This is a genomic window from Streptomyces sp. NPDC007157, from assembly GCF_040634235.1.
Lineage (GTDB): Bacteria > Actinomycetota > Actinomycetes > Streptomycetales > Streptomycetaceae > Streptomyces.
Genome location: NZ_JBEYFE010000025.1, coordinates 112233 through 154194, shown reverse-complemented (window position 1 = coordinate 154194; position 41962 = coordinate 112233). Strand labels below are relative to the sequence as shown.

The window sequence follows — 41962 nt, the reverse complement described above, 5'->3', positions numbered from 1 at the left end:
GCAGACGAACCCGAAGCTCTCGCCGACGCCGTACTCACCGACCTGCTCCCACCCGGCGACGCCACCGACGACACCGCCCTGCTCATCGTGCGCCTGTGAACGGCTCCTTCGCATCACCGGCGTCTACTGGACCAGTAGAGAGGCCGTCGCTGGTCTTGACGAGGTTCCAGCTGCCGGTGGAGCTGGTGAGGTGGCCGCCCGGGTGGGCGAGTTGCCAAGGACCGCCGCGCGGAGACACGCGGGCGCCGAGCAGGATGCGCAGCATGGGCTGTGCCTGGCCGTCAGCCGAGTTTGCGCCGCAGTTGCAGGATGTAGAGCAGCAGGAGCGATGGCGCGACCAGGACCGCCGCCACGCAGGAGACCACGAACAACTGCCACAAGGTGGCCGACGGGGAAGCCGCCTGCTGGATGGTCAGGTGCGTGCCCAGGAGGTAGGGGTACTGCGCCACCCCCCAGCCCGCCACGACCGCGGCGATCGCGACGGCCGCGAGAGTGCGGACGACGGGCGGGCTGCCCTTGCGCAGCAGAACCAGTGCGGCCAGACCGCACACGGCGGAGACGGCCAGCAGCGGCGCGCCGACCCGGCTCAGCTGGTGGAACAGCCGGGGAGCGTCCGCACGCAGGATGAACACGCCTGCCAGCGCCACCAGTCCCGCGACGATGCCGGTACCGAAGGCGCGGTGGCGGAACGCCGTTTCCAGAGAGGACTGTGCCCGGCGCTGGGCCTGTCCGGTGAGGAAGACGGCGGCAAGGTAGGCGCAGACGGTGACGGCGAGTACGCCGCCGAGCACGGACGTCGGATTGAGCCAGCTGGACAGCGGGTCGCCGTGCCCCGCCGCGGGGACACGGCCGGAGGCGATCCCGCCGGCGACGGCGCCGAAGAAGAAAGGCGTGAGCACCGACGAGGAGGCGAAGGCGACACCGGCGACCGCCTCGCCCCGGCCGCCCGCCAGCGCGTGGCGGAAGGCGAAGCCGGCGCCCCGCGCCACGATCCCCAGCGCCGCCAGTCCCAGGGGAATGTAGAGCGTGGTGGTGATGGCCGTGTACGCCTGCGGAAATCCCGTCCAGATCATCACCAGGATGAAGACCAGCCACGTGTGGTTGGCCTCCCACACCGGGCTGATGGAAAGGTTGATCAACTCCCGCACGGAGCGGCCGTGACGACGGCCACCGGCTGCCAGATCCCAGAATCCGGCCCCGTAGTCGGCACCCCCGAAAAGGGCGTAGGCGATCACGCCGACGAACAGGACCACGGCGGTCAGCGTGCTCATACGTCATCAGCTCCGAACCCGCGCTCGCTCGTCACCGGCACCGGCTCGGGACCGTAGGGCACCGCGACGGCCTCGGTACCCTCACGCAACCAGCGCCGATGCATCGCCCGCAGGACCAGCACCGCGCCCGCCCCGACACAGAGGTAGATCGCGAGGACCGTGGCGAACAGCGGCCACAGGTTGCCCACCGTGGTGACCGCGTCCCGCGTCAGCAGGAGCCCCACCACCGTCCACGGCTGCCGGCCGACCTCCGTCACCACCCAGCCGCTCCACAACGACAGGAGCGCGACCAGTCCGCACACCGACGCTCCGCGCAGGAACCAGCGGTTCACCGGGACCTCGCGGCGCCGCCACCACAGCCAGCCGAACCACAGCGCCATCAGCAACAGCAGCGAGGCGGTGCCGACCATGACGTCGAACGCGAGGTGTACGACGCTCACCACCTCGTCGTCGGGGCGCACGGCCGGGGGGATCGCGTCGAAGCCCTTGATCGTGGTGGACGGCCTGAAGTCCGCGAGGATCGATGCCACGTCCGGAAGGGGAAGGCCGTAGCGGACCTTGCCGTCGGCGAAGATGCCGCCGAGCGTCTCAGGGATGTGGTCACCGGTCTCGGGGACCATTTCGATGGCGGCGAACTTGGCGGGCTCCCTGTTGAAGACCTGCCGGGCGATCGTGTCACCGACCAGGAACTGCAAGGGCATGGCGATCGAGGCGACCGTGAACGGCACGAGGAACCCGAGCTGGTGGTAGCGGTCCCGACGGCCTTGGAGCAGGCCCCACGCGTACACCCCCGCGACCATGAACCCCGCGACGATGTACGCCGCCAGGAACATGTGCACCATCTCCCACCAGAACGCGCCGTTGAAGAACACCTTCGACGGGAACACCTGCACGACACGCCCGTGGCTGACGACGATGCCCCCCGGCTGGTTCATCCAGCTGTTCGCCGCGATCACGGAAGCCGTTCCGCCGACACTCGCCAGGGTCACCGCCACGCCCGTGAAAAAGTGCGGCCATGGTGGAAGCCGCTTCCAGCCGTAGATGTAAATGGCCACGAACACGGCTTCCAGAAAGAAGAAAAGCCCCTCGTAAGCGAACGGAAACCCGAACGCCGCCCCGTACCTGCCCATGAGTCCGGGCCACAGCAGCCCCAACTCGAAGGAAAGCACCGTACCCGACACCGCCCCCACCGCGAACAGCACGGCAGCCACCTTCGACCAGCGTTGCGCGAGAAGCAGCGCCTCGTGATCGTCACGGCGCAGGGCCCGGTAGTGGCAGACCAGCATCATGAAGGTGAACGCGACGCCGAACGGCACCAGAACGACGTGGAAGCCCAGCGTGAACGCCATCTGCTCACGCGCGGGGAGAAGCTGTGGCGGGTCGGCGGCTGCCAGCAGCGCGGACAACGGCATGGATTCTCTTTCCGGCTCGGACAGCGGCGGACGACGCGCGTATCGGTCACGTGCTCACCGCCATGGGTATTCGGGCGGAACGGGCGCCGAAGGGTTTCATGGAAGCCGGCCGTCACAGGCGCGGCATCCATGGCCGATACCCCGCGGAATGGACGCGCCCATGCCCTTCGAAACCTTCACACCCCTCACTCCTAAGCAATTCCACATCACGCTAGGACGGATCTCGCGCATGCTAGTCAGCGCCCCGGACCCCACCTGCCGCGACGGTCGGCGGCGCCGCCGTTTCCCCCTTTGGTGCCATCTCACGAGTGCCAAGTAGACGAAACAGCTCAGGGCCAGGCAGCCGTCCGCCGACCCGCACACGGGCACATGGCGATGTTCAGCCGGGTCTTGCCCCTGACCCACGGGTCAAGGCTTGGCGTCCGGACATGAACGCGACTCATCGCCTCGTGCGCCTGGTCCGCCGCCCCGCCGGACGGCCGACCGCGGACGACTTCACCCTGGCACGGGTGCCCCTCCCCCGTCCCGAGGCCGGCCAGGTACTCGTCCGCAACACCCATTTCCTGGTCTTCCCGGGCCTGCGCACGCTCATCGGAGGCGAGACCCGCGATGTCCCGCTGCCGCCGCTGCACCCCGGTGACACCTTGTTCGGTCCCGCGATCGGCGAGGTGGTCGACGGGCCACTGGAGCAGGGTCGGCTGGTGCTGCACCTACAGGGCTGGCGGGACTACGCGACACCCGCCGTCGCCGAGTGCAGGCCGCTGGAGGGCACGCTGCCCGACCCGGTGGCCCACCTCGCCCAGGGCTCCGCGGCGTACGGCGCGCTGACCCGGCTGGCCGAGGTCCACGAGGGCGACACCGTGTTCGTGACCGGCGCCGCCGGTGCTGTGGGCACCCTGGCGGGCCAGATCGCCCAACTGCTGGGTGCCGCCCGGGTGGTCGGCAGCACCGGCTCACCGGACAAGGCCCGGAGGCTGAAGCGGGAACTCGGTTACGACGCCACCGTACTGCGCGGAGCGGGACCGATCGGCAGACAGCTCGCCGAGGCGGCGCCGGACGGCATCGACGTCGTCCTGGACACCGTGGGCGGCGAACAGCTGACAGCCGCCGTCCACGCAGCGAACCGCGGATCGGCGAGGCAGCGGCGGCAGCCGGCACCACACCGCGCGCTCTGCGCCTGTACGAGGCCCGTGGCCTGCTCCCGCCCCCGCCACGTACTCCGTCCGGCCAACGTGAGTACAGCTCTGCCGAGGTGGCCCGCGTCCGCGTGATCCGTGACCTGCTGGCCCTGGGCCTCACCCTGGAAGACCTCCGCCGCCGAGCCCACCGCCTGGACCTCCTCGTCCAGACCCCGCCCGCTTCCTGTGGCAGCGCCCCAGGCGAGTTCAGCGACGTCGTGGCCGATCGCCTGGCCACCCTGGAGGGCGGAGATCGCACGCCTCACGCACTTACGGCAGAACCTCGCCGCGGCCGCAGGTGCACCATGGGACGCCCCGGCGTTGCCGGCTCCTCCCAACGGCCGCGGGGTCGTGGTCCTTGGCGACAGGGAAGGTTGAACGGCCGGATCTTCCGGGGAGAGAGCCGCTCCACCTGCGTCAGTACTGTGGCTTCGCATGACCGACTCCGAGATCGAGATCACTGCGGACCTGGTCCACGAGCTGCTGCGGGAACAGCATCCGGACCTTGCGGGGCTGGCCATCCACGAGGTGGCGGGCGGGTGGGACAACCAACAGTGGCGCCTTGGGGACGAGTTGGCCGTGCGCATGCCGCGGACAGAGCGTGCCCCGGAGCTTCAGCGCAAGGAATGCCGGTGGCTGCCCGTCCTGGCTCCGCGCCTGCCGCTTCCGGTCCCGAACCCTGTACGGATCGGTGAACCGTCGGCGCGCTTCCCGAAACCCTGGACCGTCATGACGTGGGTTCCGGGCGAGCCACTGGACTACACCTCGATCACCCGCGGCGACCACGCGGCCGACACCCTGGCGGACTTCCTCAGGGCACTCCACATGGAAGCGCCCGCCGAGGCGCCGACCGGTTCGGACCGTGGCGCTCACCCAAGCAAGTACACGGACGGCTTCGACCACTTCCTTCAAGCCGTCGCACCCGGCGGCGTTGCCGACGACGTCCGGGCCGTCTGGGACGATGCCGTCGCGGCCCCCGAGTGGGAGGGGCCTCCGGTATGGGTGCACGGTGACCTCCATCCCGCGAACGTCGTCGTCTCGGACGGAACGCTCTCGGGTGTGATCGACTTCGGTGACCTCTTCGCCGGTGATCCGGCGTGGGACCTCGCGGCCGCATGGGTGATCCTGCCCGCGGGCACCGCCGCACGGTTCTTCGACGTGTACGCGCTCGCGGACGTGGCGACGATCCGGCGCGCCCGCGGGCTGGCCGCTCTGAAAAGCCTGTTCCTGATGCTGATGGGCCAGAACGGAGACCGGGGCCTTCCTAGCGGCAAGCCGACATGGGGACCCGCGGGCCGGGCGGCGCTCGATCGTGTTCTTCGGAGCTGAAACCGAGTGCGGCGTGGCCCCGTCTGAGTTCACCGACCCCCGCTGGCCTCGACATGGACCCTGGTCAGCGCAAACAGGATCAGGACGTCGAGTGTCATCATGGGGATGGACCACAGCGGGTAGTACGGAACGAACATGAACTGGGTGATCAGGCTGATCACCGCCACCGCTACGCCGAGCCCGCGACCCCAGCTCCGGTCCGTCAGCACTCCCAGGCCGGCGATGACGAGCAGCACTCCGATCACAAGGTGAATCCAGCCCCAAGCCGTCAGGTCGAACCGGTAGGCGTACCGGGACGCGGCGAACAGGGTGTCCTCTGCGATGCCGGCTGCGCCCATCAGAATGCTGAGGGGTCCGCTGAGCATCATCAGGATTCCGGCGAACGAAGAGGCGCCGGTGATCATCGCGCTGCCGTCGGGCCCGCCGTTCCCTCGCCCTGTCCTGTTCGGCACCGTCGTCATGGCAGCAGCCTCCCTTTCTGTAGGGTGCGGTCACCGACGCACACGTCCGTGCGAAGCCGGCTACGCCCCCCTGACAGGATCACCGCAATCCGTCGGCACCGCGACTTCAACCCGCGTGGCCCTCGCCGCACAGCCGCAGGTGTCGCGAAGGGCGCGCCCCTGCCCTTGACGAACGGTGCAGGCGCCGATCGGGCCGCTGGCGGCTTGGGCTTGCGGCTTGCGGCTTGCGGCTTGCGGCTTGCGGCTTGCGGCCCACGATGCGTGCGATGGTCCGCCGCCCTGGCCGCCGATATGTGGTGGCACCCCGAGACGCACTTCTCGGCGGCCTCGCCCGGTTGTGCCATGGGTGCCACCAGTCGGCGGCCTGGAGGGTCGGCGGGGCCCCGCGGGCGACGAGAAGACCCGGCAGGCAGGTCGCCTTCGCACAATCGTCGTCGGCACGGGCGCTCAGGCCCGGGGCACCGGCAACTTTCCGTGTCAGTTCAGGGATTTGACGAGGCGTTCGATCTGCCCGGCGACCTTCTCTGCGGTCCCCTCGACGTAGAAGCCGTCGCGTGCCTCGTAGGTGAAATTGTCGTAGTTCCAGCGGTCGGGCATGTTCTTGGCGCCGCCCTCGAACATCGACATGACGAAGGTGCTGGCGAACGGGGACGCCTTGCGAATGGCGTCCGCCGTGCTGGTGGACAGTTCCGGCTCCACGCCGGCGAACACGCCCTTGCCCACCTGGAAGACCCAGATCGGCACCTCGGTGGTGTCGGTGGGGGTGTAGGTGGTGGTCTTCACCGGGCCCGTGGGGTGGTCGGTCTCCATCTCGGTGGTGGTGACGTCGTCGGTGAGCAGCCGCACCGTGACGTTCTTGCCGCTCTCGTACCTGGTGATGGCCTGGGACACCCGCACGATCTCGTCGCCCAGGCGCTCGCCCTGCGCGGTCAGCAGGGCGAAGCCGGCGTCGTGCAGGTCGACGCCGTAGGACCACGCCTTGTTCCTGTCGATCGTGTACCGCTTCGATCGGTAGGCCGGGAACTGGTCGCCGCAGGCGCCGACGAGCCAGAAACCGATGGCGCCGGGGAACTCGCTCTCCACGTGGGCGGTGGCGGCGCCGGCCAGGTCGGCGGTGATCGGCAGGTTGCCGTCGCTCATGACGGAGTCCTGCATCACGCAGGACTGCACGTTGTAGTTGGTCAGGACGGCGATCGGGTTGCCGTCGAGATCGTTGAAGCGGGCGACGTACACGCCGTGGTCCGAGGTGCCCTGCTCGTTGACGCCCAGCCAGTAGCCGTCCGCGGTGCGTACGTTGCGGTTGACGTTGATGCCGGCCTCACCGCGGCCGTAGCCGACCTGGGCGTCCTGGAGGTTCCTGACCGCGTCGGCGACCGCGCCCTTGGTGGCGGTGACGATGTTCCGCACGTACGTCGCGGCGCCCGCAGACGAGTTGCTGTCCGCGACGTGCGGTGCGGAGAAGCAGTGCGTGACGGTGACCATGATGTGCGCCGCCGCGATGCCGGTGGCCGCGGTGATGGCCTCGCGCATCAGTCCGATCGCTTCGGCACTGATCGAGGTGAGGTCCAGCACGGCCAGGGCTACACGGCGGGAGCCGGACTCGACCAACAGCACACGCGCATACAACTCGTCGTGCACCGAGGTGAAGTTGTCCAGGGGCAGGATCGAGGCACCGGGCGTGAACGCGGCTTTTCCGGCACCCACCCTCAGCCCGGTCGCCGGCTTCGTGGCGGCCCCGGCGGTCGTCGCGCTGCCGACGACGGCCGTGGCGGCCACCCCGAGAGTCGTCGCCGCGACGAACGAGCGCCGGCTCATGTCCTCGAAAGGGGCCGCTTGGTCCCTCTCGTTCTCGTTTCGCTCAGACATCGCAGTCCTCCACTGGAAGGGGTCGGGTCCATAAACGACTGCCGACGCTTTCGGTCGGTTGACTCGGCCTGCGTCGGGGGCAGCGCCATGACACCGAGGAAGCATCACAGCGCCTCCGGGAATCGGCAATTCGCAGGACGCAAGCTCAGCTTTCACGACGAGAACCGACGGCTCGATTTCGTGGGGAGCCTTCTGACCGTGCCCGGCAAAACGCCGGCAGGACGCATGCCGTTGGGCCGCCGCGTCCACATCACACGGAATGCAGTGCGAACTCACAGATTGAATTCACAGTTTCCTGAGTGTGCGGTGTCGCATTCACCATCGTCGGCATGGTGGGTGCGTCGGCACGTCAACCGCGCCCAGCGGCCCAACGGGCAGCGCCGCGCAGCAGCCTCGCCCTGCTCCTTCACGACACGACGCGGCCTCCAACGGAACGTCGGCCCGGTAGCCCACCCACCCAACTGGTGAGCCTTCCCGGGCACAGGCATATATTGGCCTGCGAAACGTCGTGCGTACCGGGGGGATTGAGCGCTTTGCGACGATCAGGCAGAACGCGTCGAGTGGCCGTCTTTCTCTGCGCCGTAGCCGTGCTGTTCCTCGGCGCGTGCGGGACACAGGTGGCCGGTCAGGGGGACGGGGGGTCGGCCCCGCCGACGGCGACCGAGCCGATCCCGTGGACCACGATGCAGCCTTCCGCGGTCACCGGAGTCCGTCTCAGCGGGGACCGGCGCACACTGCTCCTCGACACACAGGTGCCCAGTGGTGCTCACGCGTGCGTGGCCAAGCTCAAGGCAGTGCTCACCGACCCGATGACGGACCTCGTGCGGGTGCAGGTCACCTTCACCTCGCCGTCCGGGGACAGGGCCTCCGGGTGCACCAAGGAGAGCATGGCCACAGCAAAGGTCACGCTGCCGGAGCCGCTGGGCGACCGGGACGTGATCGTCGACAACTACACCCACTTCACCGCCGATGGTGCCAAGCCGCCCTCGCTGCGGTTGTGCGGAGAGCTGGGCTGCACACCGCCGGCCACCGGCTGCACCGCCGCCTCCTACGATCAGGCGTTGATGGCGGTCGGCGCGCCCGAGCACACCTACCGGGACTCGGAGAGGTGCGACGGGAAGTGGCTGGAGCTGGACTTCTCCTGGCGCACGGGACCGGCCTGCGGCGACTCGACGGACCCTGCCTGCTCTTCCCGGCTGGGCGACCGCTGGTTCTTCCGGGCGAAGAAGTCGGGTTGGGAGCCGATCACCCGGACGTCGGCCGGAGGCTGCCGGGACGTGCGGCGCGAGGAGCCCGCCTTCCCGTCCTCGCTGTGCGAGTCGCTGGCTCCGCTGTCCCCCTCGCTGCACCCGAGTTATCCCCCGCCGTCCGCCTCTCCAGCGCCCGGCGTGCGTTCCACTGCGACGGCCACCCCATGACCACAGACCGCTGCGGCCTCGTCCGACCACCTCATGGGGGCCACCGCCTCCGCCGTGTGTCTGGAACAGCACGCCGTTTCCAACCCGGCGGCCGGTCCGGGTGGTTGACCTGACGGACGGATGACGGACCGGCAACAGGGTTCCGTCGAGGTCCGGTTGGGCCGTCGTCGGCCTGGTGCGGGCTCATCCGGCCGGTGCCAGATCGGTGGCTCTGCGGCGTCCGGGGGAAACGTGATCACGGGGGTTCATCAGGTGCGGCGGACGACCAGTACGGCGAGGTCGTCGCGGTGGTTGAGTTCGGTCGCGGCGTCGAGGATCCGGTCGGCGGTCTCCTCGGCGCTCAGTCCGTCGTGGAGGGCCCCCGCGGCCAGTGTTCCGGTTCGCTCGAGTCCGACGTCCAGCACCAGCTCCGGACCTTCGACCACGCCGTCGGTGACCATGACCAAGGCGGTGTCCTTGTCCAGCATGAAGGTGTCCTGCGGGTAGTCGGCGTCCGGCAGGACTCCCAGGAGCGGACCGCCCGGCAGGTGGTACACGTCGTGGCTGCCGTCCGCGTGGGCACACAACAGGGGCACGTGGCCGGCGCTGGTGCCGGTGACCTGTCCGGTACGTGGATCGATGTGCAGCATCGTGCAGCTGGCGAACCGTGGTACGTCCATCGCGACGAGCAGTTGGTTGGTGTGGGTCAGCACGGTTCCGGGGTCCGGCTCCCGGGCGGCGATCGCGCGCATGGCGCCGCGCACCTGCCCCATGCAGGCGGCCGCGTCCACGTCGTGCCCCTGGACGTCGCCGATCTCCAGGGACACCGCACCGTCGGGCATGAGGAAGGCGTCGTACCAGTCTCCGCCGATGTCGAGACCGGAGCGGCAGGGCTGGTAGCGGGCAGCGATCTCCAGGCCCGGCAGGCTCTCGGGCAGCGTCGGGAGCATGCTCCGCTGGACCGCCGCGGCCAGTTCGAGGCGTGCCTGCTGCAGTCTGATGCGTCCCAGTGCCTGGCCTGCGAGCTCAGCCAGTGTGGTCATGAGGGCGCTCTCGTCCGGGGACGGGCGGTGCCCGCTGTCGTAGGTCACCACCCAGGCACCGAGCGGCCGTTCGCCGGTGGAGCCGAGAGGGGTGATCGACACGGCGGCGCCGGGGCCGGGCCACGGCAGGGACGCGGCGTCCCCGTGCGGCCACCGGCGCAGAAGTTCCTCGTGATCGGCGAAGAACTGCGGCTCACCCGTGCGGATCACCTGAGCCAACGGGCGCTGATCGTCCAGGAACTCGCGGTTCAGGGCGCCGACATCCCACATGGGGAGCCCGGCGTCGAAGGAAACGACCAGGTTCTCGTTGTCGACGAGCACGAAGGCCGCGCCGGTGCCGCCGAAGGTCGCGGCGAGCCGGGTCAGCACGACCTGCTGCACCTGTTGCTCGGTGGCAGCGCGGATGAGGGCGGAGGAGAAGACGGCAATCTCGTGGGCACGGTGCCGTTCGGCACCGAGCGCGGCCAGCATCTTCTTTCGGCGCTCCTCCTGCCCGGTGTCGTCGCGGATCGTCCCGAAGACCTGTTCCGGGCCGTCGTACCCGAGCTGGATCCTCCGGGTCTGGCAGGCCAGATGGTGCCAGTCCCCTCGCTCGTCCTTGAACCGCAGGCCGGTCCAGGGGTGCTCGGGGTTGTCCGAGCCCAGGAGCTGTCGCAAGGCACCCCAGTCATCGGGGTGCAGGTGCCGGACCACCCACGGCAAGGACACGGAGGCCTCCGGGAACAGCGCGCCCACGGCGGGCGCCCCTCCCAGCCATTCGATGTGCTCCACCGCCGGCAGGTACACGCACAGCCCGAGGCCGGCGGACTTCGCCGACATGCGGAACGGGATCAGCAGGCTGCCGAGGTCGTTGTGCATGCTCAAGGAGTGCACCCACACCAGCCGTTCGCCCCCGGCGGCGGTCGTCGACCGCGCCTCTACGAGAGTGACCATGGACACCCGGCCAGGTCTTGGAAGCTCCAGCACCCGCATCGCCAGCTGCTGCTCGTTCGCGTGGGCCACGATGCGCCGGACCACGGAGCTCTGGCTTGCGGGCACCAGTTCCCCTATCTGGCGGCCCACGCACTGTTCGATCCGCCTCCCGAGCGCGGTGGCCATCGCGTTGTTCAGGGAGCGGACGACTCCGTCGGGGTATAGCAGAGCCGACGGTTCCGGTCGGTCGAGGAGTTCGTCCGAGAAGTCCACCTGCCGCTCCCTCGCTATCGCCGAGCGAGCATCCTCACGTCTCCGATCATCGCATCACATTCATTTCGTTGCGCCACGAGTGCGCCGCAGTGAAATCGGCGCTTTGCGGTCGCTCGGGTCGCCGCGTTCCCTGCTGCAGGACTCGGGCGGCACAGCGAGGGTGGGAGCGGGTGGCCGGCGCAGGTGCTGACAACTTCCCGGGTCCGCGAACTCGATGCCCTCAGGGGCGGCGCCGAGGACCCCCAGTGCGCCGGCGTGTCCCTCTGTCGTCTCCGGACGGGCGCGGAGGCGCCGACGCCGGTCCACGTGGTACGCGGGGACTCGCCCACCCCACGATATTTGCCTAACTCAAGTACTTCATTTAGTTTCCTGCCATGCGGAAATCGGTGCAGCGCGCCGGGAGGGCCACCGCTCACCTCTTTCTGGCGGCGCTCATGGCGTTCGGCACGTGGATCTTCATCACCGTGCTGCTGATCGCCGCCGTCGGCACGTTGACAGTGGCCGGTATCTGGCTACTGCCCGAGACGGTCCTGCTCGTCCGGCGGATCGCGGGAGCCAAGCGGAACCTCACCGCTGCCTGGACCGGCGTGAAGATCCCCGAGGTGTACCAGCCCCTGACAACCACGGTGCGCGAGCGGGTGGTCACCGCGGTGCGGGATCCCGGTACCCGCACTGATCTGCGCTGGATGGTCGCCTACTGGTTCTACGGCGCCCTGCTCGCCGTCGCCCTGCCGCTGTGGCCGGTCGGGCTGCTCGTCGACGGCGTGTGGTGCGGGCTGCTGCGCCGCGAGGCCGTCGTCCTCCCGCTGATCGTGCGGCTCGCGGACCTGGAGGCGGACTGGTCGACGGCCCTGCTCAAGCCGTCCCCGCAGGCGCTGCTGACGGCCAAGGTGGAGCGGCTGGCCCGGACCCGGGCCGACGCGATCGCCGCGCACGGTGCCGAACTGCGCCGTATCGAGCGCGATCTGCACGACGGGGCGCAGGCACAGCTCGTGGCACTGTCCATGCGCATCGGGCTCGCCAAACGCGCCTACGGCCGTGACCCGGAGGCCGCGCTCAAGCTGCTGGACGAGGCCCAGGCCCAGGCCGAGAAGGCGCTGGCGGAGCTGCGGAACGTCGTGCGCGGCATCCATCCGCCGATCCTGACCGACCGAGGCCTCGTAGGCGCGCTGCGGGCGCTGACGGCGAGCAGTGGCGTGGCGGTCGCCCTGGACGACGACGGCCTGGACCAAGGGGTGCGGGCGCCCGCGGCCGTGGAGGCGGCGGCCTATTTCGTGGTGGCCGAGGCACTGACCAACGTGGCCAAGTACAGCGGGGTCACCCGCGCGGAGGTCCGGCTCGTCCGGGCCCGGCGCAGCCTGCGCGTCCAGATCCGGGACGAGGGGCGTGGCGGCGCCGTCGAGACCGGCGGCTCGGGGCTGCTCGGCATGCGGCGGCGGGTCGCCGCGCTCGACGGAACCATGGAAGTGTCCAGTCCGGTCGGGGGGCCGACCGTGATCGAAGTGGAGTTGCCGTGCGTGTGGTGATCGCCGAGGACAACGCCCTCCTGCGAGAAGGCCTCGTCCTGCTGCTGACCTCGGCCGGGCATGACGTCCTGGCCGTGGCGGGCAGCGGGCCCGAGATCATGCCCGCGCTCCTGGAACACCGCCCGGACGTGGCCGTGCTCGACGTACGAATGCCCCCGGGCTTCCGTGACGAGGGACTGCGGGCCGCGCTGGAGGCCCGGGAGCGGCTGCCCGGGCTGCCGGTGCTGGTCCTCTCGCAGTACGTCGAGGAGTCGTACGCCGGCGAGTTGCTCGGCGGCGGGACCAACGGGATCGGATATCTCCTCAAGGACCGGGTGGGCCGGGTCGACGAGTTCCTCGACGCGCTGGAGCGGGTCGCCGCCGGCGGTACCGCGCTGGACCCCGAGGTCGTCACCGAACTCCTCACCCGCCGCAAGGGCTCGCCCCTCGACTCACTCACCCCGCGCGAGCGCGAGGTGCTGGCGCTGATGGCCGAGGGCCACGACAACGCGACCATCGCCAGGACCCTGGTCGTCACCGAACGGGCCGTCCACAAACACATCGGCAACGTGTTCCTCAAGCTCGGCCTGCCCCCGAGCGACACCGGTCACCGCCGGGTCCTGGCAGTCCTCGCCTACCTGGCCCACGCACCACAGGAGTGAGCACCGCACCGGAGTACCCGAGCAGGACGCGGCAGGAGGGACCTCTCCTCGCCGGAGCGGGGACGCCGGTCGTGTGGCCGGTCAGGACCAGGGCTGGTCGGCCGGCTGGGCAGACCTCGGCTTGCGGTCGCCGGCGGCGACGGCGGAGGCGGCGGCGTTGTAGCGGGCGAGGAGGCCGCGCAGGGCCTGGACCTCCTCCGCGGCCCAGCCCTCGGTGCGGGTGTCGACCTCCCGGTACATCAGGGCGTCGGCGCGGGCGAGGAGTTCCCGGCCGCGGTCGCTGGGGCGGAGCAGCTGGGCTCGGTGGTTGTGCGCGTCGGCCTCCCGTACCACCAGGCCGGCGCGCTCCAGGGCGGCGACCTGGCGGCTGATCGTCGACTTGTTGAGGCCGTAGAAGCCGACCAGGTCGGTCGCGCGAGCCCCGCCGCGTGCGGCCAGCTCGGAGAGCAGGGAGTAGTCGACGAAGCTCAGTTCCGGGTGGAGCCGTTCGGCGTTGCCCCGGAAGCGTCGGGAGAGAGTCACCAGCTCGCGGACGAGTCCCCGGAGCTCTGTGTCGTCATCGGCCACGTGCGTGTCCCTTCCATGCGGCCCGGGCTCCTGCCGCGGAGTTTCATTTTGCAACAGATGGCGGACGGATCTACAGTGGGCATGTTGCATTATGCAACCGACCATCGAGACCGCACAGGTCCCACCGAGCGCCCCTGTAGACGCTCGACCGAGGACAGGTGCACAGCGTTTCGTCCCCTTAATGTCGTTATGTCAATCATGGGGACGTGAGAGGCAGGCGAGAGCCATGCGAGTCGAGGACGTCGTCCACGCACCGAGCACACCGCTGGACGCCCCGGCGTTTCCGGCGGGCCCGTACCAGTTCACCGACCGCGAGTACCTGAACATCACGTACCGGACGGATCCCGAGGCCCTGAAGCGGGTCGTGCCGGAGCCGCTGCGGGTGACGGAGCCGCTGGTCCGCTTCGAGGTCATGCGGATGCCGGACGTCACCGGGCTGGGCGACTACACGGAGTCGGGCCAGCTCGCCGTCGTCGAGTACGAGGGCGAGACGGGCGAGTACAGCCTGTCGATGTACGTGGACAACTTCCCCGCGATCGCCAGCGGGCGGGAGATCGGCGCCTTCCCGAAGAAGCTCGGCCGGCCCCGGCTCTACGTCGACCAGGACACCCTCGTCGGCACCCTGGACTACGGCTCGCTGCCCGTCGCCCGCGCGACGATGGGCTACAAGCACCGGCCGCTGGCCACCGAGAGGGCCCGCGAGGAGCTGACGCTGCCGACGTTCATGCTCAAGAAGCTCCCGCACTACGACGGCACGCCGCGCATCTGCGAACTCGTCCGGACCCAGATCGGCGACCTCACGGTCAAGGGCGCCTGGAGCGGGCCCGCCCGGCTGCAACTGCTGGCCCACGCGCTGGCCCCGCTCGCCGACCTGCCGGTCCTGGAGATCGTCTCCGCCTCGCACATCCTCACCGACCTGACCCTGGGCCGCGCCCGGGTCGTCCACGACTACCTGGCCTGACCGCTCCCCGCGTCCCTCGCGTCCCCCGGATCCCTCCGCATTCCCGCATTCCCGCATCCCCACGCCCCCGTCCCCGCGCGCCGAGAAGAAGAGCAGGTGTCCCGCATGTCCGAGAACGACAGCATCGCCGGAATCAGCAAGGTCACCGTGGTCGGGGGAGGCGTCATCGGTGCCTCCTGGACGGCGCTGTTCCTGGCCCGCGGCCTGTCCGTCACCGTCAGCGACCCGCAGCCCGGGGTCGACGAGGCCGTGCGCACGTATGTCGCGCAGGCCGCGCCCGCGTTGAAGGCGCTCGGGCTGGACACCTCCTCGCTCACCGCACGGCTGTCCTTCGAGCCGGACCTCGCGACCGCGGTCCGTGAGGCGGACCTGGTGCAGGAGAACGGCCCGGAGCGGCTGGAGGTCAAGCACGAGATGTGGCAGACCATCGAGAGCAGCGCACCGGCCGGTGCCCTGTTCGCCACCTCCACCTCGGGCATCCCCGCCACCGAGATCGCCACCGCCCTCAGGGATCCGGCCCGGCTCGTCGTCGGGCACCCCTTCAACCCGCCGCATCTGGTGCCGCTGGTGGAGGTCGTTCCGGGCGAGCGAACCTCGGAGGAGACGGTCGAACGCGCCCGCGCCTTCTACCGCGACCTCGGCAAGCGGCCGCAGGTGCTGCGCAAGGAGGTGCCCGGCTTCGTCGCCAACCGGCTGCAGTCGGCGATCTTCCGCGAGTGCGTGCATCTGGTGAGCGAGGGCGTCGTCACCATGCAGGAGCTCGACGACATCGTCACCTCGTCCATCGGCCAGCGCTGGGCCGTCGCCGGGCCCTTCCGCTCCTTCCACCTCGGCGGCGGCGAGGGCGGACTGGCCCACTTCATGAGCCACCTCGGCGTGGGCATGGAGCGGCGCTGGGCCGACATGGCCCACGAGAAGGTGGCCTTCGACGAGCCCACCAGGCGGCTGCTGACCGACCAGGTCAAGGACTTCGGCGGCACCGTCGACGAACTCGCCGCCGAACGCGACCGCAAGCAGCTCGCCCTGATGCGCGCGCTCGGCGCGACCTTCGACGCCTGACCCGCCGCCGCCACCCGGACATCCCCCCGCCAGCACGGAGACAGCAGAACCCATGAGCGCCGAAGAACTCACCGAACGCATCCAGAAGACCCTCGCCGATCCGTCCACCACGGACGACGGCTTCGACATCCACCAGGCCCTGCGCGAGGTCCTCTCCTCGGTCGGCCTCCACCCCGAGGACAGCGGCGGGGAGATCACCTTCATCGGTGCCGACCCCGTCGTCCCGAGCATCATGCGCCTGGGCGCCGTTCCCGCCCTGGGCATGACCGCCAAGTCCGTCGCCCTGGCCGCCCTCTGGCAGCTGCGCACCGGCGAGGGCCAGGACATCACCATGGACCTGCGCAAGGCCCCGCACCGGCTGTGCCCGTTCTACGACAAGAAGTGGGAGCTGCTCAACGGCTACCCCGGCGGCACGCCCTCGGACCCGGCCAACCCGCTCGGTTTCGACTTCTACCAGACCCGCGACGGCCGCTGGGTCATGCCGCTCAACCCCTACCCGAAGATCAAGAACGCCGTCTACAAGCTGCTCCGCACCTGGCCCGAGAAGCAGGCCGTCGCGGACGCCGTCTCCAAGTGGAACGCCGCCGACCTGGAGCAGGCGGGCGACGAGATCGGCGTGGTGATGCCCATGCTGCGCACCACCGAGGAGTATCTCCGCGAGCCCGCCTACGAGTACATCGCACGACAACCGCTGATCAAGATCGAGAAGATCGGCGACAGCGAGCCCGAGCCCCTCTCCGCCGCGGCCTCCCAGCCGCTCTCCGGAGTGCGCGCCCTGGGCATGGGCCACATCATCGCCGGCGCCGGAGTCGGCCGGGACCTAGCCCAGCACGGCGCGGACGTGCTGAACATCTGGCGGCCGAACGAGCTGGAGCACGACTCCACCTACAACACCGCCAACGTCGGCGTCCGCTCGACCACCATCGACCCCTATGGCGCCGACGGGCAGGCCAGGATCCGCGAACTCCTGCGCGAGGCCGACATCTTCTACGCCAACCGCCGCCCCGGCTACCTGGAGAAGATCGGACTCAGCGCCGAGGAGGCCGCCGCCGTCCGGCCCGGCATCATCCACATCAGCATCTACCTCGCCGGCCAGACCGGCCCCTGGGCCCACCGCGTCGGCTTCGACCAGACCGCCGGCGCGCTCACCGGCATCATGCTCATGGAGGGCGAGGACGGCGTTGCGGCCGGCCCGACCAGCACCCCGGCCCTGCCGTACATCAGCGTCGTCAACGACTACGTCCTCTCCTGGCTCGCCACCACCGGCGCGCTCGCCGCGCTGATGCGCCGCGCCACCGACGGCGGCAGCTACCGCGTCACCCTCAACCTCACCCGCATCGCCACCTGGATCCTCAGCCTCGGCGTCTTCGACCGCGACTACGCCCACGCGACCGCCCTCGACGCCGACCCCAACTCTCCGCACGCCTACCTGGACCCCGACACCTTCACCGCCGACACCCCCTGCGGCCACTACCAGGGCGTCACCGACCAGGTCATCATGTCCCGCACGCCCGGCCACTTCCGTGACATCCTCCTCCCCCGCGGCAGCAGCGCCCCCCTGTGGCTCCCCCAGCACAACTGACCACACCGGCAAAGCCTCTCCACAACGCGTCGGCGAACGCCCTGCCGAAGGCGTCCCAGGCACCGGACGCGACCACACCGGTCACCCGGTGCACCGGACCGCACGTCACCTCGCCCCCCTTCCCAGCGTCCGACCACTTGAAGCGTGGTGCACCCACACCCCATGACAGGGGTGCGCGGCACGGGACTTGGGCCTCCAAGGCCCTTCCGCCTGACACAGGGTCAGCACACCGCAGCCGTGTCGGCCTCGCTCACAGTCTCCGCCTGAGCTCCCGGGCCGATGCGGGTCAGCGAGTGGTGTAGCCGCCGTTGAGGAAGATCGTCTGCCCGTTGGCCCACCAGCCGTCGGTCAGCAGGTGCCGCACCCACGGCACGACGTCCTCGATCTTGGTGAGATCGCCGTTCATCGCGGACGACTTGTGGTACGCGACGGAGTCGTCGTCCTCGGCGGGGTAGAAGAACGAGGTGTCCATCGGACCCGGAGCGATGTTGTTGACCGAGATGTTCCGGCCGAACAGCTCCTTCGACAGGGCGCGGGTGAAGTGCTCGACCGGTGCCTTGCTGCCCGCGTACGTGGAGTACAGGCCCGTGTACGCGGCGAGCAGCGAGGTGACGATCGTGATGATCTTCCCGCCGTCCTCGATCCTGCGGGCGGCCTCGCGCATGACGAAGAACGCGGCCTTGGAGTTGACCGCGAACATCCGGTCGTACTCCTCTTCCGTGATCTCGGTGAGCGGCTTCTTCAGCACCATGCCCGCGGTGTTGATGCTGTAGTCGAGCCTGCCGAACCGGTTCACGACCTCGTCGAAGACCCGCTCCACCTCGTCGACCTTCGTCAGGTCGGCCTGGACCGCGAACGCCTCGCCCGGCCCCTTGTCGATCTGCTCGACGACGTCCTCGGCCTTGGCCCGGGAGGAGTCGCTGTTGTAGTGCACCGCGACCAGGGCGCCCTCCGCGCCGAGAGTGGTGCTGATCAGACCGCCGAGGTTGCGGGATGCGCCGCCGACGAAGGCGACCTTGCCAGTGAGTGTCTTGTCCGGGGTACTGACCATGACAGCCCTCCTGCGATGTTCCGAACGGGGACGGCACGGCTCCGGCGGACCGTACAGGCCATGCCGTACCCCATGAGTTCACCGCAGCGGGGACCGCGCATCTTGAACGATCCGACCACCGGTGGAACGAGCCGCTCATCACGGCCGGCGCGGCCGGTGGCCGGTCAGCTGTCCACGGTGCCCGGCGGCTTCCGTTGAGTCACACTGGCAGGAGGGCAGTAGCCGACGAACCTCGCCGTCTCCTCACGTGCGGGCGGAGGAGGACCGCGCCCGTCCGTCTTTCGGCACGCGGCACCAGCTTCACTCAGCCGTCGTTCCGCGCCGCCGGCGACGTACCGCACGGCTGAAAGAAGCACGAGATGACCGACGATTCAGCGGCGGGGCGGGCTTCGGTCTTCCCCGACGCGGGGGAAGACCGGCCTGCTGGAGTGGTGCACAGCGCGTTCGCGCTCGTACGTGCGCTCAGCGAGGCGCCGGGTCCCCTCGGTGTCACCGATCTCGCTTCGGTCGTGGGCATTCCGAAGACGACTGCGCACAGACTTCTGGAACAGCTGGCCCAGGAGGACATCGTCTGGCGCCGCGATCACAAGTGGGCGATCGCGCCCGGCTTCGCAGAACTGGCGCGGGCGGGGCGGCGGCCCTCGCCCCTGGCGGCCGCCGCGCGCCCTCGGCTGGACGCCTTGTCCCGGGCCACGGGCGCAAGCGTGTTCCTTCACCGCGTGTCGGACGGCGTTCCGGACACCGTGTACTGCGCGCACGGGGCTCTGCTGGCTCCCCTCATCCCCGCGCCGGAACAACGACTGGCCGCGCTGCACCCGGCCGCCTCCCTCTGGCGAGCCCTCGCTTCCGGGCAGGTGGCGGCCGAGTACGAGGAGGTGCACCCGGGATGCGTCTGTATCGCCGCGCCCGCCTCGCTTCCGTCGGGCGGGGCTGTCGTCGTCTCTCTCGCTCGGCCGGAGAACCGCGAGGTGGAGTCCCTCAAGCGTCCCCTGGACAGGGTCGTGTCCCTGATCCTGTCGGATGAGCGCCGCTTCGGGACCTGAGCCGGAACAGAGCGAGCCGGGTGCGCCAGGAGGCCTGTCACCACGTCGCGTATGTCCCGGCGAGCGCCGAGTGGTAGGACTTCTCCAGCAGCTCGACCATCGTCCTGATCTCGTCGTCGGTGCTGATGAGCGGTGGTGCGAGGATGACGGTGTCGCCGACGGCTCGCACCAGAAGCCCGTGCCCGACCGCCTCGGCCATGACCTGGGCGCCCCAGTCGCCTTCTGGCCGGCCACCGGCACCCGTGACGAAAGTGACCGCGGCCAGGAAACCGTGGCCCCTGACGTCCCTGACGGACTCCTCACCGCGGAACGCGTCGGCGAGGGCCTGCATGAGCGTGGGAGCCGTCTCTCGCACGTGACCGGGGACGTTCTCCTCCAAGACGATGGCGAGTGCCTCACGCGCAACGGCCGCGGCCACCGGATGTCCCGAATAGGTGAAGCCATGACCGAACGCGCCGATGTCCGGAGACCCTTCGGCGATGGCGTTCATGACTCGCCGTCCGACCAGCACGGCGGAGATCGGCGCATACGCCGAGGACAGTCCCTTCGCCAGGGTGATCAGGTCTGGAGCCAGTCCGAATTCGGTGGTGGCGAACATCGCTCCGGTGCGTCCGAAGCCGGTCACGACCTCGTCGAGGATGAAAAGGATGTCGTGACGGGCGAGGACTTCCTGCACGCGGGGGTAGTAGCTCGGCGGCGGGATGATCAGGCCACCCGCGCTGAGGATGGGCTCCGCGATGAACGCCGCGATCGTGTCGGGGTCCTCCACTGCGATCAGACGTTCCAGACGGCCGATGAGCCGCTCGACGAATCGCTCCTCTGACATCCCCTGCCCCAAGGGACCGTGCGGATCGGGGCACGGCACCTTGACGTAGGACGCCAGCGGGAGGCCGAATCCCCGGTGGATGAATTCCAGGCCGGTCGCCGAACCGGCGGCCACGGTCGTGCCGTGGTAGCCCTTCTCCTGGGAGAGGATTTTGAACCGTTCGTGGCGGCCGAGGCACCGGTGGTAGTACCACGCCAGTTTGAAGGCGCTGTCGTTGGCCTCTGCACCGGAGTTCGCGAAGAAGGTACGGCCCATGGGCAGGGGCGCCACCCGGGCGAGGTCCTCGGCCAGGGCCAGCGCGACGTCACTCGTGCGGTGTGCGAAGGACGCGAAGAACGGAAGCTCCACCATCTGCCGCGCGGCCGCCCGCACCAGCCGGGGTTGGCTGTATCCCAGATTGGTGCACAGCATTCCGGAGGTGCCGTCGAGGTAGGAACGCCCCTCGCTGTCCCACACCGTGATCCCTTCACCTCGGACGATCACATGGGGTTCCGTGGCCAGGGCAGGTGGCGTGTGGGGTTCCAGCAGGGTGGACGGGTGAGGAGCCATGACGATTCTCCTTGCGAGGAAGAGGAAACGCGGCTCGACTCCGGGAATCCGGAGCGAAAGAGCCGGCTTCTCGATGAGAACCCTTGGGACAACGCGGTTCAAAGCGTGTTCCGGCCAGCGGAACGGAAATCCGCGCCGTACTCCCTTACGGAAACAACAAGGGAGTCTCCCACCTGTTTCGTCGGCGAGAACGACATCAGCAATCCACGCGACTTCTCTCTCGGAGTCAAGCGTGACCCGGACCGGGCCTGGGGCGGGCCGGGACGGGGCGCAGGTCGTCCTCCCCCCAGAGAAGGAATGCACGGCGACCCGGACTCCCAGAGTGTGCAGTCGGTTCAGCAACTCGGGCGTCTTGACTGGCCTGCTCGCGAGCGCGGCCCGGACGAGGTTTCCAGTAAACGAAGTCTGACCGGTGCCCAGGAGGCTGGTGCGAGGATCAGCGAAGTCATCGGTGTCAATCTTCCGAGTCCGCGGGGCCGGCTGTCCCGGCCCGTGCGGCAGCTGCCGCCTCCAGCAGGGACCAGCCGTCGATCTCCACCGCCTGCCGCACCTCTGGCTGCCACCCGCGTGCCAACGCCACGTCGAGCAGGGCTCGGACGGCGCCGGGTTCGTGAAGGTTCAGGGAGGCACCCCGGATGTATCCCACGTCTCCAGAGCCCAGGGGAGCCCCGCCCGGGACATACCGGTCAGAGCCCCCGGCGAAGACGATGCGCAGTGGGCCGCCGGCGCCGGCCGGCTGTGGGTACAACGTCAGGGTCTCGCAGCAGGTCCGGCTGTTGTCCACCACGCTGTGGCTATGGCTGTGGCGAAGCGTCCACAGGTACAGGCGCGCATCGGCGACCAGTCGACGGGGACTCTTCGAATGACGGGGCACGGAGCCGAGGGTACGCGGCCTGATCCAAACGTCCCTGGTGGTGACCAGACTTCCCTACGTTGTTCTGCGGGAGGCGGTGCGGGTGTGGCTTTCGGAGCTCGCGACATGTTCATGAGTGGCTCCTCTTGAGGCACCGCCGGCAAATCAGGCTGCAGGCCAACGAGAGGAAGGCTTCGCGGAGTTCGAGGCGTCGTTCCCGTCGGACGGCGAGGCGTGTGAACTGGTGGAGCAGGGCGAAGGTCTGCTCGATCGGGCACCGCCTGGGCGTCGGGTTCCGGGATGGTCGTGCGGTGCCTGCGCTTCAGCATCCGTCCCCGGACAGGGTGTGTCGGCGCATCAGCCGTTCGACACGTCTCCGGTTCACCACCCGGCCGTTCGCGCGGAGTTCGGCGGTGATCCGCTCGGCCCAGTACCTCTTCGCGGACTGCTCGCGGACCTTCCGTATCCGCCGGGTCAGCGAGGCATCCGCGGCCTTCTTCGCCGCACTACCGGAGCCGACTTCAACCACCGGTAGAACCAGGGCATCGGCGGGCTGAGCACAGTGCACGGTGCACGGCCGCTGCGCGCCGAAGGCGCCACGGTGATCGGCGACGAACTTGAAGCGGCCCAGCAGTTCGTGTCGCCGTAAGACACTTGGCCGTCCTGTCCAGGATGTCGCGTTCCATTGGTCCGGACGCCCTGGACAGTGCTCTCGGCTGAGAAGGCGCGGTTGTCGTGCGGCTCCGGGGCGGCGATGGCTGGCCGCCGACACAGGCCGCCGCAGCCGTCTTGATGAGCGTCGCTGTCCCTGCTTCGGCCGTCGCGGCGGGAGACGGGACGGACCGGCGTCCGGCGGACTCGGTCCGGTCCCCGTCGCCGGCCTGGAACTGAGTCCTTCGTGGTGGCCGAGGTGGGTCGCGGTGCGTGTGGCACTGGTGCTCGTACGGCAGGCGGCCGGCGGCGAGTGGCAGCCACGAGAAGGGCGCGCGGTCGTCCCCGCACATGCCGTGCCAGGCCATGAGCACGGCACCGGCGGACGCTGCCGGGGGCCGGCCGGCGGCTCGGGCTCCGGCTTGAGGCCGTCGGCGATCGGATAGACAGTGAGAACCATGAACCGGCACCGGCAACCGTCACGGCGGACTCCGTGGATAGCGGGCGGAGCGGCCGTGGTCGCCCTGGGGGCCGGTCTGGGGGCCTGGGCGCTGGTGTCGTCGAACAATGGCGGCAGCGCCCCCCACTCGACGCCGTCACCGTCGGTGACGATGTCGCCGTCCACGCCGAGTCCGTCCCTGTCCCCTTCGCCGCGGCCGTCGGCCCCGAGTTCACCGCCCTCGGCGACGCCCAGACCGACACACACCCCCGCGCCCAGACCGACCCGGACCGTACGGCCGGTGCCGCCCGCCACCCGGCCGGCGCCCCACCGGACGATCCCGGCGCCCCACCCGACGCCCCCGGCTCCCCCGCCGCCGGTGCACACGCCGACCACGAAGCCGGCACCTCCCCACACACCGACGCCCAGACCGTCCGTAACCCCGTCCCAGCCGACCCCACCCCGGCCCACCTCTCCCCGGCCCTCACCGTCCCTCACGACGACGCGGCCGAGCCCGCTGCAGCCGACCCCGCCCCGGTCGAGCCCGCTCCAGCCGACCCCGCCCCGGTCGACCTCGCTCCAGCCGACTCCGCCCCGGTCGACCCGGCCCCGGCCCTCACCGTCCCCCACGACGACGCGGCCGAGCCCGCCCCCGGTCACCTCGCAGCCTTCGCAGACACCGGTGCCCATGACTCCGGCTCCGACGACCACCGGCGTCGCACCGGGAACGACCACCTGGGTCACATCGCCGGAGGCGGTGGCCGCCGCCAAGCGGATGGCGGCTGCCAAGACCGTCGGCGACCCGGTCTGCTCGCTGTCGGCCGTGGGACAGCCGAACCCGAACCTCGTACCGCAGGGCCGGCGTATCGGCATCGGGCACTACGGCGACTACTGGTGCCTGATCTGGTAGCCCGCCACGGACACAGCCGCCGCCGGGCCGCGCCGACGCGCAGCCGCTCTCGGGGCCTCACCGGTGCGAGCAGGCGGCGGGGGTGGGCACGACGCCGGGCGGGGCGCGTCCGGTGACGCGTTCACCCGACCGGGCGATCGGGCACCTGCCGGCCGCATGCTGCCCCCTGACCGGCCGAGCACCGTCGGCGGCCTTCCGACTGTCCGACCGGTCCGCATCGGACGCCAGGGGTCGGGTGCCGCCGGCGCGAGGAGAGCGGCCCGGCGGCGCCGGTGCGAGGCGTCGAGGGGTGAGCCCCGCGGCTACGCCGATCACCTTGCTGCGGGGCACTGCCGGCCAACTCGCCGGACCCGACAGCGCACGCCAGGTCGCGCTGAACATCACCGCTCTCAACACCGTCGTCGGCGCCTTCGCGGATCAACTCGTCGAGTCCGCCACCGCACACGGGTGCGCAGACCTTGTCAACACCGCGTCAATCGCAGGCCGGCAGCCGTGCAACGGGTTTCCCGCCTGTTCGGCGTCGAAGGCGTACGTGGTGCATCCGAGCGCCACTTCGCGCTCCGGGCTGTGTGCGAAGAATGTGTCTGTCCCAGTGGTCGAACCGGGCATCGTCGCCGGGGGCCCGCAAGGGCTGTACCACCAGCACACCGAGAACCTGCCGCCAGGCTCTCCCGTACACACCCTGCGATATCCGCCGCACGAGGCCGCAGGGCTCCAGTAGCGGCACGGCCGGCGCCGGCGAAAGGGGGACCCGCAGCGCACATGACCTTCGCTGCCGCAAGGTCGATACTGATGAGCAGAGCGCCCGCCCACCGACTCGAAGGGATCCCCGGAGAGACTGATGACCCGTCAGTCGAGTCAGCGTCCGGTCGGCATCAGTACCGCCGGGACCCGCCGCCAAGCACCTGGGACCGCCAGGATCAACACCCGGTTACACCTCGCTTGAACAGGGAAAACGCCGGTCATGGAACTAACTGCTAAGCTACTTGGGAGACAGCTATGAAAATGCTGATCAACGTCCCGGAGACCGTGGTGGCGGATGCGCTGCGGGGTCTGGCGGCCGCTCATCCCGATCTCACCGTCGACGTGGAGAACCGGGTGATCGTACGGCGGGACGCTCCCGTCGCCGGGCAGGTCGGACTCGTGTCGGGTGGGGGCTCCGGGCACGAACCCTTGCACGGCGGATTCGTGGGCCCCGGGATGCTGTCGGCGGCCTGTCCCGGCGAGGTGTTCACCTCTCCCGTCCCGGACCAGATGACCCGGGCCGCCGCGGCCGTGGACAGCGGCGCCGGTGTCCTGTTCATCGTGAAGAACTACACGGGCGACGTGCTCAACTTCGACATGGCCGCCGAACTCGCCGAGGACGAGGGCATCCAGGTCGGGAAGGTACTCGTCAACGACGACGTCGCCGTCACCGACAGCCTCTACACCGCCGGCCGGCGTGGCACCGGCGCCACCCTCTTCGTGGAGAAGATCGCGGGCGCGGCCGCGGCCGAGGGACAGCCGTTGGAGCGGGTGGAGGCCATCGGGCGCCAGGTGAACGAGAACTCCCGCAGCTTCGGTGTCGCCCTGAGCTCCGTCACCACCCCCGCCAAGGGCACTCCCACCTTCGATCTTCCGCCCGGCGAACTGGAGTTGGGCATCGGGATTCACGGCGAGCCGGGCCGGGAGCGGCGGGCCATGATGACCTCGGGCGAGATCGCCGACTTCTCGGTCAACGCCGTCCTGGAGGACCTGTCGCCGCGCAACCCGGTGCTCGTCCTGGTCAACGGCATGGGCGCGACCCCGCTGCTGGAGCTGTACGGCTTCAACGCCGAGGTCCAGCGCGTGCTCGCCGAGCGCGGTGTCACCGTCGCCCGCACCCTCGTCGGCAACTACGTCACCTCCCTGGACATGGCCGGCGCCTCGATCACCCTCTGCCAGGTCGACGAGGACCTGCTCCGGCTGTGGGACGCCCCGGTGAACACGCCGGCCCTGCGCTGGGGCATGTGAGCGAGGAAAAAGCAGCGACCCGCGCCCGTACCGCAACGCAAGGAGATCCCGTGCTCGACGCCGACTTCTTCCGCCGCTGGATGGCGGCGACCGCCTCCTCCGTCGACCGCGAGGCCGAGCGGCTCACGGCCCTCGACTCCCCCATCGGGGACGCCGACCACGGCAGCAACCTCCAACGCGGGTTCAGGGCGGTGGTGGCCGCGCTCGCGGAGGAGGCGCCCGACACCCCGGGTGCCGTGCTGACGCTCGCCGGGCGCCGGCTGATCTCCACGGTCGGCGGCGCGTCGGGGCCGCTGTACGGCACGCTGCTGCGCAGTACCGGCAAGGCGCTCGGCGACGCGGCCGAGGTCAGCGAGGCTCAGCTCGCCGAAGCACTGCGGGCCGGGGTGGACAAGGTCATGGCGCTCGGCGGGGCGGCGCCCGGCGACAAGACGATGATCGACGCCCTGGTGCCGGCCGTGGACGCGCTCGGGGACGGCTTCGGCGCGGCGCGGGCCGCCGCCGAGGAAGGTGCCCTGGCGACCACACCGCTGCAGGCCCGCAAGGGCCGGGCGAGCTATCTCGGGGAGCGCAGCATCGGTCACCAGGACCCGGGGGCCACCTCGTCGGCGCTGCTCGTCGCGGGACTTCAGGAGGCAGCCGGTGAGTGACGACAAGCTGGTCGGGATCGTGCTGGTGTCGCACAGCGCGGAGGTCGCCGCCTCCGTCGCCGAGCTGGCCAAGGGCCTGGCGGGCGGCGGTACGGCGGTACCGGTCGCCGCTGCGGGCGGCACCGAGGGCGGTGGGCTCGGCACCAGCGCGGAGCTGATCGCGGCCGCCGCCGCGTCCGTGGACCGGGGCGCGGGCGTCGCCGTCCTCACCGACCTGGGCAGCGCGGTGCTCACGGTGAAGGCGCTGCTCGCCGAGGGCGACGAACTCCCGGACGGCACCCGCCTGGTGGACGCCCCGTTCGTCGAGGGCGCGGTCGCCGCGGTCGTGACGGCGGCCGCCGGAGCGGACCTCGGCGCCGTGGAGGCGGCCGCCGCGGAGGCGTACTCCTACCGCAAGGTCTGACGACGCCTGGGGGTCCGGCGGCTCATGGCGGTGCCGCCCGCGGCTCACGTCGTTGCTGCCCGCGGCTCACGTCAGTGCTGCCGCCGGTCCCTCACTTCCGCACCTCACCTCACCCCACCTGCCCTCACCGCCCGGAAACGCCCGTTCCCGCAGCCGATCCGATCCGCCGAACGGCCCTGGTAGCGCGGTGGTCCCGGCCCCCCGAGCGGGCTGAAAGCAAACCCCTCGGAGGCGCCGGTCCGGCAGCGTCCGAGGGGTTGCCGCGTTGCGCCGCCACACCGTCGCTCCCGGATCCCGCTCCGACCCGACCGGCACCGGTGACTACTTCGTGCGGCACGGCTACATCCACGTGGCCTCCGCGGTACGCGGCACCGGCGCCTCCGGTGGCCGACTCGACTGGTTCGGCGGCCGCCAGGGCAAGGACGGGGCCGAACTCGTCGACTGGGCGGCCCACACGCGGTGGTGCCCGGCAGGACCACGCGCTACGACATCTCGCTGCTGTCGAACCTCACCCGGATCCCGGTCGGTCACCGCATCCAGATCGTCGTCAACAGCCTGCCGCCGGCCGATTTCCACGCCTCGCTCATGCCCACCCCGCAGGAGCAGGCCGATCTGGCGGGCGGGACCTACACGGTCGAACGCTCTCCGTGGGCCGCGTCGTTCGTGAACCTGCCGCTGACCTCCCCGGACTCCTTCACGACCGGCCCCGTCGACTGGGGGCCGTCCTCCTGAGGAGCTGAAGTCCTGCCGTGGGGCCCGGCGCCGGTGTACGGCGCCGGGCCCCACAGGCGTACGGTCAGCCGACCGGCGAGGGCGGGGGCGACACGGCGTCCTGGCAGGACCGATGCGTCCACCGTGTACCGCGACAACGGCTCCTGATCCGTTCCGCCGCCCCCAGGGAGCCCTCCTTGCTCGGCAAGCAGCGCCACACCGTGCGGGCGGAGACGCCGACCTCCTGTCGGGGGCGGCCGGTCAGCCGCCCTCGGCGAACAGCGCCGCCAAGCGCTCCCCCTCCGCCTGCGCCGCGTCGCCGTCCTCGATGGGTTCGACCGCGGAGTCCTTGAAGACGATGTAGGTGACACCGGACGGCACCCCGCCGACACGTGGGTCGGGGTTCACACCCAGGCCCTTCGCGGTGGCGTACGACGCCTCGCCGATGATGTCGGTCGGTCCGGTGTCGCCGACGACCGCGTACTGCACCCGGTCCTTGTAGATCACGGCGGCGACCGCACCGCCCTTGATGCCGGACTTCCGGAAGTCCCAACGGCTGCTGGGGCCCGGTACGACGACGTAGGGCAGCGTCTCGGCGTTGAGGTGGCTGCCGTCGGACTGCTGGAAGGCGGTGGCGGCGGAGAACGCCGGGTCGGCGGTGCGGTTGCAGTGCGCGGTGACCTGGCCGTCGCAGTCGATGTCGAGGTCGGCCTCCCAGAAGACGGCCTGGTCGGTGCCGCACACGGGGACGGTGGCGGCGGTTCCGGCGTCGGTGCGATAGCGGTCCTTGGAGACCTCGGCGCAGTCGCGCACCCGGCCCATCAGGTCGGTGGCGGTGATCCGGTGCCGGGCTCCGGGGGCGGTGAGCGAGGCGGCGGGCGCGGGCAGGGTGGTCGGGGCGAGCAGGGCGGCGCCGGCCGTGGCCAGCGTCAGCGTCTGGAGACGCACGATGAGGGACCCTCTCCGTGGGGGACATGGAGTCAACCGGACCAATGTGGTGGGGGCGGGGCGGCCGGGCCAGGAAGAGGGGGCCGTACAGGGCCGTACGGAGCAACGAAGTGACACTCCGTGAGAACCCGTCAGGGGCCGGGGCGCTGAGCCGGTGTCAGCCCAGTCGCCCCGGCCGCCCGCGTCGGCGCGGGATCAGCGACGACAGCGTTCCGCGCCACGGGCGCGAACTCCCCTACGCTCTCGGGAAGTTCGGCCGTAGAGCCCTCAGCATACGTAACTCTCGCCCGCTGTCTGCAACACGGCCCTCTTGATGTCCGCATCCCGGCAGGCCATATTGGTCCGGACCTTTGCCGTCCTGCCGTCCCCGGGGAGGCGGAACCGTGCGCCGAGTTGTCGTCCTGGTCTGCGCCCTGCTGTTCATGACGTCCTGTGGCTGGGGCGGGACCGCCGACGGCGAAAGCGGCCGGCTGCCCGGCGCCCCGACGGGGGTCACCGCGGCGGCCGGGAGCGCGACGAGCGTGCATGTGATGTGGAACGCGTTGCCGGCCGGCTCGGGCATCCACGGATACGAGGTATATCGCGGCACCACGAAAGTCAGTGAAGTGCCGGGGTCACAGCACATGGTGGACGTCACCAGGCTCAGGCCGTCCACCATGTATGCGTTCACCGTCCGGGCGCGGGGCGACGACGGCAGCCTCGGCCCGCGCAGCCGCGCGGTGCGGGCGACGACTCCGGCGGTGGTCGCGGCGGACCGTTCGGCGCCGACCCGGCCGGCGCACCCGAGCGGCCGGGCCGTGGGCAGCCGTGCGGTGCAGCTGTCCTGGGACGCCGCGAAGGACGACCGGGCGGTGGTGTCGTACGACATCTACCAGGGCGGTGCGAAGATCCACAGTGTGGGCGGAGACCAGACCGCGACCGTGGTCATGGGGCTGCGGCCGGGTACGCGCTATGTGTTCACCGTCCGGGCCCGGGACGCGGCCGACAACCTCTCGCCGGCGGGCGGGGCGGTGCGTCTGACCACGCCTGGCAGCGACGACGGCCGGAACACCGCGCCGACCGGGTTCACGGCCAGGAGCCATGAGGAGAGCGGGGCGTACTACCTCGACCTGGCCTGGGATCCGCCGCGCGTGGACGGGGTGATCACGGAGTACCAGATCCGGCTCGACAGCGGTACGACGACCTCGCTGGTCTGGGGCGGCACGCCACCCAAAGGCCACTCGACCTATAGCTTCTATGTGGGGCGGGACCATGGGGTGTTGCACCATGTGCGGCTGCGGGCGCGGCTGCCGGACGGGACCTGGGGAGGGTGGTCGGCGCGGCGCGCCGTCACGACGGGGGCGTGAACCGCGGTCCGGTCTGAGCCGGACGGAGGAATAGATCACCTGGACGGCCGCCCCCGGGTGCGGCGCCGTCCGGCGCAGCTTTGGCTGACCCTGAGGCAGCACGGGAGTCTCCGATCCTCGGCGGCGCAAGGGACGTTCCGCCTACCGTGCCGCCGGAGGGCAGCCACATGCGAAACTCACGACTTCTCCTCCGCTCCGGCCTGACCCTGGCGGCCGCCGCCGCGCTCCCGACCTGGCTCGCCGGACCGTCGGCCGCGCTCTCGGGCATCTCGGTGAGCACCACCGGCACTACGGTCTCGGTGGTCACCAGCGCCTGCACGCAGAGCGGCGGTACCTGGGGCAACGCCTCGCTGCTCAACAGCGGTCAGACCGCCTTCGCCCAGGGGCGGCAGGCGGCCCTTGCGGGCACCACGGTGAGCCAGTCCGCCGCCTGGTCGAGCGTGTCGCCGGGCACCTACACGGTGGTCGTCGTCTGCTCCAACGGCGGTACGGCGGGCACCCAGTCGGTGATCGTTTCCGGAACCGCCGCGGCGCCGACGACCTCCTCCACCACGACCACCAGCTCGGCCGCGCCGTCCCGGGGCGTGATGGGCGGTCTGGGCGGTGCCGCCCGCGACTACGGCCCGCTCACGCTGGGCATCGGCGCGGCGCTGGTCGGCTCGGGCGTCATCGCCACCGGCTGGTACCTGCGCAAGCGCTCCAAGCCGTACCGGCTCTGACCCCGCTCAGGCCTCCGGGAGTTCGCCGACCTCCCGCACGGCCTGGCTGAGCCACTGCGTCCAGAAGGACTCCAGGTCGATGCCGGCCCGCAGCACCAGGTGCCGCAGCCGGTCCTCGGGGGCGTCCTTGCCCGGCGGGAAGTCGCGCCGCTGGATCTCCTCGTACTCGGCCAACTGGCGTCGGTGCAGCTCCAGATGGCGGTGCAGATCGGCTTCGAGTCCGGCGGTGCCGACCACCGCCGCCGCGCGCAGCCGCAGCAGCAGCACGTCCCGCTGCGGCTTGGGGTCCTGGGCGGTGGCGGTCCAGCGGGCCAGTTCGGCGCGTCCCGCGGGCAGCACCTCGTAGCTCTTCTTCTGCCCGCGGGCCGGCTGCTCGGCCGGCAGGGTGCGGATGTGGCCCTCGGCCTCCAGCTTTCCCAGCTCGCGATAGATCTGCTGGTGTGTCGCCGACCAGAAGTAGCCGATCGACCGGTCGAACCTGCGGGTCAGCTCCAGCCCCGACGACGGCTTCTCTAGCAGGGCGGTGAGGATCGCGTGCGGGAGTGACATGGGCTCATCCTAGGGACGGCCCCTACAGGGCGGCCGCCAGCTCGGTGCCCTGCTTGATGGCCCGCTTGGCGTCCAGCTCGGCGGCGACGTCGGCACCGCCGATGATGTGCGCGCTGCGGCCGGCGGCGACCAGTTCCTCGTACAGGTCCCGGCGCGGTTCCTGCCCGGTGCACAGCACCACGGTGTCGACCTCCAGGACGGTGCTCTCCCCGTCGACGGTGACATGCAGCCCGGCGTCGTCGATCCGGTCGTACCGCACGCCCGGGACCATGGTGACGCCCCGGTGCTTGAGTTCGGCGCGGTGGATCCAGCCGGTGGTCTTGCCGAGGCCGGCGCCGACCTTGCCGGTCCGGCGCTGGAGCAGGTGGACGGTGCGCGGGGGCGCGGGGCGCTCGGGGGCGGTGAGGCCGCCGGGGGCCCGGTAGTCCATGTCGACGCCCCAGTGCCTGAAGTACGTCGCCGGGTCCTCGCTCGCCTTGTCGCCGCCGTCGGTGAGGAACTCGGCGACGTCGAAGCCGATGCCGCCGGCGCCGAGGATCGCGACCCGGTCGCCGACGGGGGCGCCGTCGCGCAGCACGTCGAGGTAGCCCAGGACACGGGGGTGGTCGACGCCCGGGATGTCGGGCGTGCGCGGGGTGACGCCGGTGGCGACCACGACCTCGTCGTAGCCGGTGACGTCCTCGGGCTCGACGGTGGTGTTCAGGCGGACGTCCACGCCGTGGGCGTCGAGCTGGTGGCGGAAGTAGCGCAGGGTCTCGTCGAACTCCTGCTTGCCGGGGACCTTGCGGGCCACGTTCAGCTGGCCGCCGATCTCGGCCGCCGCGTCGAACAGGGTGACCTGGTGGCCGCGTTCGGCGGCGGAGACCGCGCAGGCGAGACCGGCCGGTCCCGCGCCGACGACCGCGACGCGCTTGCGCCGCCGGGTCGGGGCGAGGACCAGTTCGGTCTCGTGGCAGGCGCGCGGGTTGACCAGGCAGGAGGTGACCTTGCCGCTGAAGGTGTGGTCGAGACAGGCCTGGTTGCAGCCGATGCAGGTGTTGATCGCCTCGGGCGTGCCGGCCGCGGCCTTGGCGACGAAGTCGGGGTCGGCGAGCATCGGGCGGGCCACGGAGACCATGTCCGCGCCGCCTCCGGCGAGCAACTCCTCGGCGAGTTCCGGGGTGTTGATGCGGTTGGTGGTGACCAGCGGGACGGCGACCTCGCCCATCAGCCGCTTGGTGACCCAGGTGTAGGCGCCGCGCGGCACCGAGGTGGCGATGGTGGGGATCCGGGCCTCGTGCCAGCCGATGCCGGTGTTGATGATGGTCGCCCCGGCGGCCTCGACGGCCCGGGCGAGGGTGATCACCTCGTCCAGGGACGAACCGCCCGGGACCAGGTCCAGCATGGACAGCCGGTAGACGATGATGAAGTCCGTGCCGACGGCCTCGCGCACCCGCCGGACGATCTCGACGGGGAACCGCATCCGGTTCTCGTAGGACCCGCCCCAGCGGTCGGTGCGGTGGTTGGTCCGGGCGGCGATGAACTCGTTGACGAGGTAGCCCTCGGAACCCATGATCTCGACGCCGTCGTAGCCGGCCTGCCGGGCGAGGCGGGCGGCACGGACGTAGTCGTCGATGGTCCGCTCGATGTCCTCGTCGGTGAGTTCACGGGGCGGGAAGGGGCTGATCGGGGCCTGGAGCGGGCTGGGCGCGACGAGGTCCCGGTGGTAGGCGTAACGGCCGAAGTGCAGGATCTGCATCGCGATCCGGCCGCCCTCGCGGTGCACGGCCTCGGTGACGGCGCGGTGCTGTCCGGCCTCTTCCTCCGTGGTGAGCTTGGCGCCGCCCTCGTACGGCCGGCCCTCCTCGTTGGGCGCGATGCCGCCGGTGACGATGAGGCCCACTCCCCCGCGGGCCCGGGCCGCGTAGAACTCCGCCATCCGCTCGAAGCCGCGCTCGGCCTCCTCCAGGCCCACGTGCATGGAGCCCATGAGCACGCGGTTGGGCAGGGTGGTGAAGCCCAGGTCGAGGGGTTTCAGCAGGTGCGGGTAACGGCTCATCGGGGCCTCCGTGCGCGGTGTCGTCACACCAGTTCTAGAGGACCGCGCACGGATTGTGCAACTAGTTGCACAAAGGCTCCGGGGTTACGTGTCTCAGATCACCGGACAGATCACCGGACAGATCACCGATCACCGACTTTCGAGCAGGACGTGCAGTTCCCTCTCCTGGTCGCCCGAGGCGGAGGACAGGTTGCGCACCGTGAACAGGGAGTCGAGGGTCATGCGGAGCCGGTCGATCGCCCAGTAGCCGCCCTGCGCGTCGGCCTCGACCGAGGCCGCGAGCCGGGGCGGCGGGGTGCACTCGTGGGCGTCGGTGACCTCGAACGTGCCGAGCCACACCATCGGGCGGCTCTCGTGGAGCTGCTGGGGCACGTCCTCGGCCTCCCGGTCGGACTCGAAGCACTGGCACAGCGCGTCGAACACGATCCGGGCGTCTTCCTTGCTGCATCCGCTGATCTCAAGCGAGACGGGTTCCTCGTGCAGTCGCTCAGGACCCATGGTGATCGCTCCTCTCATGGCGATGGCGCGATCTCACGGGTTCCCCCGCGAACCGCGCCATGCCAACAGAAAAGCACCGATTTCCAGGTGCTGCAGAACCCGGTTCGCCGCCCGGGCCGGGAACTCAGCCCCGGGTGAACTTGTACGTCTTGCTGTCGGTGAGGATGCAGAACCCGGGCGACATCACGATGACGCGCAAGGTGCCGGTGCGCCGGTCGTAGTCGATGCCCTCGGCCTCGAAGGTGCCCGAGCAGGAGCTGCGCAGCGGGAGCTGGCGCAGCGCGGTGACATGGCCGGTGACGTCGCTCGACCCGGGCTGGGCGGACAGGTCGATCTGCAGCAGGGGCTTGGTGTAGCCGAAGAGGCTGCCGTCCGGGTCGTCCGAGGAGCACAGCAGCGTGGTCGCACCGGAGAAGTCGCAGCCCTGGACGTCACGCACGGCGTGGTCCAGGTTGACGACGGAGGCCAGCGGGAGGTTCGCGGACGGCGAGGTGCTCTTGTTGGCGCCCGGCGTGGGGAAGACCAGGAAGCGGGTCATCGTGCCGTACTCGCCGGAGAGCATGTACTGGCCGTCGGGTGAGATCGCGTCCCAGGAGTTGTTGAGGGCCTCGCCGGAGGCGAGCGTGTGCACGTACTCCGACCAGGCACCGCCGGGAGCCTGCACCCTGTACATCTTGGCGGTGCCGGAGTCGGCCTGGTACGGCTCGACGTAGTAGCCGTCGTACGACTCGTCGGGGTCGCCGACGTGGTTCCAGCCGCGGCTGGAGACGCCGATCGGGATGGTGCCGACGCCGGTGTAGCGGTTGGCGCTGTTGGCGGGGACCTCGACCGAGGTCAGGCCCTGACTCTCGGTGAGCGGGTCGGCGCGGTCGGAGCCGGTCTCGGTCCAGGTGTCGGCGGCGGACGCCGGGCCGGTCGAGAGGGCGAGGGCCGCGGCGAGGGCGACCAGGGCGGTCAGGCCTGCGCGACAACGTTGCCGGGTGGACGCGGGCATGGAAGCGTACTCCTCGGTTCGGGGGGGGTGGGACGCGCGTGCGGCGGTCAGTCTGGCGTGCCCCTGACAGACATGTACAGACCAATGACGGAACGGGAAGGTGAACTCACGCCCCTGCCGCACCGGTGGTTGTTTCGCCGCACGGAAGCCGCCGTGTTGAGAGATGGTGGAAAAGTCGGCGGCGGCGTCGGAGAGTCGGGTGTGAGCGCGATAGAACAAGGGGAGTCGGCACGGGGGACGACGTGCCGTGCGCAGGTTCGAAGGCGGTGCGTGGGATGAGTCCAGCCGAGGCGTCAGTGGCCGAGGGCGAGGAGCCGGTGCGCGGACCCGTGCGTCCGGGCGGGCTGCTCGACGTCCTCGGCATGGCCTCGGTCGTGCTGGACGCCAAGGGGCGCATCGTGCTGTGGAGCCCCCAGGCCGAGGAGTTGTTCGGCTACTCGGCCCACGAGGCGCTCGGGCAGTACGCGGCCCGGCTGATGGTGGACGAACGCCACATCGGTCTGGTCGGCAAGCTGTTCGCGGACGTGATGAGCACCGGGCAGAGCTGGGCGGGCGGCTTCCCGATCCGGCACAAGGACGGCTCCACCCATGTGGTGGAGTTCCGCAACATGCGGCTCACGGACGACAACGGCGACGTGTTCGCGCTGGGTCTGGCCGCCGACCAGTCGACGGTACGCCGGCTGGAGCAGGACGTGGCGCTGTCCGAGCGGATCGTGAAGCAGTCGCCGATCGGGCTGGCCGTCCTCGACACGGAGCTGCGGTTCGTCTCGGTCAACCCGGCACTGGAACGGATCAACGGGATCCCGGCCGAGGAGCACGTGGGGCGGACGCTCCGCGAGGTGCTGCCGCACATGGATGCCGACACCCTGGAGTCGGCGTACCTGCGGGTGCTGCGGACCGGCGAGCCGGTGATCGACCAGCCCGCGGTGGGCAGTACGCCGGCCGACCCGGACGAGGAGCACATCTGGTCGCTGTCGGTCTACCGGCTGGAGGACGCGCTGAACAACGTCCTGGGCGTGGCGACCTCGGTGGTGGACATCACCGAGCCCTACCGGGCCGGTGTCGAGGCCGAGAACGCGCGCCGGCGCCTGGCCGTGATCGCCGACGCCTCGACCCGGATCGGCACCACCCTGGACCTGGAACGCACCGCCGCCGAGCTGGCCGACGTCGCCGTGCCGGAGCTGGCCGACGTGGCGGTCGTGGACCTGCTGGACACGGTGGTCGAGGGCCGGCGCAGCACGCTGGGACCGGCCGAGCCGGCCATGCTCCGCGCTCTCGCCGTGCGCGCGGAGCTGGACGCGGACGCGGTGCAGGCGGCCGACGCGCCGGGCACGGTCGCCCGGTACGCCCCGGACCGGCTGGTCACCGAGTGCGTACGGACCGGTGAGGCGGTCCTGGTGCCGCAGGTCAAGGACGAGGACCTGCCGAGGATCGCCCGCTCCCCCGAGGCCGCCGAGCTGCTGGCCCGGGCCGGACTGCACTCGTACCTGGCCGTGCCGCTGATCGCCCGCGGCGAGGTACTGGGTGCCCTGGAACTCAAGCGCACCCGCAATCCGGCGCCCTTCGACGACGACGATCTGCTGCTGGCCCGGGAACTGGCCGCCCGCGCGGCCGTGCAGATCGACAACGCCCGCTGGTACCAGAACGCCCGCACCACGGCGCTCACCCTCCAGCGCAGCCTGCTCCCCACCCACCCCAGGGTCACCAACGGCCTGGAGGTCGCCTCGCGCTACCAGCCGGCCGGCGCCACCGTCGAGGTGGGCGGCGACTGGTTCGACGTCATCCCGCTGGACGGCGGCAGAACGGCCCTGGTGGTGGGCGACGTGATGGGCAGCGGCATCAACGCGGCCGCGACGATGGGCCGGCTGCGCACCGCGACCAACACGCTGGCCTCCCTCGGCCTCGACCCGGCCGTCCTGCTGGAACACCTGGACAAGACCACCTCCGGCCTCGACCACTCCATCGCGACCTGCGTGTACGCCGTGCACGACCCGCGGCTGCGGCAGTGCCGGATCGCCAACGCCGGCCATCTGCCCCCGGTCCGGGTCCGCCCCGGCCGGCCGCCGGAACTGCTCGACCTGCCCACCGGGGTCCCGCTGGGCGTCGGCGGGATCCCCTTCGCCACCACGACCGTGGATTTCGAGCCCGGCGACGAGCTGGTGTTCTACACCGACGGTCTGGTCGAGACCCGCAGCCACTCGCTGGACGAGCGGCTGGACGCGCTGCTGGCCCTCCTGGACGACCCCGCCCGCCCGCTGGAGGAGGTCTGCGACCTGCTGCTGCGGGAGCTGCACCACCCCGACAACCATGACGACGTGGCGCTGCTCATCGCACGGGCGCTGGAACTGCCGTAGCCGCAAAAGTCGCCGGCCTCGGGGCCGGCCGCCCGCGGGTTCGTCGCATTCACAGGAACTGATTACCGGGCCCTTATCGGCGAACTACGACAATTCACACACAGGCATGCAGGGCTGTGCCGCGTGCCGTTCGCCGATGGGAGCGAGCCGTGACGCATGAACCCGAGCAGGAACACCGTCGTGACGGCGACCGAACCGAGCCGTCGATCCCGCCGATGCCGGACCATCCCCCGCAGGCCGACCCGGGGTGGGAAGTGCTCGCCGGACCGGGACCGGACCGCGCGTCGGGTGCGCGGGTGCGCGACCTGTGGCGCCGGCAGCCGGCTCGCGCGCGTGCCGTGACCGTGGCCTTCGCCGTCGGGGCACTGGCGCTGGGCGGCACCGCGGCGTTCGCCGCCGGCTCCGGCGGGAACGGCTCCGACACGCCGCTCGCGGCCTCGGGTGCGCCGTCGACGCCCTCGGCCCCGGACGGGCACGGCCCCGGGCACGGACCGTTCGGCATGGGCGGCATGGGTGTGCACGGCGAGGCGACCGTCAAGGACCCGGACACCGGCAAGTACGTGGTACGGGTCTGGCAGCGGGGCACGGTCGAGAAGGTGGCCGACGACCAGGTCACCGTGAAGAGCGACGACGGCACGTCGTGGACGTGGACCGTGGGCTCGGACGTCAAGGTGCGCGGCGACGCCGACTCGCTCAAGAAGGACGCCACGGCATTCCTGGTCGGCACCCGCGACGACGGCAAGCTGACGGCCTCAGCCGCCTTCTCGGGGGACTTCACGCGCCGGGGCGGTATGCACGACCACGGCGGCCCGTGGCAGCGCCCAGGCGACCGCTCACCGTCCCCGAGCCCCTCGGACAGCGGGGCGACGACCTAGTCCTGGTCCCGTACGCCGATCACGACGTTGGCGTACAGCTCGTCCGACACCGCGAGCCGGGCGGTCAGGCCGGCCCGGGCGAAGGCCTCGACGGCTGCCTCGGCCTGGCGTTCGCTGGTCTCGACGAGGACGCAGCCACCGGGCGCGAGCCACTCGGGCGCCCCGGCGGCGACCCCGCGCAGCACGTCGAGGCCGTCGCCGCCGCCGTCGAGGGCGACCAGCGGCTCGTGGTCGCGGGCCTCGGCGGGCAGCAGGCCGACCTCACCGCTGGGGACGTAGGGCACATTGGCCGCGAGGATGCCGATCCGGCCGCGCAGGGCGGCGGGCAGCGCGTCGAACAGGTCGCCGAGGTGTGCGTGTCCGCCGTAGGGGGCGATGTTGCGCCGCGCGCAGTCGACCGCGGCCGGTTCGATGTCGGCGGCGTGCAGTTCGGCGTCCCCGAGGGCGGCGGCGAGGGCCGCGCCCACCGCGCCGGAACCGCAGCACAGGTCCACGACGACGGACGCGTCCGGGGCCTGCGCCAGGGCCTGGTCGACCAGGAACTCGGTACGGCGGCGGGGCACGAACACGCCCGGTTCCACGAGCACCCGCAGCCCGTGGAAGCCGGCCCAGCCGAGGACGTGTTCGAGGGGCTGTCCGGCGGCGCGCCGGTCCACCATCGTGGCCAGCTCGTCCGGGGTGCGGGCGGTGGCGAGGATCAGGTCCGCCTCGTCCTCGGCGAAGACGCAGCCGGCGGCGCGCAGCACGGAGACCACGGCGGTGGTGTCGGAGAGTGAGGGCATCGCGAAGAGCCTATCCGGCCGCCGGTCCGACGGTCACACGCCGACCGTTTCCTCCTCTTCCGCCTCCGCCTCGGCCTCGGTCGCCTCCGCGGTGAGTCCGGCGGGCGAGTCCGGTACGACCAGGCGCGCGGCCGGGGCCTTGGCCCGCTCGTACGCCGCCGCGAGAGCGGTGACCGCGAGGCCGGCCAGCAGCCAGATCGCGAGGGTCCACACGTGGCGGCCCAGGCCGTCGTCGCCGAAGTACAGCAGGCTGCGGACGCCCTCGACGAAGCCGGCGCCGTTCCAGAAGGCGTGCAGGGTGCCGAAGAAGCCGTTCTGCAGGTCGGGCCGGAACAACCCGCCGGAGCTGGTGAAGTTGAGCATCACGAAGAGCACCATCATGGCCAGCGTGGTCCACCGCTTCAGGAAGGTGTGCAGACCGACGCCGATGAGCAGGATGCCCGCCGAGTAGAGCCAGGCCATGCCCCAGACGCCGGCCAGGTCGTGGTGGGCCAGGTGGAACACCGGTCCGGCGAGCAGCGCGCCGATGCCGCTGACGACGGCGGAGACGCCGAGCGCGAGCAGGGCGCGGATCCGCATGGGGAGCGTGCCGCCGGCGGCTCCGAGGGCGGCGACCGAGGCGTAGGAGCCGATGCTCACCGCGATGAGCAGGAAGAACAGGCCCTGCCCGGTGGGGTCGTCGGCGACCGGCCGGGCCACGTCGGTGACCTTGAGCGGGGCACCCTCCTGGGCGGCGACGGGGGTGAAGACCTTCTCGACGGCGGTGGCGTCCATGTCGGAGGCGGCACTGGCGACGATCAGCTCGGGCGCCTTGGCGCTCGGCACATAGGCGCCGGTGACGGTCCGGGACGTCAGCAGGTCGACGGCCGCGGCGCGGGTCGGGACGGTACGGACGTCGAGCCGGTCACCCGCGGTGTCCTTGACGGTCTGCGCGAACACCTTCGCCTTCGGTCCGGCGCCGACCACGGCGACGGGCATCTGGTGGGGCGCCGGGTGGACGAACGCACCCAGGTACGCCAGTCCCATGCCCAGGCACATCAGCAGCGGGGTGATCAGGTGCGTGAGCACGTGGCGCAGTGCCGGTGACCTCATCGCGTACGACCTCCATATCTTCCGGATCTTCCGGATCTTCCGGCCGAACATCTTCCGGAACCTTCCGAAACAAACTAGTTGGCTTATACAACTCACGCTCAAGTTGTACTATACAACTAGAACGTCGGAGGAGGTATTCCCGTGAGGGTGTTGCTGGGGCAGGTACCGCCGTCGAAGGTCCTCCCATGACGGCGGCCGAGGTGGCTGTCGAGACCATCCAGCGCGAGATGACGGCCTTCGCGCGCCGGGCCCGGGCGTCCGCCGGGCGCATGCATCCCGAGCTGTCGCTGGTGTCGTACACGCTCCTCGGGCATCTGGAGGAGCGCGGCGGCTGCCGGGCGACCGACCTCGCCGCGCACTACGCGCTGGACAAGTCGACGGTCAGCCGGCAGGTGGGGGCGCTGGAGCGGGCGGGGCTGATCGAGCGGCGCCTGGACCCGGAGGACCACCGGGTCCAGGTACTGCATCTCACGGCGGCAGGCCAGGAGATCCTGGCCCAGGTCACGGGCAGCCGCCGAGCCGCGTTCCGGGAGCGGCTGGCGGACTGGCCGGAGGAGGACCTGGTCAGGTTCGCCGGATACCTGGAGCGCTACAACGCCGGGGCGTCGGCGGGCACCGGCGAGGACTGACCGAACGTCTGCGGCACCCGGGCCGCGAGGAAGGCGGTACGGCGGCGCAGCCGGAAGCCGAGGGACTCGTACAGCCGGATCGCGGTGGTGTTCCCCGCGCCGGTGTGCAGGAACGGGGTCTCACCGCGGGCCCGGATGCCGTACGCGACCGCGCGGATCAGCCGGGTCGCCAGGCCCTCGCCCCGGTACGCCGGGTCGGTGCAGACCGCGCTGATCTCGGTCCAGCCCGGCGGGTGCAGCCGCTCCCCCGCCATCGCGATCAGCCTGCCCTCCCGGCGGATGCCCAGATAGGTGCCGAGTTCGATGGTGCGGGGCAGGAAGGGGCCCGGCCGGGTGCGTTCGATCAGGTCGAGGATCTCGGGGACGTCGGCCGGGCCGAGGCGGATCGCCTGCGGCTCCGGGACGGCCTCCATGCCCTCGTCCACCAGCTGCACGCCCGCGATGTTCATGGTGAGTTCCCAGCCGTCCGGGAGGTCGCCGCGGTAGCCGGGCAGCCCGACCTCCGTGCCGGGCCCGGCCAGGGCGGCGAGATCGGCCCAGTCGTCGGCGTCGGGCTCGTCGGGCAGGGCCAGCCACGGGGAGACGTCGACCGGGTAGCGCAGGATCCGTCCGCGCCGTTCGGCGAAGAAGGCGTGCGGGCCGGTGAGTGAGGCGAGAGCGGGGTTGTCCAGGATGTGCGGCGCGACCTCGCGGGGACCCGGGATGCTCATGCGGCGACCTCGATCACGACCTTGCCGCGCGCGTGCCCGTCCTCGACGGTGCGCAGCGCCTGGCCTGCCTCGTCGAGCGGGAAGGTCCGCGAGACATGCGGGTCGAGCTCACCGCCGACGACCAGTTCGGCCACCTCGTCGAGGACGGCCGCGGTGCGGGCGCGTTCGACCCGGCTGCCGCCCAGCGCGGCGACGGTGTCCGGGGCGGCGCCCGCGGTGATCAGCTTGGTGCGGTCGGCGAGCAGGCCGGCCGCCTCGGCGAGCACCTCGCCGCCGACCAGGTCGTAGACCGCGTCCACGCCCTGGGGCGCGGCGGCCCGCACCCGCTCCGCCAGGCCGGGGCCGGAGGGCACGTGCACGGCGCCGAGCGATTCGACGAAGTCCTTCTTGGCCGCGCTCGCCAGGCCCACCACCCGCAGCCCCCAGGCGCGGGCGATCTGCACGGCCGCCGCGCCGACTCCGCCGCCCGCGCCGGTCACCAGGAGGGTCGCGCCCTCGGGCAGGTCGAGCTGGCGTACCCCGTCGTAGGCGGTGGCCGCGGCGACCGGCAGGGTGGCGGCGTCGGTGAAGGACAGCGCGGCCGGCTTGTGCGCCGTCACGGACGCCGTCAGCAGGGCGTACTCGGCGAACGCGCCGGCGGGCGCGTTGCCGAAGACCTCGTCGCCGACCGCGAACCCGGTCACGCCCTCGCCGACCTCCTCCACCACGCCGGCGGCCTCGCTGCCGAGCACGACCGGGAAGCGCGCCTCGCCCTCGCCCGGGCGGCGGAAACCGGTGCGCAGCTTCCAGTCGACGGGGTTGACCCCCGCCGCCCGCACCGCGACCAGCAGTTCACCGGGGCCGGGAACGGGTCGGTCCACATCGGCGAAGGC

37 protein-coding genes and 4 pseudogenes (1 of these 41 running past the window's edge) are annotated in these 41962 nt (G+C 71.0%); 22 read left to right on the top strand and 19 right to left on the bottom strand.

Annotation, left to right across the window (positions count from 1 at the left end):
- Positions 1-281: 281 nt before the first annotated feature.
- Both ABZ642_RS35730 and ABZ642_RS35725 read right to left on the bottom strand, forming a co-directional pair.
- Entirely contained in the window at positions 282-1271 is a 990-nt protein-coding gene (locus ABZ642_RS35730) for a cytochrome d ubiquinol oxidase subunit II (protein WP_360492065.1), read from the bottom strand.
- Positions 1268-2683, bottom strand: a complete 1416-nt coding sequence (locus ABZ642_RS35725; RefSeq protein WP_360492062.1) for a cytochrome ubiquinol oxidase subunit I — start codon at positions 2681-2683, stop codon at positions 1268-1270. The genes ABZ642_RS35730 and ABZ642_RS35725 overlap by 4 nt, the downstream gene beginning before the upstream one ends.
- 428 nt (positions 2684-3111) lie before the next feature.
- Between ABZ642_RS35725 and ABZ642_RS35720 the strand changes: the two are divergent.
- The 3 genes and pseudogenes from ABZ642_RS35720 to ABZ642_RS35710 form a co-directional block, all read left to right on the top strand.
- A pseudogene (locus tag ABZ642_RS35720) lies at positions 3112-3813 on the top strand (NADP-dependent oxidoreductase); the annotation flags it as partial.
- Positions 3813-3941 (top strand): annotated as a pseudogene (locus ABZ642_RS35715) (MerR family DNA-binding transcriptional regulator); the annotation flags it as partial. The pseudogenes ABZ642_RS35720 and ABZ642_RS35715, both read left to right, overlap by 1 nt.
- 355 nt (positions 3942-4296) lie before the next feature.
- Entirely contained in the window at positions 4297-5190 is an 894-nt protein-coding gene (locus ABZ642_RS35710) for an aminoglycoside phosphotransferase family protein (protein ID WP_360492059.1), read from the top strand.
- A gap of 29 nt (positions 5191-5219) precedes the next feature.
- Here the strand turns inward: ABZ642_RS35710 and ABZ642_RS35705 are convergent, their stop codons facing one another.
- Positions 5220-5651: a hypothetical protein gene (locus ABZ642_RS35705; protein WP_360492056.1), complete on the bottom strand. Its 432-nt coding sequence runs from the start codon at positions 5649-5651 to the stop codon at positions 5220-5222.
- A 477-nt stretch (positions 5652-6128) separates the two neighbouring features.
- On the bottom strand, positions 6129-7517 hold the full coding sequence (locus ABZ642_RS35700) for a hypothetical protein (protein ID WP_360492053.1): 1389 nt from the start codon (positions 7515-7517) through the stop codon (positions 6129-6131).
- Between the two features lie 560 nt (positions 7518-8077).
- Here ABZ642_RS35700 and ABZ642_RS35695 point away from each other — a divergent pair.
- On the top strand, positions 8078-8935 hold the full coding sequence (locus tag ABZ642_RS35695; protein WP_360492049.1) for a hypothetical protein: 858 nt from the start codon (positions 8078-8080) through the stop codon (positions 8933-8935).
- A gap of 248 nt (positions 8936-9183) precedes the next feature.
- On the opposite strand, the gene ABZ642_RS35690 is transcribed toward ABZ642_RS35695, so the two are convergent.
- On the bottom strand, positions 9184-11142 hold the full coding sequence (locus ABZ642_RS35690) for a SpoIIE family protein phosphatase (RefSeq protein WP_360492046.1): 1959 nt from the start codon (positions 11140-11142) through the stop codon (positions 9184-9186).
- Between the two features lie 374 nt (positions 11143-11516).
- Between ABZ642_RS35690 and ABZ642_RS35685 the strand changes: the two genes are divergently transcribed.
- Positions 11517-12668: a histidine kinase gene (locus ABZ642_RS35685; RefSeq protein WP_360492043.1), complete on the top strand. Its 1152-nt coding sequence runs from the start codon at positions 11517-11519 to the stop codon at positions 12666-12668.
- Positions 12656-13309: a response regulator transcription factor gene (locus ABZ642_RS35680; protein ID WP_360492040.1), complete on the top strand. Its 654-nt coding sequence runs from the start codon at positions 12656-12658 to the stop codon at positions 13307-13309. Before ABZ642_RS35685 ends, ABZ642_RS35680 begins: the two co-directional genes overlap by 13 nt.
- 81 nt (positions 13310-13390) lie before the next feature.
- Here ABZ642_RS35680 and ABZ642_RS35675 read toward each other — a convergent pair whose 3' ends face one another.
- A complete protein-coding gene (locus ABZ642_RS35675; protein ID WP_360492037.1) occupies positions 13391-13876 on the bottom strand; it encodes a MarR family winged helix-turn-helix transcriptional regulator in 486 nt (161 codons plus the stop codon).
- A gap of 226 nt (positions 13877-14102) precedes the next feature.
- Between ABZ642_RS35675 and ABZ642_RS35670 the strand changes: the two genes are divergently transcribed.
- From ABZ642_RS35670 to ABZ642_RS35660, 3 genes are all read left to right on the top strand, one after another.
- A complete protein-coding gene (locus ABZ642_RS35670; RefSeq protein ID WP_360492034.1) occupies positions 14103-14837 on the top strand; it encodes an acetoacetate decarboxylase in 735 nt (244 codons plus the stop codon).
- A 105-nt stretch (positions 14838-14942) separates the two neighbouring features.
- On the top strand, positions 14943-15896 hold the full coding sequence (locus ABZ642_RS35665; RefSeq protein WP_360492031.1) for a 3-hydroxyacyl-CoA dehydrogenase NAD-binding domain-containing protein: 954 nt from the start codon (positions 14943-14945) through the stop codon (positions 15894-15896).
- A 52-nt stretch (positions 15897-15948) separates the two neighbouring features.
- Positions 15949-17478 carry a CoA transferase gene (locus ABZ642_RS35660; RefSeq protein WP_360492028.1) on the top strand — a complete coding sequence of 510 codons (1530 nt, stop codon included), beginning with the start codon at positions 15949-15951 and terminating at the stop codon, positions 17476-17478.
- A gap of 286 nt (positions 17479-17764) precedes the next feature.
- On the opposite strand, the gene ABZ642_RS35655 is transcribed toward ABZ642_RS35660, so the two are convergent.
- Positions 17765-18529: an SDR family oxidoreductase gene (locus tag ABZ642_RS35655; protein ID WP_360492025.1), complete on the bottom strand. Its 765-nt coding sequence runs from the start codon at positions 18527-18529 to the stop codon at positions 17765-17767.
- A 359-nt stretch (positions 18530-18888) separates the two neighbouring features.
- Between ABZ642_RS35655 and ABZ642_RS35650 the strand changes: the two genes are divergently transcribed.
- Positions 18889-19572: a helix-turn-helix domain-containing protein gene (locus tag ABZ642_RS35650; RefSeq protein ID WP_360492022.1), complete on the top strand. Its 684-nt coding sequence runs from the start codon at positions 18889-18891 to the stop codon at positions 19570-19572.
- Positions 19573-19609: 37 nt separating this feature from the next.
- On the opposite strand, the gene ABZ642_RS35645 is transcribed toward ABZ642_RS35650, so the two are convergent.
- The 3 genes from ABZ642_RS35645 to ABZ642_RS35635 all read right to left on the bottom strand — a co-directional run bounded on the left by ABZ642_RS35645 (position 19610) and on the right by ABZ642_RS35635 (position 22329).
- The gene (locus ABZ642_RS35645; protein ID WP_360492019.1) at positions 19610-20947 is read right to left on the bottom strand and encodes an aminotransferase class III-fold pyridoxal phosphate-dependent enzyme; all 1338 of its coding nucleotides are present in this window, start codon (positions 20945-20947) and stop codon (positions 19610-19612) included.
- Positions 20948-21401: 454 nt separating this feature from the next.
- Entirely contained in the window at positions 21402-21773 is a 372-nt protein-coding gene (locus ABZ642_RS35640; protein WP_360492080.1) for a hypothetical protein, read from the bottom strand.
- A 349-nt stretch (positions 21774-22122) separates the two neighbouring features.
- Positions 22123-22329: an IS3 family transposase gene (locus tag ABZ642_RS35635; protein WP_360492016.1), complete on the bottom strand. Its 207-nt coding sequence runs from the start codon at positions 22327-22329 to the stop codon at positions 22123-22125.
- A gap of 1249 nt (positions 22330-23578) precedes the next feature.
- Between ABZ642_RS35635 and ABZ642_RS35630 the strand changes: the two genes are divergently transcribed.
- From ABZ642_RS35630 to ABZ642_RS35600, 7 genes and pseudogenes are all read left to right on the top strand, one after another.
- On the top strand, positions 23579-23800 hold the full coding sequence (locus tag ABZ642_RS35630; protein ID WP_360492014.1) for a hypothetical protein: 222 nt from the start codon (positions 23579-23581) through the stop codon (positions 23798-23800).
- A gap of 82 nt (positions 23801-23882) precedes the next feature.
- Positions 23883-24521 carry an SDR family NAD(P)-dependent oxidoreductase gene (locus ABZ642_RS35625; RefSeq protein ID WP_360492011.1) on the top strand — a complete coding sequence of 213 codons (639 nt, stop codon included), beginning with the start codon at positions 23883-23885 and terminating at the stop codon, positions 24519-24521.
- A gap of 278 nt (positions 24522-24799) precedes the next feature.
- A complete protein-coding gene (gene dhaK, locus ABZ642_RS35620) occupies positions 24800-25792 on the top strand; it encodes a dihydroxyacetone kinase subunit DhaK (protein ID WP_360492008.1) in 993 nt (330 codons plus the stop codon).
- A gap of 50 nt (positions 25793-25842) precedes the next feature.
- The gene (gene dhaL / locus ABZ642_RS35615) at positions 25843-26442 is read left to right on the top strand and encodes a dihydroxyacetone kinase subunit DhaL (protein WP_360492005.1); all 600 of its coding nucleotides are present in this window, start codon (positions 25843-25845) and stop codon (positions 26440-26442) included.
- Positions 26435-26845, top strand: a complete 411-nt coding sequence (locus tag ABZ642_RS35610; protein WP_360492002.1) for a PTS fructose transporter subunit IIA — start codon at positions 26435-26437, stop codon at positions 26843-26845. The genes dhaL and ABZ642_RS35610 overlap by 8 nt, the downstream gene beginning before the upstream one ends.
- A gap of 328 nt (positions 26846-27173) precedes the next feature.
- A pseudogene (locus ABZ642_RS35605) lies at positions 27174-27254 on the top strand (hypothetical protein); the annotation flags it as partial.
- Positions 27227-27577: pseudogene (locus ABZ642_RS35600) on the top strand (hypothetical protein); the annotation flags it as partial. The pseudogenes ABZ642_RS35605 and ABZ642_RS35600, both read left to right, overlap by 28 nt.
- A gap of 240 nt (positions 27578-27817) precedes the next feature.
- Here ABZ642_RS35600 and ABZ642_RS35595 read toward each other — a convergent pair.
- A complete protein-coding gene (locus tag ABZ642_RS35595; RefSeq protein WP_360491999.1) occupies positions 27818-28504 on the bottom strand; it encodes a glycoside hydrolase family 75 protein in 687 nt (228 codons plus the stop codon).
- Between the two features lie 383 nt (positions 28505-28887).
- Between ABZ642_RS35595 and ABZ642_RS35590 the strand changes: the two genes are divergently transcribed.
- Together ABZ642_RS35590 and ABZ642_RS35585 are read left to right on the top strand one after the other, a co-directional pair.
- Complete coding sequence (locus ABZ642_RS35590; RefSeq protein ID WP_360491996.1) at positions 28888-29850, top strand: fibronectin type III domain-containing protein; 963 nt, start codon at positions 28888-28890, stop codon at positions 29848-29850.
- Positions 29851-30017: 167 nt separating this feature from the next.
- Positions 30018-30569, top strand: coding sequence for a hypothetical protein (locus ABZ642_RS35585; RefSeq protein ID WP_360491993.1), 552 nt, complete (start codon positions 30018-30020; stop codon positions 30567-30569).
- 6 nt (positions 30570-30575) lie between these two features.
- On the opposite strand, the gene ABZ642_RS35580 is transcribed toward ABZ642_RS35585, so the two are convergent.
- The 4 genes from ABZ642_RS35580 to ABZ642_RS35565 all read right to left on the bottom strand — a co-directional run bounded on the left by ABZ642_RS35580 (position 30576) and on the right by ABZ642_RS35565 (position 34648).
- A complete protein-coding gene (locus tag ABZ642_RS35580; protein WP_360491990.1) occupies positions 30576-31118 on the bottom strand; it encodes a PadR family transcriptional regulator in 543 nt (180 codons plus the stop codon).
- A gap of 22 nt (positions 31119-31140) precedes the next feature.
- Positions 31141-33156: an NADPH-dependent 2,4-dienoyl-CoA reductase gene (locus tag ABZ642_RS35575; protein WP_360491987.1), complete on the bottom strand. Its 2016-nt coding sequence runs from the start codon at positions 33154-33156 to the stop codon at positions 31141-31143.
- Between the two features lie 129 nt (positions 33157-33285).
- Positions 33286-33654, bottom strand: a complete 369-nt coding sequence (locus ABZ642_RS35570) for a hypothetical protein (protein ID WP_360491985.1) — start codon at positions 33652-33654, stop codon at positions 33286-33288.
- 124 nt (positions 33655-33778) lie between these two features.
- Positions 33779-34648, bottom strand: a complete 870-nt coding sequence (locus ABZ642_RS35565; RefSeq protein ID WP_360491982.1) for a hypothetical protein — start codon at positions 34646-34648, stop codon at positions 33779-33781.
- 275 nt (positions 34649-34923) lie between these two features.
- Here ABZ642_RS35565 and ABZ642_RS35560 point away from each other — a divergent pair, with 275 nt between their 5' ends.
- Positions 34924-37002, top strand: coding sequence for a SpoIIE family protein phosphatase (locus ABZ642_RS35560; protein WP_360491979.1), 2079 nt, complete (start codon positions 34924-34926; stop codon positions 37000-37002).
- 149 nt (positions 37003-37151) lie between these two features.
- Positions 37152-37877, top strand: coding sequence for a hypothetical protein (locus ABZ642_RS35555; RefSeq protein ID WP_360491976.1), 726 nt, complete (start codon positions 37152-37154; stop codon positions 37875-37877).
- Here ABZ642_RS35555 and ABZ642_RS35550 read toward each other — a convergent pair.
- Complete coding sequence (locus ABZ642_RS35550) at positions 37874-38659, bottom strand: putative protein N(5)-glutamine methyltransferase (RefSeq protein WP_360491973.1); 786 nt, start codon at positions 38657-38659, stop codon at positions 37874-37876. The genes ABZ642_RS35555 and ABZ642_RS35550 overlap by 4 nt on opposite strands.
- Positions 38660-38692: 33 nt before the next feature.
- Positions 38693-39751, bottom strand: a complete 1059-nt coding sequence (locus ABZ642_RS35545; RefSeq protein WP_360491970.1) for a hypothetical protein — start codon at positions 39749-39751, stop codon at positions 38693-38695.
- Positions 39752-39936: 185 nt separating this feature from the next.
- On the opposite strand from ABZ642_RS35545, the gene ABZ642_RS35540 reads away from it, so the two are divergent.
- Entirely contained in the window at positions 39937-40380 is a 444-nt protein-coding gene (locus ABZ642_RS35540; protein WP_360491967.1) for a MarR family winged helix-turn-helix transcriptional regulator, read from the top strand.
- Here ABZ642_RS35540 and ABZ642_RS35535 read toward each other — a convergent pair.
- Together ABZ642_RS35535 and ABZ642_RS35530 are read right to left on the bottom strand one after the other, a co-directional pair.
- Entirely contained in the window at positions 40341-41090 is a 750-nt protein-coding gene (locus ABZ642_RS35535; RefSeq protein ID WP_360491964.1) for a GNAT family N-acetyltransferase, read from the bottom strand. The genes ABZ642_RS35540 and ABZ642_RS35535 overlap by 40 nt on opposite strands.
- Positions 41087-41962 carry the 3' portion of an NADP-dependent oxidoreductase gene (locus tag ABZ642_RS35530; protein WP_360491961.1) on the bottom strand. The gene runs 48 nt beyond the window's last position, so only the last 876 of its 924 coding nucleotides appear in the window; its start codon lies off the right edge, out of view — the gene reads right to left on this strand; the stop codon is at positions 41087-41089. Before ABZ642_RS35530 ends, ABZ642_RS35535 begins: the two co-directional genes overlap by 4 nt.

What these genes read in the sequence shown, in the direction of transcription:
- ABZ642_RS35585 (WP_360491993.1), top strand. Translation starts at nt 30,018, where the DNA reads ATGCGAAACTCACGACTTCTCCTCCGCTCCGGCCTGACCCTGGCGGCC.
- ABZ642_RS35685 (WP_360492043.1), top strand. Translation starts at nt 11,517, where the DNA reads ATGCGGAAATCGGTGCAGCGCGCCGGGAGGGCCACCGCTCACCTCTTT.
- ABZ642_RS35670 (WP_360492034.1), top strand. Translation starts at nt 14,103, where the DNA reads ATGCGAGTCGAGGACGTCGTCCACGCACCGAGCACACCGCTGGACGCC.
- ABZ642_RS35630 (WP_360492014.1), top strand. Translation starts at nt 23,579, where the DNA reads ATGACTCCGGCTCCGACGACCACCGGCGTCGCACCGGGAACGACCACC.
- ABZ642_RS35545 (WP_360491970.1), bottom strand. Translation starts at nt 39,751, where the DNA reads ATGAGGTCACCGGCACTGCGCCACGTGCTCACGCACCTGATCACCCCG.
- ABZ642_RS35705 (WP_360492056.1), bottom strand. Translation starts at nt 5,651, where the DNA reads ATGACGACGGTGCCGAACAGGACAGGGCGAGGGAACGGCGGGCCCGAC.
- ABZ642_RS35700 (WP_360492053.1), bottom strand. Translation starts at nt 7,517, where the DNA reads ATGTCTGAGCGAAACGAGAACGAGAGGGACCAAGCGGCCCCTTTCGAG.
- ABZ642_RS35725 (WP_360492062.1), bottom strand. Translation starts at nt 2,683, where the DNA reads ATGCCGTTGTCCGCGCTGCTGGCAGCCGCCGACCCGCCACAGCTTCTC.
- ABZ642_RS35650 (WP_360492022.1), top strand. Translation starts at nt 18,889, where the DNA reads ATGACCGACGATTCAGCGGCGGGGCGGGCTTCGGTCTTCCCCGACGCG.
- ABZ642_RS35560 (WP_360491979.1), top strand. Translation starts at nt 34,924, where the DNA reads ATGAGTCCAGCCGAGGCGTCAGTGGCCGAGGGCGAGGAGCCGGTGCGC.
- ABZ642_RS35655 (WP_360492025.1), bottom strand. Translation starts at nt 18,529, where the DNA reads ATGGTCAGTACCCCGGACAAGACACTCACTGGCAAGGTCGCCTTCGTC.
- ABZ642_RS35645 (WP_360492019.1), bottom strand. Translation starts at nt 20,947, where the DNA reads ATGGCTCCTCACCCGTCCACCCTGCTGGAACCCCACACGCCACCTGCC.
- ABZ642_RS35580 (WP_360491990.1), bottom strand. Translation starts at nt 31,118, where the DNA reads ATGTCACTCCCGCACGCGATCCTCACCGCCCTGCTAGAGAAGCCGTCG.
- ABZ642_RS35730 (WP_360492065.1), bottom strand. Translation starts at nt 1,271, where the DNA reads ATGAGCACGCTGACCGCCGTGGTCCTGTTCGTCGGCGTGATCGCCTAC.
- ABZ642_RS35575 (WP_360491987.1), bottom strand. Translation starts at nt 33,156, where the DNA reads ATGAGCCGTTACCCGCACCTGCTGAAACCCCTCGACCTGGGCTTCACC.
- ABZ642_RS35540 (WP_360491967.1), top strand. Translation starts at nt 39,937, where the DNA reads ATGACGGCGGCCGAGGTGGCTGTCGAGACCATCCAGCGCGAGATGACG.
- ABZ642_RS35570 (WP_360491985.1), bottom strand. Translation starts at nt 33,654, where the DNA reads ATGGGTCCTGAGCGACTGCACGAGGAACCCGTCTCGCTTGAGATCAGC.
- ABZ642_RS35550 (WP_360491973.1), bottom strand. Translation starts at nt 38,659, where the DNA reads ATGCCCTCACTCTCCGACACCACCGCCGTGGTCTCCGTGCTGCGCGCC.
- ABZ642_RS35665 (WP_360492031.1), top strand. Translation starts at nt 14,943, where the DNA reads ATGTCCGAGAACGACAGCATCGCCGGAATCAGCAAGGTCACCGTGGTC.
- ABZ642_RS35660 (WP_360492028.1), top strand. Translation starts at nt 15,949, where the DNA reads ATGAGCGCCGAAGAACTCACCGAACGCATCCAGAAGACCCTCGCCGAT.
- ABZ642_RS35710 (WP_360492059.1), top strand. Translation starts at nt 4,297, where the DNA reads ATGACCGACTCCGAGATCGAGATCACTGCGGACCTGGTCCACGAGCTG.
- ABZ642_RS35535 (WP_360491964.1), bottom strand. Translation starts at nt 41,090, where the DNA reads ATGAGCATCCCGGGTCCCCGCGAGGTCGCGCCGCACATCCTGGACAAC.
- dhaK (WP_360492008.1), top strand. Translation starts at nt 24,800, where the DNA reads ATGAAAATGCTGATCAACGTCCCGGAGACCGTGGTGGCGGATGCGCTG.
- ABZ642_RS35565 (WP_360491982.1), bottom strand. Translation starts at nt 34,648, where the DNA reads ATGCCCGCGTCCACCCGGCAACGTTGTCGCGCAGGCCTGACCGCCCTG.